A 42402-nucleotide genomic window follows, 5' to 3' on the forward strand; every position below is an offset into this window, starting at 1 on the left:
GTCACGATCGCGGCGATCGAAGCCGGCGTACCAACACTGGTCGAGGCACGCGAAATCATCGCTGAATTCCACCTGATGATCCGGCGCARGACCGAGGCGGGCCTCGCCCCATGGATTGAGCGCGCTGGCGCCAGTCTCGTCGCCTCGTTCGCCAGCGGCGTCGCGAAGGATGAGGCGGCGGTACGGGCGGCAATCACTTCACCATGGTCCAACGGCCAGACTGAAGGTCAGATCACGCGCCTCAAGCTCSTTCGACGTCAAATGTACGGCCGCGGCAAAATCGATCTGCTTCAAGCCAGACTAATCGGTGCAGAATAGTCGGCGCTGCACCAAACTTGCGTCAGAGCCGAGGCTGGGAGTAGAGGCGGCCGCCCTTATTCCATCGGTAGCCCTTGGTGTACGCGTGGAATATTCGTATCCACCCAAGGTGCTTAATCGTCGGATGTTTCGGATGTGTAAGGGTCTGCTTGGCGAAGAACGCGTTCAGTTCGGCGACATCACGGCGTAGCTCAGCGACCCTTGGTGTATTCGGTGTCGGCTCGGGAGGCTTAGTGAGCCGGATTAGCTCGGAAGGCATCATGAACTCGAACTTGAAATGTTCGAGGACGTTGGCCGGTGTAATGCCGTGTCCCGCAGCAATCTCCAAGAGCCTCGGTGTGGCCCTGTAGCGGGTTAGCTTGCCCGAGCTTGGACCTGGGTTGCCGAACTCCAGCCTGCCCGGATAACCCGGCTTATGCTCGATCAGGCCAGCCTCAAGCCACGCCGTCCTAACACCATCGAACATGCGCCATTTGACGTATTGGCCGGTGTAGTCGCCCTTGTCGTGTGAGCACATGAGCCAGCCCTCGCTCCGATCGCGTTCGACGGCAGCAAGCAGATCGGCGATGAATGCGCCTACGGCGTTCGCATAGTCGACCAGTGTCTTGTGGCGTGCGTACGCCTTGCCCTTGGCCGCCTGCGGCCTCGGATAGCGCTCGGCCAAATCGCTGGTGAGCATGAAAGCGCTTGATGATGCTGGTATTGCACGCAGGGTCGCCAAGGGCGCGTTGTCGAGCGCTTCTCGTTCCTTCTTTGGCGTCTTCGCTTGCCATGCGAGGCGTTCGTGCGGCTCCCAGTTATCTGAGTTCTCTGTCATCCTGCTCAACCAACCTTCTGCCAACGACGTGAGCCCATGCCGACCGAGCTATTTAGGTCCTCGGCGTGCCACATGTGACGCGCGCAGCGGCTTGACACGCGACAGGTCGAGGCCGGGGTAGTTAATCTTGTCGATTGCCGCTTTGAGAGCCTTCACGCCCCAGCGCTCCAGCATGGCCTTTGCGCCATACCTTCGGCTCACAGACTTCCCGCTACTGCGGCCCGCTAGAGCATCCCGCAACTCTTCGTCGGGTGTCGCTTGGCGAAGCGCATCCTGAAAGCCGTGCCGGAAGCTATGGAAGACCTTGTTGGTGTCCTTGACGCCTACATGGTTGCGCAGGTGCCGCCCCCACCATTTCGCCCAGCCTCTCAACGCTCCCTTCTGATCAGGAGCAACAGTGGGGAACAACCAAGCCTGCTCGCCATCCTTTCGGCGCTCTGCCACATAGTTGAGGAAGCCGATGTCGATAAGCAGAGGATGTACTGGCACCACTCGTTCCGATGATTTTGTCTTCAATCTGCGCCCCGCCTTGACATCACGGGTGAACCACATGAGCGGAACGGCTGTTTGCTCATCCTCCCGAATGTCAGAGACACGGAGACCTGCGTATTCGGCCTGACGGGCTCCGGCGAAGAGTGCGAGCAACGGAAGCCATATCCCCGCCGCTCCCTTCGCTCCCACCGGGAGCTTGTGTTCGGTGAACAGGGGAGCATTGAAGATGGTCTGCAAGTCGCGCGCGTCAAAGGGTTCACGCTGGGACTGCTCCTCTTCTAGTCGCATTTCATTGAAAGGGTCAGACCAGGGAGCGTCCTCAGGCACAAGCCCGTTATGCCGTCCCCATCCGGCGATAGCCTGTACCGCGCCCAACTGCTTATTGACGGTGCCCGGTGATACCTTCTGGATTGTCGGGTGTGAGCGACCATAGTCGCTAAGGTCCCGCAGTGATGCCTTCAGAAGTGCCCCCTTGCGAGACTTCGGCACCAATTGCAACGCTTCGCGGAACGTGCGCGCGTGGGAGCGCTTGATTTCCGTGATGGGCAGATCGCCGTGCAGTTGGATGAACATCTCGATGGCTCGACCGTACTCATGCACCGTGCCCTCCGGCCGTTCACGCTCTTTCTTCCAGCCCTCGAAGGCTTCACGTAGCGTGCCCCCCTGTTCACCCGTGGGAAGCTGAGAGAGCGCGTAGAAAGATTGAGGTGTCTCAATCGGCTCACCTACATTCCGCCTCTCGATGTCCCTGATGGCGCGAACATATGCCGTTAGCACCGCCATACCGAGCTTTCGGTACGACTGGCTCTTGCGGTCAACGTTGAGTTGGAAATCACTCAGCAGTTCATCCAGCTCCTCGCGGATGACGCTGATGTCGCCGCGAGCCAACGCGGGCGGGACGATGGCAAGCTCGTATTCGAGTGTGCCAACGCGCTTCAGCACTTCGCGGTCCGACAGGCCAGCCTCTGGGGTCACACCTACGGCAAATGGGGTTTGATACTCGACACCCGCCGCACTGAGCTGCTTCGCGATGCTTTGAAACAACGGCTCGGAGCCAGTGCCCTCGCGGCGCTCCTCCTCATCATTCGCCAATCTGGCTGCGTAGTATGCTTCTGCCATGCGCTTTATCTGCGCATCAGTCAGCGATGGAGTTACGGGACGCTCCTTCAGTAGCGCTTCAGCATCGGCAATCGTCCGGTCGAAGTCAGCGAGGACGTGCGTTGCGGCCACATTCGCCGCCTTGAGGACCTTGGTCCCCAGTGACTTCTTTAGGAAGACTTGGCGACCACGTCCTGAATTGAGCACGCGCGCGACCGCCTCTTGAAGGCGTTCGGGCACCTTCCGTTGCGCGTAGTAAGTCCCGTGCCTGTCCTTAATCAGTCCCATCAACGCGCGCATCAAAAGCTACCACGCAGTGCTACCACCAGAGCGCAGTCAAAGCCATGATTTGCGTGATGTTTTTGAAATCTCAGCGCTTCTAGAGCCGCTGGCGCTCCCTAGGGGAATCGAACCCCTGTTTCAGCCTTGAGAGGGCCGCGTCCTAACCGCTAGACGAAGGGAGCGTGAGGGGTACCGAATAGCCTCGAAATTTGTCTGCCGCAAGGACCCCGATGGGCCTTTTACGGCTCATTGGCAAATTTCAGCTTTCCGGCCGGCTTCAGCGTGTGGGCGTCGAACGTGCGGATCTCGGTGACGCCACCGAGGTCCAGCGTGACCACGAGCCGGTCGCCGGCGACACCGGTCGAAACGATCCTGGCGCCCTTCGGCAGGGTGGCGGTGACGTCGCCGCCGGCCTCCACCGCCCTTCCCTCCGACTTGAAAAGGCGGTAGCCCACCGCGATCAGCACGGCGCAGAACGCCAGCGCCGTGGTCAGCCCCGCGATCAGCATCATCCGCCTCACCCGCGCGAATAGCGCGGCCTGTTCGGGGGTCGGCTCGGGAACATCGGTATCAGACGTCGTCATGGAAACTCTTGGCCCTAAGGATCTTGGCTCTGCGCAAAGGTTGGAGGTCGTGGTCGTCGGCGATGAGGGCTCGGCCCGGCTCGACCGCGTGCTGGCGGCGCGCCTCACCGAGCTGTCGCGATCGAGGCTGAAAGCCCTGATCCTGGCGGGCGCCGTCCACCTGAAGGCCTCCGCGGTCCGCGACCCCGCTTATCACGTCAGTCCGGGCGATACGATCATAATCGACGTGCCGCAGGCGGCGCCCGCCGAGCCCAGGGGCGAGGATATCGCCCTCGACATCGTATTCGAGGACGATGACATCGTCGTCCTCAACAAGCCCAAGGGGCTGGTGGTGCATCCCGCGGCCGGCCACGAGACCGGCACGCTGGTGAATGCTTTGATCGCCCATTGCGGCGCCTCGCTGTCTGGCATCGGCGGGGTGCGCCGGCCCGGCATCGTGCACCGGCTCGACAAGGACACGACGGGGCTGATGGTGGTGGCCAAGAACGACCTCGCCCATGCCTCGCTGTCGGCGCAGTTTGCCGACCACGGCCGTACCGGCGAGATGCGGCGCGGCTACATGGCCTTTGCCTGGGGGGTGCCGAACCGGCATCGCGGCACGGTGGACGCGCCGATCGACCGCCATCCGCATGCGCGCGAGAAGATGGCGGTGCGCCAGGGCGGCCGCGAGGCGGTCACGCATTGGGAGATCCTGGAGAGCTTTGCCGGGCGGGACGGCAAGCCGGTGGCGAGCCTCCTCGCCTGCGAGCTCGAGACCGGGCGCACCCACCAGATCCGAGTCCATCTCGCCCATATCGGGCACCCGCTGATGGGGGATGCCGTCTACGGCCCGCATTTCAAGACCAAGGCCAACCAGCTTGGCCCCGAATCGCAGGCGGCTTTGGCCGCGCTGGGACGGCAGGCCTTGCACGCCTATCTCCTGGTATTGGAGCACCCCAGGACCGGAGAACTTCTGCACTGGGAGGCGCCGCTGCCGGAGGATTTGCTTCTCCTTCAGCGTGCCCTCCAAGCGGCGCAATGACGCAGGACGGTTCAGAAAGACTTTACATTACAAAAAGTTATAGCGGCCACACGGCCTCGTGACGTCAGCAATCCTTCCCTTTTCGACCCCCGATAGGGTATATTGCGCTTGCGTTGAATGACCAACGCGGAACATCGCAGCCCGACCGGCTTTGACACAGCGGTCGTCTGCCTGGCCCGCCGCTATCGGGGGCCTGAACCTTTTGGAGGGCGCACTATGGCCCGTACCGCTGCTTTGCCGGTCCTCAATGGAGAATCCGGCCTTTCTCGCTACCTCGCCGAGATCCGCAAGTTTCCGATGCTGGAACCCCAGCAGGAATACATGCTCGCCAAGCGTTGGCGCGAGCATGACGATCGTGACGCGGCGCACCAACTCGTCACCAGCCACCTCCGTCTCGTGGCCAAGATCGCCATGGGCTATCGCGGCTACGGCTTGCCGATCTCCGAGGTCGTCTCGGAAGGCAATGTCGGCCTGATGCAGGCGGTGAAGCGCTTCGAGCCCGACAAGGGCTTCCGTCTCGCGACATACGCCATGTGGTGGATCAAGGCGTCGATTCAAGAGTACATCCTGCGTTCCTGGTCGCTCGTGAAGATGGGTACCACCGCGAACCAGAAGAAGCTGTTCTTCAACCTGCGCAAGGCGAAGAGCAAGATCAACGCGCTGGATGAGGGCGATCTCCGCCCCGACCAGGTGAAGATGATCGCAAAGCGCCTCGGCGTCACCGATCAGGACGTGATCGACATGAACCGCCGCCTCGGTGGTGACGCGTCGCTAAACGCTCCGATCCGCGACGACGGCGAGGCCGGCGAATGGCAGGACTGGCTGGTCGACAACACGCCCAACCAGGAAGCCATGATGGCGGAGCACGAGGAGTATGATCACCGCCGTGATGCGCTGAATGGCGCCATGGGCGTGCTCAACCCGCGCGAACGCCGCATCTTCGAGGCGCGCCGCCTCGCCGACGAGCCGATGACGCTGGAGGACCTTGCCGCCGAGTTCGGCGTGTCGCGCGAGCGCGTCCGCCAGATCGAGGTCCGCGCCTTCGAGAAGGTGCAGTCCGCGGTCAAGGGCACGATCGCAAGGCAGGAACAGGCCGCGCTGGAAGCCGCGCACTGAGCGAGGTGTTTCGGCACCAGAGATTGGCGGATCGAAGGAGAGAAGAAGCCGGCGGCAGCGCCGGCTTTTTTGTTTGTCTGATGCGCTTCTACGGCTGGACCGCACGGGCGGTGTGACCCGCTCCCGTCATTTCGGGGAGCGCCTCTTGGTGCGAACCCGGAATCCATCAGGCCGCAGCTGGTGCAGGAATGGATCCTGGGTCACGACGTCGTCGCGCCCGGAATCGCGGTGGGCCTATTCCCCCCACATCCGCGCCAGCGTTGCGAGCCAGCAGCCTTCGCAATAGCGCGCGTCCTTGTAGTCGACCCAGTTGTGCGCATAGACGCGCTCGAGCGGGATGTCGTAGCGCGCGCGCAGGATCTTCACGAGGATCTTCCACGCCGCGACCTGTGCTTCGGTCGGGCCCGTCGCCACGTCGGGATAGTTGCCGGCGAACTCGACACCGATCGAATTGTCGCGCACCACCTGGCGATAGGTCGGCTTGTTGTCGATGTATTTGTTATCGTTGCGGTTGGCGCCGTCGCCGTGGGTCGGCACGTGGTTTTCGGCCACCGCCCAATAGACCGTGCCGTCGGTCTCGACCCAGACCGTGACGCCGCGCCGCGTCGGATTCTTCGCCTGCGCTTGCGCGCCCCCGCGCGCCGAGCCGGCAGGTCCCTCGGTCTGGTGCACGATGATATTGCGCCAGGGGTGTGCGTTACGGACGTCGCCCCATGGCGCCAGCCAGACGATGTTAAGGCCGGGGATGTCAGGCGTGCCCGAGGCGCGCGCGAGCTTTGCGAGCTCGGCCTCCACCGCGGCGGCGGGGGCGACGAGAAGCGCAGCGAAAACGGCCGCAGCCAGGCGAGACATCATGCGGGTCCAATATGACCCGAGCCTAGCAGGCTTCATGCGAATTTGCGCAGTGCCTCGACCGCCTCGGGCGAAAGCGGCGGCGGGGCGGGATCATAGACAGCGAAGTCGTTCTTACCGTTCTTCTTGGCGGCATAGAGAGCATGGTCGGCGTTGGCCATCAGGCGGTCCGGGGATTCCCCGATGCTGCAATCCCACTGCGCGACACCGATCGAGATCGCGATCGGAATGTCGCTGCCGGTGCAGCCGGCAGCATCCTGACGGCACGCCTCGAGCACGCGCCGGGCGATCAGCGCGCCTTCGCGCAAGGAGGACGACGGCAGCACGACGCAGAACTCGTCGCCGCCGGTGCGGGCGAGCATATCGCCGGGCCGCAGGCGCGTCTGCGCCATCAGGGTGAAGTGCTTGAGACACGCGTCGCCCGCAGCGTGGCCGTGGGTGTCATTGATGGCCTTGAAGCCGTCGAGATCGATTACCAGGAGCGAGAACGGGACGCCGCTGCGCTCGGAGCGGGCGCATTCCTCGGTCAGGCGCTGCAGCAGATGCCGCCGGTTGGCGACGCCGGTGAGATCGTCGAGCAGCGCGAGGTCGGCAACCTCGTTGCGCAGCCGCTCGATCGCCATCAGGAGACAGGCGAAATTCCAGGCCATCGCCAGGAACACCAGCAGCAGGATCATCACCGACTGCAAACCGTTGAAGTTGATCGCGGTGACGGCGCCGCCATAGCCGAGCAGCGCCGCGCCGGAGCGGACGAGGTGAATGGACAGAAGCAGCATCCCGACGATCGCAGCGAGACGAGCGCCCGGATTTTCCCGGCCATTCTGCCTGCTGAGAAGCAGCGGCAGAGTCAGCACGACCGGGGTCGATTGCCCCAGCGAGTAGGTCAACACCCGCATCGGCATGTTGTCGACGGCAATCAGGAAGAAGGCGAGACTGGCGCTGCAGAGAAGCGAATTGGCGATCGCGGCCGGCCACGACACCGGGCGCTGATAGAACCGCGCCACACCCATGCAGGCGAGCCAGGACGAGAAGATCATCAGACCGCCGCCGACGATCAGCGGAAAGCGCGGGTCCATCACCTCGCGCAGCATCGAGATTCCCGCACCCGATGCCGCCAGCACCGCCGCCGCCGTCCAGTACCGCGCCGCCTCGAATTTGGGATAGGCGCGCGCCACATAGGCCCAGATTAGGCCCAGCGCCAGGAAGTTGATGACAATGACGGTCCAGAGTGTCGGCACGCTCAGCATGGCGACTGCGGGACACGCATGGTCCCGCCCTCTTCGTTCGGCAACTGCCCGTACATACCCGCCCCCATGTTCTTGTGGACGATCATGCGCGCGGCGCGCTTAATGGAGTCTCACCGCAATCGTGCAAAGCCGAGCCTTGGTTTTGGATTGATGAATCCGGCGACCCGGCCGACATCGTTAAGCAAGGCTTGCCGCGGACGAGCTGGTTGCGAGGAGAAAGCGTTGCGAAGCGGATTCGCGCGGCAAAATCATCCGAAAATGCATCAGAGCTGTGGATAAGACGATGACGAAGACATGACAGCGCGGGGCAGCCGGCTGCGAATCTGCTGAGTTTGTCATCGAGGATGTTGCGAGGCTGGCCCTCCGCCGAGCATCCCTCGTGTCGCGTTCCACCATTAACCCCTAAGAGGATACTATGGCTAAGAAAGCGAAGAAGGCGGCGAAGAAGAAGGCGAAAAAGGCCAAGAAGGCGAAGAAGAAGTAACGAAGCTTCTGTTTCTTTGCCCGGGTGGGGTGTCGCTCCGCCCGGGCGTCGGGTGGGATCGAACGGGTTTGAAATGGCGGGCAGCAGGCCCGTTTTTTTATTGCCTCGCTTGTTGGCGCCGATGCTGCTCCCTCGCCGCCTTTCTGACGAGGACTAGTGCTCCGCAAGGGCGAGCTTGGCGCCGAGCGCGGCAAATCCTGCGGCGAAGCTGCGCCGTAGCCACGCCATGACGCGGGGACGGGAGATAACGTGCTCGCGCACCGAGGCGGCGCAGAGTCCGTAGAGGACGAACACCGCAAAGGTCATGACCATGAAGGCGCCGCTCAATTCCAGCATGCGCGCCAGCACATGGGCCTCGTCCGCGGCGATGAACTGCGGCAGGAAGGCGAGGAAGAAGATCGACAGCTTCGGATTGAGTATGTTGATCAGGACTCCGGTGACGATGACGCGGCCACTCGATCGCTCGCGAATCTCACCGCCAACCGCCAGAGCTCCCGTCTCGCGCAGCGCCTGCCAGGACATGTAGAGCAGATATGCGACGCCGCACCATTTCAGCACGGCGAAGGCGAGCGCGCTGGTGTGGAGCACCGCGGCAAGGCCGAGTATCGCCGCCGCCATGTGCGGCACGATGCCGAGCGTGCAGCCGAAGGCGGCGGCGACGCTCGCCCGTGAGCCGCGAGTCAGTGCGGCGGCCAGCGTATAGAGCACGCCGGTGCCGGGTGAAGCGACGACGATGAGCGAAGTGAGCAGGAAGGACAAGGTCATGCGCGACCTTATCACCTCATCCGGCCGCGAGAAAGCGTGCCCCCTCAAGGCTGCGGTCAGGACAGCTGAGCGATCTCGGCTTCTCGCAAGACGTCGAGCGGCGCCCAGGGCTTGGCCCAGAACTTGGCGCCATCGGGCAAGGGCTGCTTCAGCGGGCGGCCGGAGGTGACGACGACGTCGAGCTTCGGATTGCGGTGCTTGGCGACATGCGCGAGCTCGACGCCGTTCATGCGGCCGGCAAGCTGGACGTCGGTCAGCATCAGACAGAGTGCCCCGGCGCTCTTGTCGAGGACGCGCTCGGCGGCCTCGGCGCTTTCGCACTGGATCACCTGGTAGCCGCTCTCTTCAAGGAGGACGCAAAGCATCTCCCGCTGCATGACGTCGTCTTCAACGATCAGCGCTGTCGCGCGAAATGGCTCTGCTTGTCCCATCGGCGGCTCCCAATGCATGCCTCCATAACGCATGTTAAAAATCGAGAGCGGCTGCGGTTCGGTTTCATTTCAAAAAAAAGTAACTCATAGTTCCATTATCAGGCACTTGACGGGGGAAACCATGACGACGATTCGCGGCGCCGCCGCAATCACGGGAGCCGCGAGCGGGATCGGCCGGGCACTCGCCATCGAGCTGGCGCAGCGCGGCTGCGATCTGGCGCTCGCTGACCGCGACGAGGCGGGATTAAAGGCGCTGGCGGCGGAGATCGGAACGACGCGCAAGGTCAGCGTGCATCGGGTAGACGTCAGCGAGCCCGCCGACATCGCACAATTCGCGAGCGAGGCGACCACGGCGCATCCCGCCCTCGGCATCGTCGTCAACAATGCTGGCGTGGCGCTGATGGGCTCGTTCGAGGAGATCGACCAGGCTCAGATGGACTGGCTGTTCGACATCAATTTCTGGGGCGTGGTGCACGGCACGCGCGCCTTCCTGCCTCACCTGAAGACACAGGCGGAGGGGCACATCGTCAATCTCTCCTCGATCTTCGGCATGATCGCGCCACCGGGACAATCGGCCTATGCGGCGGCGAAGTTCGCGGTGCGCGGCTTTTCCGAGAGCGTGCGGCACGAGCTAGCGATGGCGGGAAGCCCGATCAAGCTGTCGGTGGTCCACCCCGGCGGCGTCGCCACAGCAATTGCGCGCAATGCACGCACCGGCATCGGTGTCACCGACAATGCCCGCCGGGCGCAGTCGATCGAGCGGTTCGAGAATGCGGCGAAGACCTCGCCGAAGGATGCCGCGCTGCGCATCATCAGGGGCATCGAAAGAAACGAGCCGCGCATCCTGATCGGCAACGACGCTCGCTTCATGGACCTGCTGCAGCGCTTCCGCCCGGGAACGTACTGGGCCCCGCTGCAGCGGCGGCTGGAGAAGATGGCTAAGGGGACGTAGGGCCGTTGCGCTTCACCCTCCAGGGGAGGGTGAAGTCACTGCCCCATCAGCCGGTCGGCGAAATAGCCGATCGTCTTGCGATAGACCACCGCCCTGTTCCACTCGCGCATCGCCTCGAAATTCGGCGTGCCCTCGCCGTAGGGCTGACCCATCTTGAAGCCGCTGGTGTGGAGCAGGTTCGCGGTCGAGGCGAGCACGTCGGGGATGCTGTGGCGGAGGTCGACATGGCCGTCGCCGTCAAAATCGACGCCATACTTGATGTAGGACGACGGCAGGAACTGAGTCTGGCCGATCTCACCGGCATAGGCCCCGATGAGGTCGCGCAGCTGCAGGTCGCCACGCTGCACGATCTTGAGCGCGGCGAGCAGTTCGCCCTGGAACAGGTCGGTGCGGCGGCAATCATGCGCGAGCGTCGCCAGCGTGCGGATCACGGGCAGCTTGCCGGTGTCGCCCTTGCCGAAGTCGCTCTCCAGGCCCCAGATGGCGACGAGGATGTAACGGGGTACGCCGAACTTCTGCTCGATGCGGGAGAGCAGCGCGGCGTGACGCTGCAGCATCGCACGGCCCCCATTGATACGGCCGGCACCGACGCGGGTCGAGACATACTGCTCGAAAGTCTTGTTGAAGGTGTAGCGCTGGCGCCGGTCGAAGGCGAGCACCGCAGGATCAACCGTCACGCCACTGAGCGCCGCGCTCGTCACGCCTGCCGAGACGCCGGCTGCCTGCGCTTCCTGCGCCATGCTGGCAATGAAGCTGTTGAAGTCGCCGCCGCAGCGGGCGGCCTGCGCCGGCCCGCCGGCCAGAACAACGAAGGCGGCCGCGAGAAGCAGTCTCGACATGTGGAGCAATCCCCAGAATCCTTGCGCGAAGCAGCGCGGATCATGCCCGGGAACGAACCGAGCGTCAAAGCGCAAGGCTTGAAGCGCAGGGAAAGCCTGGGAAAGCGCAAGGCTTGATCCGCATCAAACTGTCTTACGCCGTGCTTTCTAGACTGAGGCCAACAGGAGAACCACACATGACCGGAATTACCTTCACTGCCGAGCAGATTCGCAATGCCCCAGCCCCGGTGCGGCAATGGATCGAGCAAGAGGTGATCGCCGCGCTCGGCCTTGCGTCGCGCCCGCCGGCGGCCACCCCGCCGCAGACGGCGCATCTGGTCGCCTGCAGCGTGGAAGACATGGCCGGCGTGCTCGAGCACATCCGCGGCGTGCTTCCGGCGGTGAACGTACTGTTCGAGCTCGGCCGGCCCGGCATCAACATCGGCCGTCCCGCAGTGATGACGTTCCGCCTGTTGGACATCCTGCATCACACGCGCCTCGCGGACGTCGGCCAGGTCATCACCTGCCTCGAGATGATCAACCAGGCGCTGACCGAGGTGAAGAAGGATGCATCGGTGCGGTTCTGCGGCTTCGACAACGAAGGCCACTGCCTGATCGCACCGCAAACGCAGGAGAGCATCGCAACGCTCTGGCAGACCATGATGGAGCGCCAGCAGGCGGCCCAGGCGAGCGAGGCAGGCAACCGGGTGGCACCAGCGGCGTGAGACCAGCGGTTTCGGCAGGCCTTCCGCTCGTCATTCCCGGGAGCGCAACGCGCGAGCCCGCAATCGATCGGGCCGCGAAGACGATGGATGAGTGAATTCCGGGCTCGCGACTTCATCGCGCCCCGGGTCGACGGATGAGAGAGTTGGCGCCAAGGTAATATTTGCTTGCGCCGTGCGATCGGCCATTGCACTGACCAGCATAGAACGATCACCCATGTCCAACCATCAACCTCCCCAAGCGCCGCGGCCCGCCCTCCTCCGCATTCCGCTGTTTCGCCTGCTCGCCATCAACCTCGCGATCGGCGCCTGCGCCGCCGCGCTGCTGGTCGGCGGGCTGCTCTGGCTCAACCCCGGACATCTGCGCGAGCTGATCTTCGCCGACAGTGCACCGGGCGTTGCGCTCATCCTGCTGCTCGCCTCCTTCCTCATCACGTTCGGCTCGGCCGCGATGGGCAGTGCGATCATGGCTCAGGGACGCAACGAGAACGGCGACAAAGGCGGCGGACATGGATCGCGGCTCGCCGTTCAGGAAGTGGCGCAGCGTCCGCACACGCATTGATATTGGCGCGCGGGATCTTCGAAATCGCCTGCGCAGGCACACCGTCCCGCCCGCAGATGGGAAGGCGTGCAGGCCGGTGCGCTTTCCTACAAGACGCGTCGTCCTGCCTGCATTGCGCGCGCGGGCAGATGAACAAAGTGGTTCGACAGTCCAGAACAATCGTTTGGGCCTGCAGTTGCACTTCCATCGCATTGACGCAGATCTGATGCGCTGGCTGCGACATCGGCGCCACCACGATTTGCCTTGCCATCGCACAGGTCAGCCTATAGCCTTCTATTTTAGGTTGTTGCCCTGCCAGCCCCGGGCGACGCTGAAGACCAAGATAACGGCGGGCTTCGGCCCGCCGTTTATCGAGGCGAGGGCCCTCTCGAACCGCGCACGGCGGATCGCAACAAGCCTCCGCCCTTTCTCAGCGCCAGATTTCATCCCTGAGCCGAATCAAGCCCAGCAGCGTTCTGTCACGGCAAAAGGTCGATCGTCGCCAAAGTCAATTGACTGCCGCACGACTATCGACCACAAGCCGCCCATGGCCAAGAAACCCGGAACCAATCCCAAAGGCGAATTCGCCTTCTTCAACGTCGTCTATGAGGACGATTCCCAGCGCTCCAACCGCCGCGTCCCCGCCGAGTTGCTCGGCGGCCTCGACGGCGACGAACCCGCCCGCGGCTTCATCATGGAGCAGGACCGCGAGATCGCCGAAAAGAGCGGCCGTCCGCCGCTGGAGATCAAGCGGCTCGAGCGGGTGGGGACGAAGAAGAAGTAGATCCTCGGCTTCTCCACGGCCTTGCGAGCGCAGCGAAGCAAGCTGAGGTCTCTCCGCGGAAAAAATCTGGATGGGTTTGCAACGCTCGCAATGACACTGACAAAAACGGCGGGCCAAGGCCCGCCGCTTTGCTTTGGATCGCTGTCTACGATCAATTATCCAAGAAGCTCCGCAGCTTCCGCGACCGCGACGGATGCTTCAGCTTCCGCAGCGCCTTGGCTTCGATCTGGCGGATGCGCTCGCGCGTCACGCTGAACTGCTGGCCGACTTCTTCCAGCGTGTGGTCGGTGTTCATGCCGATGCCGAAGCGCATGCGCAGGACGCGTTCCTCGCGCGGCGTGAGCGAGGCGAGCACGCGCGTGGTGGTCTCGCGCAGGTTGGACTGGATCGCGGCGTCGATCGGCAGGATCGCGTTCTTGTCCTCGATGAAATCGCCGAGATGTGAATCCTCCTCGTCACCGACGGGGGTCTCCAGCGAGAGCGGTTCCTTGGCGATCTTGAGAACCTTGCGGACCTTCTCCAGAGGCATGCCGAGCTTCTCGGCGAGCTCTTCGGGGGTCGGCTCGCGGCCGATCTCGTTGAGCATCTGGCGGCTCGTGCGCACGATCTTGTTGATCGTCTCGATCATGTGCACGGGGATGCGGATGGTGCGGGCCTGGTCCGCGATGCTGCGGGTGATCGCCTGCCGGATCCACCACGTGGCGTAGGTCGAGAACTTGTAGCCGCGGCGGTACTCGAACTTGTCGACCGCCTTCATCAGGCCGATGTTGCCTTCCTGGATCAGGTCGAGGAACTGCAGGCCGCGATTGGTGTACTTCTTGGCGATCGAGATCACCAGGCGGAGGTTGGCTTCCACCATCTCCTTCTTGGCCTGGCGTGCCTCGCGCTCGCCCTTCTGCACGGAGTGCACGATCTTGCGGAACTCGACGATCTCGAGGCCGGTCAGCGCCGCGAGCTGATGCACCTCGTGGCGGAGCTCCTTGATGCGGTCCTTCTCGTGATGGACGAAATTCTTCCAGCCCTTGGCCGACAGCTTCGAGACGCGGTTGAGCCAGCGCGGATCGAGCTCCGAGCCGGTGTAGTTGCGCAGGAAGTCTTCGCGCGCGACGCCGTGGCTGTCGGCAAGGCGCATCAGGCGGCCCTCGTGCGAGACGAGGCGCTTGTTGATGTCGTAGAGCTGCTCGACGAGACTGTCGATACGGGCCTGGTTGAGGCGCAGCGACTTCACCTCGACGATGATCTCATCCTTGAGCTTGCGGTACTTGCGCTCCTGCGGCGGCGACAGCGAGGGCCCATGCGAGGAGCTGTCGAGCTGGTTCTGGATGTCCTGCTCCTGAAGCTTGCGCAGCTTCTTGTAGCTGTCGGCGATCCTGTCGAAGATCTCGACCACCTTCGGCTTGAGCTCGGCCTCGATCGCGGCCAGCGACATCTGGTTCTCGAACTCGTCGTCGTCCATGTCGGATTCGGCCGCAGCCTCGCCGGGATCCTTCTCCTCGACTGCATCCGCGCCGCCGGCGGGCGCCGCGCGGAACGGGGTCGGCGACGGCGGCGCAGCCGGGGGGGCGACATGCGCAGGCGCCCCGGCGGTCGGGGCCGCGTCGCCATCGGCAGAGGCTTCGCCGTTCGGACCCGCGATCATCGCGGTGTTCATGCCGCCCTTGGCGTCGGGACCGGCATAGGTCGCTTCGAGATCGATGATGTCGCGGAGGAAGATCTTGCCTTCGTTGAGCTCGTCGCGCCAGATGATGATGGCCTGGAAGGTCAGCGGGCTCTCGCAGAGCCCAGCGATCATCGCCTCGCGGCCGGCCTCGATGCGCTTGGCGATCGCGATTTCGCCTTCGCGGGACAGCAGCTCGACCGTGCCCATCTCGCGCAGATACATGCGCACCGGGTCGTCGGTGCGCTCGCCCGGCTCGCTCTTCTTGACCTCGGTGACGGCCTTCTGGGTGACCTCGACGAGCTCGTTGTCGGTGTCGTCGTCGCCCTCGTCCTTCTCCTCCTCGCCTTCGCTGTCGTCGGCTTCGGTGACGTTGATGCCCATGTCCGAGAGCATCGACATGATGTCCTCGATCTGTTCGGGCGAGGTCTGGTCGGACGGCAAGACTTCGTTGAGCTGATCGAAGGTCACGAAGCCGCGCTTCTTGGCCTGCTTGATCATCTTCTTCACGGCGGCGTCGGACAGGTCGAGCAAGGGCGAGGGCGCGTCCTGGGAGTCCTTCTCCGGCGCATCCGCTGCCTTGTCGTCTTTTTCCTTGTCCTTCGCCTGCAGCGTCTTTGCCTTGGTGGCCATCCATTGCTCCTAAACGCGCTTCATGCGAGACGCCCGCCGCGTCCGCGTGAATTCACATGAACCTGTTGCTCGACGCTCTCGCTTCGGCAGCTCTCGACACGGAAAGGGCGGCGCACAAACCTCTCGCCACCCCCAACTCTCTCTCGCCGGAATTGCCTAACGCTTCGTCAGCCTCTTTGACGCGGCGGATGCAGGTGTAGTGCCAACAGCGATTGCGCGGATTCATTCCTGACGCGTCTGTTCTGCCTGCGGCCGCCTCCGGGCCAAAGTGCTACAAGACCGTTAAGCCTCGATTAACCCTGTTTTTGCCGCCAAACCCAAGATTTGGCGAGTCTTTTAGCGGTTCCGGCCGCGGCCGTCCGCATGATTCTTTCACATGCTCTTCTGGAGCCGGCCCGACAGCTCGCCAAAACCCTCGATCAGGGCCTCGGTGCCGTCGACTTCGCTGATCCGAGCCTTCACGTCACGCAGCCATGCCAAATTGGCCTCGCTGGGGTCCTCGCCCAAGGCCAGCTCGGCGTCTTTCAGCTCTCTAAGTAGTGAATGCCATTGCCGATGCAAGGCAACCAGCTGATGCCAGGTGGCGAGAACGTCGTCCCGCGCTGCGCCCTCGCGGGCCCCCCATACCGCCGCGGTGGTGATCCCATTCTCAACCCTTTGAAGAACCTGCGAAAATCCGCCCTTCTCGATATCGCTGCGCATCTTTTCAGCCTGCTCGCCGGGGTCGGACGAGTGGTGATGGTCGTTGGCGAAGGCGGCGATGATGCCGGCCCTGAGCTTGTGGGCCTCCGGGTGGGCCAGCTCCAGGGCGGCGACCTCCTCGAGATGCTCGTGCAGCAGCCAGGGGTGGTTGATCAGGCATTGCAGGATCAGGGCTTCCCGGCGGGAGATGGCGCTGCGCTGGCCGCGCATGATCGGGCTTGCCGCTAGCTGGGGACTTGCCGCCTGGTAGGGGCCAGAGGGCAGAGGGATGGAACCGGAGACGCCGCGACGCCCTCCGCCGAATCCCTGACCGCCGAATCGATTCGCCCCTCCCCTCGGCTGGAAGGACCGGCCGCCACCCTGGCGAAAATTGCCCCGCCCGCCGAAGCCGCTGCGCCCCCCTTCGGGGGCAAAGGTGCGCTGGAGCCGCTCGACGAACTCGTCGCGGTAGTAGCGCCGCACCACCTCGTCGCGAATGCCGTTGGTGAGCTCCCTGATCCGCGCCTCCAGCGCGGCCCGCCGCTCGGGGGTTGCGAAATTGCCGCCTTCGAGCTCGCGCGACCAGATCATGTCGGCGAGCGGACGCGCCGCGGCGATCACCTCTTCGATCGCGCCGCGCCCACCCGAGCGAACGAGGTCGTCGGGGTCCTGCCCCTCCGGCAGCAGCGCAAAGCGCAGGCTCTTGCCAGGTGCGAGGAAAGGCAGCGCGAGATCGGCAGCGCGGTACGCCGCCTTCTGTCCGGCGCGGTCGCCGTCGAAGCAGAGGATCGGCTCATCAGCCATCTTCCACAGCAGCGCCAGCTGGCTTTCGGTGAGCGCGGTGCCGAGCGGCGCCACGCTGCCTGCAAAGCCCGCGGTGACCATCGCGATGACGTCGACATAGCCTTCGACCACGATCAAGGGGCTGCCATCATGCGTGGCTTTGCGCGCAGTCTGGTGGTTGTAGAGATTGTCGCCCTTGTGGAAGAGCGGCGTCTCCGGCGAGTTCAGATACTTGGCCGGAACGTCCTTCTCCAGCGCGCGCCCGCCGAAGGCGATGACGCGGCCGCGCAGATCCGTGATCGGAAACATCACACGATCGCGAAAGCGGTCGTACGGCACCGGGATGTCGTTGCCAGCGACGAGCAATCCCGTCTCGACCATGTCGTCGACGGAGATGCCGAGCTTGCCGAGATGCTCCTTCAGTGCAAAGCGATCAGACGGGGCGTAGCCGAGGCGGAACTGCAATTGCGTCGCCGGCGAGATGGCGCGGTCGGCGAGATAGCCGCGCGCTTTGGCGCCCACGCGCGAGGCCAGCGTCTCCGCAAAGAACTTGGCCGCGAGATCCAAGACGTCATGCAGCGACTTGCGCCGCTGCTCGTACCGCGCCGCATCCGGTGTCACCGCCGGCAGCGGCAGGCCCGCCATGCCTGCGAGCCGCTCCACGGCCTCCGCGAACGGCACGCCGTCGGTCTCCATCACGAAGGTTATGATGTCGCCGTGCTTGCCGGAGGAGAAGTCGTGATAAAAGCCCTTCTGGTCGTTGACGTAGAAGGACGGCGTCTTCTCCTGCTGGAACGGCGACAGCCCCCTCCACTCTCTGCCTGCCTTCTTCAACTTGACGCGCTTGCCCACGACTTCGGACACCGAAAGCCGGGCACGAAGCTCGTCGAGGAACTGGGGCGTGAAGCGCATGGGCTGTGTCTAGCGCGAAACCGGGTGAGTCGGGCGAAGGATCAGGGATATAGGTGCGGCCCGGCCAAAGGCTAGGTTTAGGCGGGTTATCCGGGTTATTCGACCTATGCACAGGGCTCTCTTCGGCGCCCGAGGCAATCATTCTCACCGTCCCCCTGAGGCGGCGCTTCTTCGACGGCACCGAAGGATGGCGGGATTGGCACCCTGGAATGACGGGAAAGGCTTGAACCGCGCCCGGTTCCAAGCTTCCATATCCCTCATGTTCAGGACCTTTCGAGGCGGCCAGAGTGGGGGCTGGCGCGTGACCTCGATTTCATCAGTGACGGGCGAGCCCCTGCCCTTCATGCCGGCGCTGTCGGTGACCGACAGCGAGGCCGTTTCATTGCCGCTGGTGCCCTCGCGCAACGCCTGGAGGCTGGTCGGCGTCCCCAGCAGCTTGCGCTACACCGAGCGCGCGGAGAAGCAGCAGCTCGTGGCGGTGCAGGCCGGGCTCGGCCGACCGGAGGCGACCAGCGCGGCGCTGATCCCGATCCGCAAATCGGCCGCCTGGTGGGAACTGACGCAGGAAGAGCGTCGCAGGATCTTCGAGGACAAGTCGCACCATATCGCGAGCAGCATGCGCTTCCTGCCTGCGATCGCGCGGCAGCTCTATCACTGCCGCGACCTCGGCGGCCCTTTCGACTTTCTGACCTGGTTCGAATTCGCCCCGGCGCACGCCTCGCTATTCGAGGAGCTGGTGGCAATGCTGCGGCGGACGGAAGAGTGGACTTACGTCGAGCGCGAGGTCGACGTGCGCGCGGTGAAGGAAGTGCTGTCGGCCTAATGCTCCAAGAACCGCCCGGACTCGATGATCGGCAGAGCGGTGACGGGCCAGTTGTAGACGTAGGTCCAGGCCCTCTCGGTAGCGCCGTCGGCACGCGTCACGTCGACCAGCTGCCGCAGATATTCGGTCGGCTCCGGAAAGCCCTCGCCGCAGGCTTCATACATGTCGAGCTCGCGTAGCAGCTCGTCCGGCACGCGCAGGCGGAAGAGCTCGCCGTGAACGACGTCCGACGGCGCATCAGAGAGCAGCAATCCCGGATAATGCTTGACCAGAACGAGCCGGCCGCGGCAGGTCGCTTCTCCCAGAAAGTCCGCGTGTCCCGCCAGCAGCCGCGCCATCGGATGGTCGAAGCCGCGCATCAGCGTGCCATAGACAAAAAGGCGATCGGAAGTCATGGACTCTCTGGCGTTGCTGCGTCGGCACGATGCCGCTAATTCGTTTACACACGTTGTTAGTCCATAGGCAATCAGGATGGCTTTGGAGGCGGCCGAGGCAGCCGATCAACTGCTCGGCGAGGGCGACATTCCGCCCGTGCATGAGGTGAATGCGGAGGGGACATCGCCCTTCCTGCTCACATCGGATCATTACGGACGGGTGCTGCCGCGCGCGCTCGGCGATCTCGGCGTCGCGGAAAGCGAGCTCGTCAGGCACATCGCCTGGGACATCGGCATCGCCGGCGTCGCCGAGCGGCTCGCCAGAATGTTGGATGCGCATTTAATCGCGCAGCGCTATTCGCGCCTCGTGATCGACTGCAACCGTCCGCCCGGCGTTGCAAGCTCGATTCCCGTGATCTCCGAGGCGACCGCGATCCCGCGCAACGAAGGGATCTCGGAGCAGGAGCGCGAGGCAAGGCGGCGCGAGATTTTCGAGCCTTACCATCGCCGCATCGGTGCGGCGATCAGCCGCCGCATCCACGACAAGCGGCCGACCGTGCTGATATCGCTGCACAGCTTCACGCCGGTTTATGCCGGCATCGCGCGGCCCTGGCATATCGGCACGCTCTATCACCGCGACCCCGTGCTGCCACGACTGCTGTTGAAACATCTGCGCGCCGAGGGTGACATCGTCGTCGGCGACAACGAGCCTTATGCGGTGAGCGATCTCACCGACTACACCATCCCCGTGCACGGCGAAGCCCGCGGTCTGGTCAACACCGGCATCGAGATCCGCCAGGATCTAATCACGGACCAGTCCGCCCAGCAGCAATGGTCCGAGCGGCTGGCGCGTATCCTTGCGGAGATCGAGGCGGAGCTACCGCTGTAACCTCACTTCGCCCGCGTCAGCGCCAACCAGATGCCGCCGCCGATCATGAAGCCGCCGGAGATGCGCGACAGCATTCGCGTGCGGCGCGCCGAGAAGAACTTTCGCGCGCGGCCGGCGGCGAGGGCGTAGAGCGCATCCGTCACTACAGCGGTGACCATGAAGGTCGCACCCAGTAGCGCGACTTGCGGAAAGTGCGGCTGGTTCATGTCCATGAATTGCGGGATGAAGGCGCCGAAGAACACCAGAACCTTCGGGTTCGACAGCAGGACCAGGAAACCTTGCAGGAAGAAGCCGCCACGCGGGGGCGGAGGCGGCGCGTCGACATCGACGCCTTCGACCGGTGCCCAGATCAGCTTGATGCCGAGCCAGATCAGATAGGCCGCGCCGGCAAAGCGCACCCAGTCGAACCAGTAGCCCATGGTCGCCATCAACGAGGTCAGGCCGATCGCGACGATGCCGATGACGATGGCAAGCCCGGCTTGCGCGCCGGCAACATTGATGAGCGCAGCCCGCGTGCCGTGGCGCAGGCCGTTGGCGATGACGAGGGTGACGATCGGCCCCGGCAGCAGCGCCAGCGCAATGCAGGCGGCGACGAAGGCGAAATAGGCTTGCATGGACATCATAGGAGGACTCGCTGCGGTTCGGGCGCATTAATGCATGGCGGAGACGGGAACGGAAGCCGGTGCCGGATGCGTTGCTCCAAAGAAGCGGCCGCTTGACACGCAACCTTTTAGTTGCCTATTGTCGATGCATGGATGAGGTCTTTAAAGCGCTCGCCGACGCGTCGCGACGGTCGCTGCTCGACAGGCTTCACGCCAGGAACGGCCAAACGCTGAACGAGCTCTGCGAAGGGCTCGACATGACGCGTCAGGCCGTGACCAAGCACCTTGTGATTCTCGAGGAGGCCAATCTGGTCACCACCATCAGGCATGGCCGCGAGAAGCTGCATTACCTCAACCCGGTGCCCATCCATCAGATCGGCGAACGCTGGATCAGGAAATTCGAGCGCGGCAAGCTCTCCGCACTCAGCGAGCTGAAACGGCAGCTGGAGAAACGCGATGAGTAGGCCCGCTCAACCAAGGATCGATGCACGATGAATCTCGACCAGTTCAAGCCTCTCACCGTCTACACGATCTACATCGCCTCGACGCCGGAGAAGGTATGGGAGGCGCTGACCTCGGCCGAGTTCAGCCGCGAATATTTTTCCGGCTTCGCGGTGGAGATGGAGCCGAAGCTCGGCGGCACCTTCATCGTGCGCGAACCCGACGGTTCGGAGCACATCTCCGGCGAGGTGTTCGAATACGATCCGCCCAGGAAGCTGACGGTGACGTGGAACGTGAACTGGCCCGGCCTCGTCGAAAAACTCGGCATCACCGTCGTCACCTATGAGATCGAGCCCGCCGGCGAAGCCGTCCGCCTCACTCTGAGCCAGCGCCACGACCGCCCGCTCAGCGAAGACATCCTTTCCGGCGGCCGCACCGGCTGGCCGGCGATCCTGTCGGGGCTGAAGAGCCTGCTGGAGACCGGCAAGGCGCCGAAGATCGAGATGTCCCCGCCGGTGAGGTTGCTGGAAGCGCTAAAGGCGATGGGGATCAAGATGCCGTAGGATGCCGTGTCATCCGGGGGCGCACGTCGCGCAAGCCATGATGCGCAATTGCGCATCTGAGCATCGCGGCAGAGTTGGCGGACCGATGGATTCCGGGTCGCCCTCCGGGCGTTCCGGAATGACGATCAGGCGGGCAGCGGCGCCACCAGCCGCCGATACAGATGCCAGGTCGCATGCCCGAGCACCGGCAACGTCACGATCAGCCCGAGGAAGTAAGGCAACGCCGAGACGATCAGCAGCATCACGATCACGGCGGCCCACGAGATCATCGGCACCGGGCTCGTGACAACGGCGCGCACGCTGGTCACCATGGCCGTGACGAAATCGACGTCGCGGTCGAGCAGCAGCGGGAACGACACCACGGTCAGCGAGAAAAGGATCAGCGACAGCACGGCGCCCACGGCATTACCGATGCCGAGAAACAGCAGGCCCTCGTTGGTCGTCAGCACCACCGTCATGAATTCCTGAAGGCTCGAGAACGAGGCATTGAGGCCGAGCAGCAGCGCGATCAGGAGCCGCACCTGGTACATCCAGACCACGAATACGAACAGTGTGACGAAGGCCATCCAGCCGATCTCGCTGCGCGAACGGATGGCCGACCAGATCGCAGCGAATGAGACCGGCTCGCCGCGCTCGCGGCGGCGGCTGACTTCGTAGAGGCCGATCGCCACAAACGGTCCGATCAACGCAAAGCCCGCAGCCAGAGGATAGACCAGATAGACCATTCCAAAGGCGGTGAGGCAGAGCAGGATGGCGATGCCGCCGGCGGCATAGAGGCCGCCGAAACAAACACCATAAATCGGCAACGCCTGGAAATCGCGCAGCCCTTCGACCAGCGCCTCCGCGATGTCGGTCGCCGCCAGGGGACGGACCACCGGATCGACCTTGCCCGAGATGGACATCAATTTCCTCCGCAGATCGCGCGATCTTTCGCCGCGCGCATGCCGTAATATTAGCGCGGCCGCGCGGAGGCGCAACTTGATGCCGGCGGGTTCAAGAGAGCGGCGACATAGGAATGATCGCGAGGCGAAATCTTTAGTCTTCGGTGCGATATTGGCGCCGACGACTATGGACGTGCAGACGATCGTGCCTCAAATCATACCTTCGAGCATCCTCGCCCGAGAGCGGATCGCCCACCGATGAGCCTGCGTACCCGGTTACTGATCCTCGTCATCGCCGCCATGCTCGTGCCGGCGATCCTGGTCGGGCTCCGTTTTGTGCAGAACCGGGCCAGTGAGATCGACGCGGCGCTGGCCAATCTGGTCGCATCCGCCGACGATATCGCGAGCGATCTGGACGAGAAGATCCAGGGCACGGCCCAACTTCACTACGGGCTCGCCCGTGCCCGCGACCTCGACACGCGCGACAAGGCGGCGTGCTCGGCGTTTCTGTCCGACGTCCGCGAAGAATATCCGCAGTTCACGGGCATCCTGACCATCGATCCCGACGGCAAGCTGTTCTGTGACTCGCTGCGGACCGACCGCACGCTCGACCTGAACGACCGCGGCTATTTCAAGCAGGTGAAGAATCTTCAAGGGGGTGTCGCAGTGGAGCCGGTGTTCGGTCGGCTCACCGGATTGTCGGTGCTGCAGATCGCCTATCCCGTCCGATCGGAGGCGGGCGCGCTGAAGTTCGTGCTGCTCGCGTCATTCAACCTGAACAAGTTCGCAGAATTTCACGACAAGCGGCTGCTCGCCGAACAGGACATCCTTCTGATCGACGCCAAGGGTACGGTGCTGGTCGCCCCCAAGGGCGGCAGCTGGAGCGAGCCCGTCGGCGGATCCATCGCGGGCTCTGACCTATTCCGCTTTGCGGCAGCGGCCGATCGCGAGCCGTTTCACGAGGCGAGCGACCGCGAAGGCCGTACGCAGATCTGGTCCGTTGCCCGCTCACCTTCGATCCGCAAGGCCGGTCTCTACATCCTGGTCGGACGATCCAAGGACGGGCTGGTCGCGGCGGCAAACCGCCGACTCTACGAGGACGTGGCGATTCTCGCAGTAGCCTCGCTGCTGCTCCTGGCCGGCTTGTGGATTCTCACCACCCTAAGCATCGGCCGCCAGGTCGGGCGGCTCGCGGCCATGGCGAGGAGCCTCGGGCGCGGCGATCTCAGCGCGCGCATCCCGGAGCCCCACCCGGGCGGGGAGCTCGGCGGATTGATGACGCTGCTTAATAGCACGGCCGAATCGCTCGAGCAGCAGCGCACCGCCATCGCGGATCTCAGCCACAAGCTCAGCCAGTCCCAGAAGATGGAGGCCATGGGCCAGCTCACGGGCGGCGTGGCGCACGATTTCAACAATCTCCTGACCGTCATTCTCGGCAACGCGGAGCACCTTGCCGACAGGCTGGCGGGAAACAAGGAATTGCAAGGGATCGCCGGTGACATCGCAACCGCCGCCGAGCGCGGAGCCGACCTGACCAAGAGCCTGCTCGCCTTCGCGCGAAAGCAGCCTCTGAGGCCGCGAGATATCGACATCGCCGAGGAAGTTCTCGGCATGGAGCAGCTTCTGCGTCGGACCCTGGGCGAGCATATCGAGTGCCGCTTCGCGTTCGACCAAGATCTGTGGCCGGTCAGCGTCGATCCCGGCCAGCTGACGACGGCCCTGCTCAACCTCGTGCTCAACGCGCGCGACGCAATGCCGGAAGGCGGCAAGCTGACCGTCGAGCTTCGCAACAGCTCGCTCGGCGAATCCGATCTCGACGTCAACGGTGAACCGCGGCCCGGCGACTACGTCATGGTAGCTGTCACCGATACCGGCAGCGGCATGAACTCCGAAGTGGCGAGCCGCGCGTTCGAGCCGTTCTTCACAACCAAGGAAGTCGGCAAAGGGACCGGTCTCGGCCTGAGCATGGTCTACGGATTTGCACAACAATCCGGCGGACTTGTGCAAATGCAGTCCGAACCGGGACAAGGCAGCGTCGTCAGGCTCTTCTTCCCGCGTGTCGCCGCAGCACAGAACGAGAATCCGACGCCGACCGAGCCGTTCAACACGTCAGACGGACGCGAAACGATTCTTCTCGTCGAGGACGACGAGATGGTGCGTGCCTATGTTGAAAGCGAGCTCAAGACGCTGGGCTATCGCGTCATCGCGACGTCGAACGGGTCCGCAGCGCTGGCTGTGCTGCGCCAGCCAGACGAGATCCATCTGCTGTTCACCGACGTCGTGATGCCCGGCGGCATGTTCGGACCGGAGCTGGCGAGGCAGGCAACCGGCCTGCGGCCTGGTCTCAAGGTTCTCTTCACCTCCGGCTACAGCCAAGATCCCGTTAGGACACCCGACGGAATCGGCGACGCCCTCATCTTGAACAAGCCGTTCCGGCGCAAGGATCTTGCTGCAATGCTGCGGGCCGCTCTTTCGGAGCCGTCTCGGTAGATCAGGACCCGATTGCGAGCTGGAGCGCCACGGCGAGATTGGCCGCGAACAGAGCAGCGTCGACAACGAAGATCCGGAGCATCGGGCCTTTCAGCACCGGCCAGTACGCCACGCCGACGCGGCCGCCGCGCATCAGCACGGGGACGTTGTACGCGAACTGGCTGAAATGGCAGGCGGCGAAGAACAGGAACAGCGCGAGTTGAGCTTCGACCGGCTGGAAGAAGGACGGTCGGGCGACCAGTAGGTAGAGCGAGAGGAGTCCGATCGGCAGATTCATTCCGCCGAGGAACGCGACGCTTGCCGCAAGGGTGGGCGCGATCGGATTGCTGCGTTCTTCGCGCGGCAGCAGGATCTTCAGCGTGTTGGTTTGCGCGATGCTGAACTGGATGAAGGCCCCCACGAACCAGAGCGTGTTGAGAAGCAGAACGATATCGATCAGGCGCATGGTTATTTTCCGTAGAAGGCTTCGCTACGCACCACGCGGCCCGCATCGTCGAAGTCCATGAATTCGCTGGCGCGCGTATCGCCCAGTTGCCACCACACCGTCAGCCGCGCGATCGCCTCATCCCAGCTCCAGCTCAGTATCTTCAGGTCGGCACTCTCAACGTGGCCATAGGCTTTCCGCCAGTAGGCGCGGATGCTCTCGGCGCCGATGACGGACGGACACCCCGTCAGGGTGAGAGCAAGAGGGCTGCGCATCTGCGCATTCTCGGCGAAATGCGCGACGACCGCATCGATATCGACCCTGCACCAACTCGCGCACCATGCCGCAACGAAGCGTTCCGCGGCCGCGCGATTCATTGCCTGTCCGCTCATGACACGGCTCCTCCCTGGCTCGTCGCCGGGAAAGTGGCGCATCCCGCATCTCATGTCAACCATGTTGACTTTAGAATCGTCAGTTGTTGTCGGCGATCGCCTCCATCACGCCCATCCAGCCGGCCGCACCGGACGCTCCGACGCGATCGAACGCCTCGCGCATCACGTTGCGCTCGTGATCCGACGCGCGCTGCTCGACGCGCCGTCCCGCCTCCGTCAGGCGCAGCAGTTTCGAGCGGTGCTGCTCAGGTGAACGCTTCGAGGTCAGGAGCTTGCGCTCCAGGAGCAGATTGAGCGGCCGGTTGACCGCCTGCTTGGAAATGCCGAGGATCTCGATCAGCGCGCCGATCGCGATGTCCGGCCGGCGCGCCACCACGTAGAGGATGCGGTGATGCGGACGCGACAGGCCCTGCTTCGCAAGATATGCGTCGGCCTCCAGCGTCATCCCGCGCCAGCCGTAATACATCAGCTCCAGCGCCGCATCGAGTTCGTTCAGCTTTGCAAGTGAGGCGCGGTGAAGCCCCGTGGCGTGAGAGGTCTTGGCCATCGTCGGAAGCTAGCCCCTCGCCCGCAATTCGCGCCGCAGCACCTTGCCGGTCGCCGTCATCGGCAGCGTCTCCGTGAACTCGACGAAGCGGGGGTATTCGTGGGCTGCAAGCTGCACCTTGACGAACTCCTGGATCTCGCGCGAGAGCGCATCGCTGCCGGCAAAGCCCGGGCGCAGAACGATCCAGGCCTTGATCGACTCCGTGCGGATCGGATCGGGAATGCCGACCACGGCCGCCATCGCCACCGACGGATGCTTCATCAGCGTGTGCTCGATCTCGGACGGGCCGACGCGATAGCCGGCGGTGGTGATGACGTCATCCTCGCGGCTGACGTACCAGAAGTATCCGTCCTCGTCCTGCACACCGAGATCGCCGGTGAGGAGGAAGTCGCCGGCATATTTCTTCGCCGTCGCCTCTGGATTGCGCCAATATTCAAGCATGGTGACGGGACATGGCTGGCGGACGCCGATGATGCCGCGCTGCCCCCGTGGCAATTCCTCGCCCTTCTCGTTGACGATGCGGACGTCGAAGCCCGGCGTGGCCTTGCCCATCGAGCCGGGGCGGATCGGAAACAGGTTCGAGTTGCTGCCGATCACTAGATTGCACTCGGTCTGGCCGAACACCTCGTGCGCATCGATGCCGAAGGTCTCGCGCACCCAGCCGAGCAACTCGCCGCCGAGGGACTCGCCGCCAGTGAAGATGCTGCGCAGCTTGACGCCGGTATGCTTCACGCCGGCCTGCCGCATCAGCTTCAGCGCGGTCGGCGGCAGGAAGACATTGCGTACGCCGAGATCGGCCATCATCTGCATCGCCGCTTGCGGCTCGAACTTTCGCGCGCGGTGGCCGACCAGCGGGATGCCGTGGTACCAGAACGCCAGCAGGCCGTTGACGAGGCCGCCGATCCAGGCCCAGTCCGCCGGCGTCCACATGAGATCGCCGGGCTTGGGTAAGAAGTTGTGGCACATCTCAACGTTCGGGAGATGACCGAGCACGACCCGATGCGCATGCAGCGCACCCTTCGGATTGCCCGTGGTGCCCGAGGTGTAGATGATCAGCGCGGGATCGTCGCACGAGGTATCGACCCGCGGGAAGTCGGGCGAGGCGGTGTTCAACGCGTCCCAGAAAGATTTCGTGCCGGGCGGCGCGCGGCCGCCGACCACATAGACATTCTTCAGGTCAGGCAGGCGGTCGCGGATCCTTGCGAGCTTCTGCCAGCCGCCTTCATCGGTGACGATGGCCTTGGCCTGCGAATTCGACAGGCGGAATTCCAGCGCGTCCTCGCCAAACAGCGCAAACAGCGGGATCGAGATCATGCCGGAGCGGAACGCCGCCATATGCGCGATCGGCAATTCCAGCGACTGCGACAAGAAGACGGCGACGCGGTCGCCACGGTGCAGCCCATCTGCCTTCAGCACGTTGGCGAAGCGACGCGACATCTCCGCCATCTCGTCGAAAGAGGTGCGCGTGGTGGCGCCGTTCTCGTCGGCATAGATCAGCGCGAGCCGCCCCGTGCCGTCGGCATGACGATCACAGCACGCTTCCGCGATGTTGAAGCGCGCGGGGACGTCCCAGCGGAAGTTGCGATAGAGCTCGTCGTAGGTTTTGGCTTCGATCAGCATAGTCGTTCCCGGGCAGCGTCGTCCCGGCCGGGCTTGTCCCGGCCGTCCATGTTCTTTTTGGCGGTCAGTTTAAGGCCGTGGGGGCCCGGGACAAGCCCGGGCATGAGGACGGAGAGAATCCCCTCTCTCTGTCATTCCAGGTTCGCCCTGCGGGCGCCCCGAACGACAGTGGGGTCACCGCACGGTCGCGAAGAACGTCCTGACATCGCGGATGAACAGCTCCGGCTGTTCGAATGCCGCGAAATGGCCGCCCTTTTCCATCTCGCTCCAGTGGGTGATGTTAGGGAAGTTCGGCTCCATCCACCGCCGCACCGGCGTGACGATCTCCTTGGGGAACACGGCGACACCCGTCGGCACCTTCACCACCGGCGTCGCGCGGCGCTTGCCAAAGCTCTCCCAATAGAGCCGCGCGGAGGAGGTTGCCGTCGCGGTCGCCCAATAGAGCATGACGTTGTCGAGCAGCTCGTCCCTCGTGAGGATGTTCTCGGGGTGTCCGTTGCAATCGGTCCAGGCCCAGTACTTTTCCAGGATCCAGGCCGCCTGTCCGCTCGGTGAATCCGTCAAGCCGTAGCCAAGCGTCTGCGGACGCGTCGACTGCTGCTTGGAGTAGCCGGAATCGAGATCGGCATAGTGCTTGAGGCCGGCGAGCGCACGCTTCTCCTCCGCCGTCGGCTCGCCCTCGACCTTCGGTGCCGCGCTGAAGGCCAGCGTGATGTGGATGCCGGCGCAATGCTCGGCATCCTGCGCGCCGAGCGAACTCGTCACCGCCGAGCCCCAGTCGCCGCCTTGCGCGCCGTAACGCGCGTAGCCGAGCCGGGCCATCAGCTTCGCCCAGGTCGCGGCGATGCGATCGACGCCCCAGCCGGTGGTCTTCGGCTTGGCCGAGAAGCCGAAGCCGGGCAGCGAGGGACAGATCACGTGGAACGCATTGGCGGGACTGCCGCCATGCGCGGCGGGATCGACCAGCGGCGCGATCACCTTCTGGAACTCGACGATCGAGCCCGGCCAGCCATGGGTGATGATCAGCGGCAGCGCGGACGGCTCCTTCGAGCGCACATGGATGAAGTGGATGTCGAGCCCGTCGATCTCGGTGGTGAACTGCTCGAAGCGGTTCATCTTCGCTTCGCGCGCGCGCCAGTCGTAGTCCTTGGCCCAGTAGCTACACATCTCCTGGATCCATCGCAGCGGCGCACCCTGGCTCCAGTCGTCGACCAGCTCCGCCTCCGGCCAACGCGTACGGGCGAGGCGTGATTTCAGGTCCGCCAGGACGTCGTCGCTGATGGCGATACGAAACGGCTTGATGGCGGTCATCGGTTGCCTCCCAGTTCTTCTTGTCATTCCGGGGCGCGCGGAGCGCGAGCCCGGAATCCATATCGCAACGGAGTTCGGTGGCCGATGGATTCTGATGCGCAATTGCGCATCACAGCTCGAGGACTCGCGTCGTCCCGGAATGACAGCTCAACTGGACAGCGCGGCCTTCACCAAGCCGGACGCCTTGCCGAAATCCATCTGGCCGGCGTATTTCGCGCGCAGCGCGGCGATCACCTTTCCCATGTCCTTCATGCCGCTCGCGCCCGTCTCGGCGATCGCATCCGTGATTGCCTTCTTCACGTCGTCGTCCGACATCTGTTGCGGCAGATATGTCGAGATCACCGCGATCTCCTCGCGCTCTTGCGCGGCCAGCTCGGCACGGCCGCCCTTGTCGTAGAGCTCGACCGCCTCCTGGCGCTGCTTGATCATTTTCTGCAGCACGGCGAGGATCTCGGCGTCCGACAGCGGAGGCTTGCCGCTGCCCCGGGCGTCGATATCGGCGTTCTTGATGGTCGAGTTGACCATGCGAAGCGTGGACAGCTTGCGCTCGTCCTTGGCCTTCATGGCCTCCTTGACCGCATTGTTGATGTCGTCGCGCAGCATGTCGTGATCCCTTCGAGATAGACGCCTGATCTAGGCCGTTCGCGCCCCTGAGACAACCTCGCTCCCTAGCCATTCGATGAGCGCCCGCACGGTCGCTTCCGGCTGCTCGGCTTGCGGCAGGTGCCCGCAGCGATCGAGGATCACGAGTCTCGCGCCGGCGATGCCTTCCGCCATCTCCTTCGAGAGCGCATTCGGGATCGTGTTGTCGGCATCGCCTGTCAGTACCAACGTCGGGCAGGTAATCGTCGACAGCGTCGGGCGTGAGTCCACACGCGCGATGATCGCGGTCTGCTGCCGCAGATAGCCCTCGACGCCGACATCGTCGTCCTGCGCATGCACGAGCTCGAGAATATCGGCATCATCGCGCCGCGATGGATGCACCAGCTCCGGAAAGCTCTCCTCACGGATGGCGCGGAGCTCGCCCCGCCTCGCACGCTCCATCAGGCCACGGCGACGGGCGGTCGCCTCCGGCGTGTCGGGCCGCGCCTGGGTGTTGATCAGCGCGAGCTTCGTCACGCGCTCGCCCGCCTGACGTATGATCTCGAACGCGATATAACCGCCCATGGAATGGCCGGCGAGGGCAAAGCGCGGCGGGGCGTCAGCGAGGATCCGGCCGGCGATCGCGGCCATGCTGTCGTCGCGGATGTGGTTGGCGACCGTCACCGGTCCGAAACGCCAGAGTGCGGGGATCACGGGAGCATAGATCCGGGCCGAGGAGGCCAGCCCCGGAACCAGCACAATCGGGGTCGTTCGGTCCATTATTGCCTCGTAAGCCCCAAGATTTGCCGGAAATTAGCCGGCCGAGCTTAAGCGCCCAAGGAGGCCTGTCAAATATGCAAAAACGCATGTGAATCGGCGCTTCTCCGCTTTGACGGCGGCGCCTGCGAGGACTATGAAGCGGGCTCATGACACAACATGACAACGATACCGCTTGGCCGGACCACAAACCGACCGCGCTCCTCGTGCTTGCCGATGGCACGGTGCTCGAAGGCTTCGGTCTCGGCGCCGAAGGCCACGCCGTCGGCGAGGTCTGCTTTAACACCGCGATGACCGGGTACGAGGAGATCCTGACCGATCCCTCCTATGCCGGACAGCTCATCACCTTCACCTTCCCGCATATCGGGAACGTCGGCACCAACGACGAGGATATCGAGACGGTGAACATGGCCGCGACGCCCGGTGCGCGCGGCGTGATCCTGCGTACAGCGATTACAGATCCGTCGAACTACCGCGCTACCAAGCATCTCGACGCTTGGCTGAAGGCACGCGGCATCATCGGCCTCTCCGGCATCGACACCCGCGCACTGACCGCGCTGATCCGCTCCAAGGGCATGCCCAACGCCGTGATTGCGCATTCCAGGACCGGCGAGTTCGATCTGCATGGCCTCAAGGAAGAGGCACGCGAATGGCCGGGCCTCGAGGGCATGGACCTCGTGCCGATGGTCACGAGCGGCCAGCGCTTCACCTGGGACGAGACGCCCTGGCTGTGGGACAAGGGTTTTGGCCGGCAGGACAAGCCGGAGTTCAACGTCGTCGCGATCGACTACGGCATCAAGCGCAACATCCTGCGCCTGCTCGCCGGCGTCGGCTGCAAGGTGACGGTGGTGCCGGCGACGACCTCGTCCGAGGACATCCTGGCGATGAAGCCGGACGGCGTGTTCCTGTCCAACGGTCCGGGCGATCCCGCCGCCACTGGCAAATATGCCGTGCCGGTGATCCAGGACGTGATCAAGTCGGGCACACCGACCTTTGGCATCTGCCTCGGCCACCAGATGCTGGGCCTTGCCGTCGGCGCCAAGACCAAGAAGATGCATCAGGGCCATCACGGCGCCAATCATCCCGTCAAGGACGAGACCACCGGCAAGGTCGAGATCACCTCGATGAACCATGGTTTTGCCGTCGACGAGACGACCCTGCCGAAGGGCGCGACGCAGACCCACATCTCGCTGTTCGACGGCTCCAATTGCGGCATCCAGCTCGACGGCAAGCCGGTGTTCTCGGTGCAGTACCATCCCGAGGCGTCGCCCGGCCCGCGCGACTCGCATTATTTGTTCCAGCGCTTTGCCGATTTGATGCGGCAAAAGAAGAGCGCTTGAGATGACAAGCTGACCCGACGGATGAAGCCGCCGGGCCCGGCTTCAATCACGGACGCATGAACATGAAGTCCGTGTCGGGATCGCAGTTCTCGGCGATGAAGCGCAGCTCCGCCTGGATGTCGGCGACCGATCTCGTCTCCAGATATTTCGAGATCACCAGATTCAGCAAGGCACGACAGACGGCTTCGTGCCCGAGGCCGGCCGTCTCCGCCTCGTCGACGGCCGCCGAAAAATGTCGCTGCGCAACGTCGGATGCGTACATGGCGCTCCCCTTCTTTCGCTTCGATTTGCGTGCCCGCCAATGGCCGCCTGCGCCTTGATCTCCGTCAATTCGGCCTGTGGACTGCCGGGAGGAACAAGGGGACGGCCGTCGTCTTGACCCCAAACGGTTATTACCCGGAGCCCCACCATGTCCGTGGTCCGCGACAAAGCCGAGCCGCTCGCCATCGTCTTCGAGGACGATGGCCTCGTGCCGAACAACATCCTTCCGTTCCTGGTCTACCAGCGCGCGGTCAAGCTCGATCCAGGGCGCCCGGAGGAGACCATCGAAGACCTGTTCGAAGCAAACGGCTGGGGCGGGACGTGGCGCAACGGCGTCTACGACTATCTGCATTATCACGCGACCGTGCATGAGGCGCTCGGCGTCGCCCGCGGCAGCGCCCGCGTCCGCTTCGGCGGCGATCACGGCCAGGAGCTTCACATCACGGCCGGCGACGTCGCAATCCTGCCGGCCGGCACAGGCCACCAATGCGTCCAAGCGAGCGACGACTTCTGCGTGATCGGCGCCTATCCGCCGGGCGCCAAGATGGAGATCACGCAGGCGACGGCGGAGAACCACGCCAGGGCGCTGAAGACAATCCCGGAAGTTGCCCTGCCGCCGGCCGACCCTGTGACGGGCAAGGACGGGGCATTGATGCGGCTGTGGCGATAGCCGCAAGCGTGTGCCTTAGGTGGGTTGGCCGAAGGCGTAACCCACCGTCTCTTTCACCGCGGATACCAAGCGGCGGGTTACACGGGGCGATTGCGCTTCGCGCAATCCATGGCTTACCCACCCTCCCCACCCCGTTACGCCGCGTTGCTGCCTTCCTGGCGGCTGGCTTCGAACAGGAACCAGGTGCGGCGCTCGGTCTCGTCGATGAAGTTCTCGAGGATGCTGGCGCTCGCGATATCGCCGGCTTCGTCGCAGACATCATGCGCTTTGCGCATCGCCGCTGCCATCTGCTTGTTGTCCTGCATCAGTTCGCGCAGCATCTCGCGCGGCGGGACGTAGTCCTCGTTGTTGTCCTTGATGGTCTGGAGCTTTGCGATCTGGCCGATCGACTTCAGCGTGGTGCCGCCGATCTTGCGGACGCGCTCGGCAAGCTCGTCGGTGGTGGCGAAGATCTGGTCGGACTGCTCGTCCAGCAGCAGATGGTAATCGCGGAAATGCCGGCCGCTGACGTGCCAGTGGAAATTCTTGGTCTTCAGATACAGCGCGAACGCGTCGGCCAGAAGCACGTTGAGCGCCTCCGAAACCTTTTTGGCACCGTCGGACGACAGATCGGTGGGGGTATCGAGATCGGGCGAGATCTTGTTGCTGGTTTTGCTCACGGGAAACCTTCCTGTTAGGACGCGGGAGATTGACGGCGCAGCGTCGCACCCCTAACGCAAAGGCGGACAGCACGGTTCCTAGATAGGAACCGCCGGACGGGATACCATGGACGATTGGATCGATTATTACGACTCCACGCATACGATCTATGTCAGCAAGCTGCATCGCGACTTGCATTTCCAGATCATTGCGCGGGACATCATCGGCTATATCCCCTCGCCCGAGGCGGTCGTGCTGGACTATGCCTGCGGGGAAGCGCTCTCGGCGAGCCAGGTGGCAGCCGCCTGCGGCCAGCTGATCCTGGCAGAGCCCGCGCCGGGCGTGCGCGGGCGGCTGATAGCGCGGTTCGCCCCGAACACCAAGATCCGCGTCCGCTCGCTCGACGACGTCCGCAAGATGCCGGACCAGTCGATCGACCTCGTCGTGATGAACTCGGTCGCGCAATACATGACGCCGGCCGAACTCGATGCCGCGCTGCTGAACATTCGCCGCATCCTGAAGCCCTCGGGCAAGCTGGTCCTCGGCGACATCCTCCAGCCCAATGTCGGCATGGTCAGGGACGTCGCGGCGCTGCTCGGCTTCGGCCTGCGCCACGGTTTCCTGAAGGATGCGCTGATCGGGCTGATCAGCACCGCGCTGTCGGATTACCGGCAGTTGCGCTCGAAGATCGGGCTGCAACGCTACAGCGAGGACGAGATCACCGCCAAGCTGAAAGCAGCAGGCTTCGCGACCCAGCGCGCCCACAGCAACATCGGCCATAATCGCTGGCGCATGACCTTCATCGCGCGGCCGCCTCTGGTCCGTTAAGCATAACGATCAGCTGAGGTGGCTTGGCGCACGCTGATCGGGAATAATCCTGATGGCCCGGTGGCGGAAATGTCTACGCGGGGGCGGTGCATCGCTCTTCATCCTGGTTCAAATCCAGGCCGGGTCTCCAGCCTTCGCTGGCTTCGCCAGCTTCGGCTCGGCAAGCCTGACCTGAAGAAGGCTGCCGCGACGAAGCCGGAGGGCGAAGCCGGGCACGCTCGGCAGATTGCCCAAACCCCTGAAAATTGCCGGTTGATGGGCGTTTTTCGGGGTTTCGCCGCTCCAAAAACTGGTTTAAGACCCACCCCGCGCGCGAGGGAGACCCCGCGCTCTCGCCAAATGGGGACGCGCGGCAAGCGCGCCCTTTTTTTGTGCCCAGATCCCAGCCCGTGAGCGGTGATGCCCAAACGAACCGACATCTCGACCATCCTGATCATCGGCGCCGGTCCCATCGTGATCGGCCAGGCCTGCGAGTTCGATTATTCGGGCACGCAGGCGGTGAAGACGCTGAAGGAAGAGGGCTATCGCATCGTCCTCGTCAATTCGAACCCGGCCACCATCATGACCGATCCCGAATTGGCCGATGCGACCTATATCGAGCCGATCACGCCCGAGATCGTCGCCAAGATCATCGAGAAGGAACGTCACGTCATTCCCGGCGGCTTCGCGTTGCTGCCGACCATGGGCGGTCAGACCGCGCTGAACTGCGCGCTGTCGCTGCGCAGACAGGGTACTCTGGAAAAGTTCGACGTCGAGATGATCGGCGCGACCGCTGATGCGATCGACAAGGCGGAGGACCGCCAGCTGTTCCGCGAGGCCATGACCAAAATCGGGCTCGAGACGCCGAAATCGCGGCTCGCCAATGCCTCCGAGCTGAAGAAGTCGTTCCGCGACAAGTATCAGGCCGCGCGCGCAAAAGCTTCGGGCGCCGAGCTCGAAGAGCTCGACCGGCAATGGGTGCTGGGCGAGAGCGAGCGCCGCAAACGCTACCAGGAATATGCACTCGGACAGGCGATGATGGCGCTGTCCGAGATCGGCCTGCCCGCGATCATCCGCCCCTCCTTCACGATGGGCGGCACCGGCGGCGGCATCGCCTACAACAAGGAGGAATTCCTCGACATCATCGAGCGCGGGCTCGATGCATCTCCCACCAACGAAGTGCTGATCGAAGAATCCGTGCTCGGCTGGAAAGAGTACGAGATGGAGGTGGTGCGCGACAAGAACGACAATTGCATCATCGTCTGTTCAATCGAGAACCTCGACCCGATGGGCGTGCACACGGGCGATTCCATCACGGTGGCGCCGGCGCTGACGCTGACGGACAAGGAATACCAGATCATGCGCGACGCCTCGCTGGCGGTGTTGCGCGAGATCGGCGTCGAGACCGGCGGCTCCAACGTGCAGTTCGGCGTCAATCCCGAGGACGGCCGCATGGTCGTCATCGAGATGAATCCGCGCGTGTCGCGCTCCTCGGCGCTGGCCTCGAAGGCCACCGGCTTTCCGATCGCCAAGGTCGCCGCCAAGCTCGCCGTCGGCTACACCCTGGACGAGATCGCCAACGACATCACGGGCGGCGCCACGCCTGCCTCGTTCGAGCCGACCATCGACTACGTCGTCACCAAGGTGCCGCGTTTTGCCTTCGAGAAATTCCCGGGCGCCTCGACCACGCTGACCACGTCGATGAAGTCGGTCGGCGAAGTCATGGCGATCGGCCGTACCTTCCAGGAGAGCCTGCAGAAGGCGCTGCGCGGGCTCGAAACCGGATTGACCGGCCTCGACGAGATCGAGATCGAGGGCCTCGGTCGCGACGACGACAAGAACGCGATCCGCGCCGCGCTCGGCACGCCGACGCCGAACCGCATTCTCCAGGTCGCCCAGGCCATGCGGCTCGGCTGGTCGAACGAGGACATCTTCAAGTCCTGCAAGATCGATCCGTGGTTCCTCGGCGAGATGCGCGGCATCGTGGACATGGAGGAGAAGGTCAGGAAGAAGGGCCTGCCCAACAACGCCTTCGGGATGCGCACGCTCAAGGCCATGGGTTTTTCCGACGCGCGACTCGCAGTGCTCGCCGAGACCACGGAAGCCGAGGTGACGGCGAAGCGCCACGCGCTCGGCGTTCGCCCGGTCTACAAGCGCATCGACACCTGCGCGGCCGAGTTCGCCTCGCCGACCGCCTACATGTATTCGACTTACGAAGCGCCGTTCGCGGGTGCGCTGGCGGACGAAAGCACCCCGTCGGACAAGAAGAAGGTCATCATTCTCGGCGGCGGACCGAACCGCATCGGCCAGGGCATCGAGTTCGACTATTGCTGCTGTCACGCCTGCTTTGCACTGCACGACGCGGGCTACGAATCGATCATGGTGAACTGCAATCCGGAGACGGTGTCGACCGACTACGACACCGCCGACCGGCTCTATTTCGAGCCGCTCACCGCTGAGGACGTGCTGGAGATCATCGCCAAGGAGCGCAGCAAGGGCACGCTGCACGGCGTGATCGTGCAGTTTGGCGGCCAGACGCCGCTGAAGCTGGCACGCGCGCTGGAAGCCGCTGAAGTGCCGATCCTCGGCACATCGCCGGATGCCATCGATCTTGCCGAGGACCGCGACCGATTCAAGCGCGTGCTCGACAAGCTCCGCCTCAAGCAGCCGAAGAACGGCATTGCTTATTCGGTCGAACAGGCACGGCTGGTTTCAGCCGATCTCGGCCTGCCGCTGGTGGTGCGCCCATCCTACGTGCTCGGCGGCCGCGCCATGCAGATCATCCGCGAGGAGAACCAGCTCAACGACTATCTGCTCGGCACGCTGCCGGAGCTGGTGCCGGCCGACGTCAAGGCGCGCTATCCGAACGACAAGACGGGGCAGATCAACACCGTGCTTGGCAAGAACCCGCTGCTGTTCGACCGTTATCTGTCAGACGCGACCGAGATCGACGTCGACTGCCTCTGCGACGGCAAGGATACCTTCATCGTCGGCATCATGGAGCACATCGAGGAAGCCGGCATCCATTCCGGCGACAGCGCCTGCTCGCTGCCGCCGCACTCGCTCGAGCCTGACATGATCGAGGAGCTGGAGCGGCAGACCCGCGAGCTCGCACTCGGCCTCGACGTCGTCGGCTTGATGAACGTGCAATACGCCATCAAAGACGGCGAGATCTACGTGCTCGAGGTCAATCCGCGCGCTTCGCGCACCGTGCCGTTCGTTGCCAAGGTGATCGGTACGCCAGTCGCCAAGATCGCCGCGCGCATCATGGCGGGCGAGAAGCTCGCCGACTTCAAGCTGAAGAAGGCGAAGCTCAATCACGTCGGCGTCAAGGAATCGGTGTTTCCGTTCGCGCGCTTCCCCGGGGTCGACACGGTGCTTGGGCCCGAGATGCGCTCGACCGGCGAGGTCATGGGCATCGACCGCTCGTTCGCGGTGGCCTTCGCCAAGAGCCAGCTCGGCGGCGGCACGCGGGTCCCGCGCAAGGGCACGGTGTTCGTCTCGGTGCGCGAAAGCGACAAGACGCGCATTGCCGAGGCAGTTCGCGAATTGCATTCGCTCGGCTTCAAGGTGCTGGCGACCTCGGGCACTCAGCGCTTCCTGACCGACCAGGGCATCCCGACCGAGAAGGTGAACAAGGTGCTGGAAGGGCGGCCGCACATCGTCGATGCCATTACCAATGGCGACGTCCAGCTCGTCTTCAACACCACCGAAGGCCCGCAGGCACTGGCCGACAGCCGTTCGCTGCGGCGCGCGGCCCTCTTGCATAAAGTGCCGTATTACACCACTCTTTCCGGGGCCGTGGCGGCCGCGCAGGGCATCCGCGCCTATCTGGGCGGGGACCTTGAGGTTCGTACCCTGCAGAGCTACTTTTCGGAAACCTGATTGCTGGCGGCAGCGAAGTTTCCGCTAAGTAATTGGCAATGAACCCACAATGGCCAGAGGAACTGTCCGGCCATGTGGTAGTTCTGTTCCGGCGCCAGACCCACATGAGATCCCGGTGGGTGCGTGTTCAGCCCCGGGGAGCACCGACGAATCAAGGTTGTCGCGCCCTTCGTTTTCTGGGGGCGCGCAGCTGAAGGACGAGAGAAAAGATGGAAAAGGTTCCGATGACCCAGGCCGGCTTTGTCGCGCTCGGGGAAGAATTGAAGAGGCGTCAGTCGGAGGACCGTCCGCGGATCATCGAGCATATCGCGGAGGCGCGCTCGCACGGAGACCTGTCGGAGAACGCGGAGTATCATGCCGCGAAAGAAGAGCAGTCCCATAATGAAGGCCGCATCGCCGAGCTCGAGGACAAGCTTGCGCGCGCCGACATCATAGACATCTCCAAGCTTTCCGGAGACACCATCAAGTTCGGCGCCACCGTGACGCTGGTCGACGAGGACACCGAGAAGAAGACGGTGTGGCAGATCGTCGGCGAGGTCGAGGCCGACGCCAAGAAGGGCCGCATCTCCATCACCTCGCCGCTCGCGCGCGCGCTGATCGGCAAGAAGAAGGGCGCCTCGGTCGAGGTCAACACGCCCGGCGGTGCCAAGGCGTATGAGATCACCAAGGTGGAGTGGCGGTAGGATTGGCCGCAGCGCTGACATTTTGAAAAAGGCCGCGCGTTGCGCGGCCTTTTTGTTTCGGTATGCCTGATGCATGTGACGAAGCACGCTTTCACCGCGCGTCACTGCGAGCGGTGTTGATACATCAGCGTCCACGTTTTCGTGTCCCGAACACGCTGCAACGCGTAGCGTTGCTGCGCGGAGCCGGCCCCAGAGAGGCAACGCAAGTACACACGGCGAGATCGGCCCCGGCTCAGCGACACACCAGTGCGTGCTGCGCTGCGTCCGGAGCACGAGAGCGGAGCGCGATCACCGCCGTCGCTTCACCTCCAGCGGCACGGCCGCCTCGTACTTCGAATTGTGCAGCACCAATGACGTGCGCACGTTGCGCACGTGGGGCGCCGCTGTCAGATGCGTGACGAAATCCTGGAAGGTAGCCATGTCGGGTGCGACACATTTCAGGATGAAATCGACCTCGCCCGATAGCATCCAGCATTCGCGCACCAAGGGCTCGGCGCGGACGAAGTCCTCGAAGGCGCGCAAATCAGCTTCCGCCTGGCTGGACAGATGCACGGCGGCGAACACGGTGACGTCGAAGCCCAGCTTGCGGGCGTCCAGGAGGCCGCGATAGCCGTGGATGTAGCCCTCCTCCTCCAGCGCCCGGACGCGGCGCAGGCAGGGCGGCGGCGAGATGCCGACGCGCTTGGCCAGCTCGACATTCGTGATTCGACCGTCAGCCTGAATCTCGGCGAGAATTTTAAGGTCGATCTCGTCTAGGTTCCGCGACACGTGATTGGAACTCCTGGCATTTGCGGAGGTATCGGGTGGATTTGTCGAAATCCTCATAGCCCAATCCGCGCGCTAAGCGCAATTTTATTGCGCGCGCAGCACAATCGACTTTTGTTCCGTGTTGGAAAAATCCGCCGTGAGGGAATGCAATTCTTGCATAGCTCACCAGAAGGCTTAGATTAGCTCTGATATTTCAGCGCCTGCGCTAGGCCTCCCGGCACTTTCCGCGTCCGCGCTGCAAATCCCCCGTGAAAGGCGTCCATCGAAATGTCCGCTCCTGTTCATGCAAAGGTCGTCATTATCGGCTCGGGCCCCGCCGGCTATACGGCGGCGATCTACGCGGCGCGTGCGATGCTCGAGCCGGTCCTGATCCAGGGTCTCCAGACGGGCGGTCAGCTCACCATCACCACCGACGTCGAGAACTATCCAGGCTTCGCCGACGTGATCCAGGGCCCCTGGCTGATGGAGCAGATGGAGAAGCAGGCACTCCATGTCGGCACCAGGATCGTCTCCGACCTCGTTACCAGGCTGGAGACGGCACAGCGACCGTTCCGCCTCACCTGCGACAGCGGCGACGTCTATCTCGCCGACGCCGTGATCCTCGCCACCGGCGCGCAAGCGCGCTGGCTCGGGCTGCCGTCCGAGGCGAAGTTCCAGGGTGGCGGCGTATCGGCTTGCGCCACCTGCGACGGCTTCTTCTATCGTGGCAAGGAAGTCATCGTGGTGGGCGGCGGCAACACCGCGGTCGAGGAAGCCCTTTATCTGACCAACCATGCCTCGCAGGTCACCATCGTGCACCGTCGCGACCATTTCCGCGCCGAGCGCATCCTGCAGGAGCGGCTGTTCAAGCATCCCAAGATCAAGGTGATCTGGGACTCGGCCGTCGACGAGATCTGCGGCACTGAGAACCCCAACAAAGTCACCCATGTCCGGCTCAAGAACGTCAAGACCGGCGCGCTGACTGACGTGAAGGCCGACGGCGTCTTCATCGCCATCGGCCACGCTCCGGCGACCGAACTCGTCAAGGATCAGGTCAAGCTCAAACCGTCGGGCTATGTCGAGGTCGCCCCGAACTCGACTGCCACCTCGGTGCCCGGCCTGTTCGCCGCCGGCGACGTCGCCGACGAGACTTATCGCCAGGCCGTGACGGCCGCCGGCCTCGGCTGCATGGCCGCACTCGAAGCCGAACGTTTCTTGGCCCTGCGCGCCAGCGAGCGCGCGGCAGCGGAATAGAATCATGCCTCGATCACGCGACGGATTTACGGATATGGACTGGGACAAGCTGAAGGTGTTTCACGCGGCGGCGGAGGCGGGCAGCTTCACGCATGCGGGAGAGCAGCTCGGCCTGTCGCAATCTGCGGTGTCGCGCCAGGTCTCGGCGCTGGAGCAGGAGCTCTCGGTCTCGCTGTTCCACCGCCACGCCCGCGGCCTGATCCTCACCGAGCAGGGCGACCTGCTCTTCCGCACCGCGCACGACGTGTTCATGCAGTTGCAGGCGGCGCGCGCGAAACTCACCGACAGCCGCGAGCGGCCGAGCGGTGACCTCAAGATCACCACCACGCCTGGCGTCGGCATCAACTGGCTGATCCCGCGGCTCGGCGAGTTCACCGGGCTCTATCCCGAGATCCGCATCTCGCTGATCGTCACCGACGAGGAGCTCGATCTGTCGATGCGCGAGGCCGACGTCGCGATCCGCACCCGCAAGCCGACGCAGCCGGACCTGATCCAGCGCAAGCTGTTCGCGATGGGCTTCCACGCCTATTGCTCGCCGGAATACATCAAGCGCTTCGGCACGCCGCGGACGCTCGAGGAGCTCGACTCCCATCGCATCATCACGCTCAGCGACGGCAACTTCGCGCCGCATCTGCAGAACCGCAACTGGCTGGTTGAAGCGGGCCGCAATGGCTCGGGTCCGCGCGAGGCCTATTTCAGGGTGAACAACATCCTCGGTCTCGTGCGCGCGTGTCAGCAGGGCCTCGGCATCGCCGCGCTGCCGGACTATCTGGTCGAGGAACAGAGCAAACTCGTGCAGCTGTTCGGCGAGTCGGATTCGATCCAGCTCGACACCTACTTTGTCTATCCCGAGGAATTGAAGACGGTCGCACGCGTGCAGGTGTTCCGCGATTTCGTGGTGAGCAAGGCACAGCGCTGGCCGTCGTGATTTCCGCATGACTGACATGCGGCCTCGGCTGTTGCTGCAGGGCACTCGGCAAGCCCATAATGTTTACACGCTGAGCCTTCGCGTCGCGCATTTGTCCCCCTCCTCCAGTGGCGCGGGAGTTCAGTAATCCCTCTTGGAAGGTGATTGTGTCGGCCTCACGTGGCCAATACCTAAGCCGGGCCTTCGGGTCCGGCTTTTTTTCGTCAAAGTGTCGCTTCGCCCTCCGCGTGTATTGACAGTTCCACGCATACCCAGCATCATCTGGACATGATCACGAAGTCGTGCGCATCCGTTTCGAAAAAAGGCCCCCATTCGGGGACCTCGGAATGTTGCGCGCACTAGGCTGACTTCGTCGTCGCTGCAATCCCGAAAACCCCGCCGCCTGCAGGCTGTGTGGAAACGATTGGAGGCTCCGGGTAACCGGGGCCTCTTTTGCTTCAGGTGCTTTCAGGCTGCGGCGGTTTTGATGTTGATGGCGCGGA

General features: G+C 63.9%; 41 protein-coding genes, 1 tRNA gene and 1 pseudogene. 19 read left to right on the forward strand and 24 right to left on the reverse strand.

Annotated features, from left to right (window positions below; all coding sequences use genetic code 11):
* A pseudogene (locus tag ASG57_RS24220) lies at positions 1–318 on the forward strand (ISL3 family transposase); the annotation flags it as partial.
* A 22-nt stretch (positions 319–340) separates the two neighbouring features.
* Here the strand turns inward: ASG57_RS24220 and ASG57_RS24225 are convergent.
* The 4 genes from ASG57_RS24225 to ASG57_RS24240 form a co-directional block, all read right to left on the reverse strand.
* Complete coding sequence (locus tag ASG57_RS24225) at positions 341–1135, reverse strand: hypothetical protein (protein WP_156402800.1); 795 nt, start codon at positions 1133–1135, stop codon at positions 341–343.
* 48 nt (positions 1136–1183) lie between these two features.
* A complete protein-coding gene (locus tag ASG57_RS24230) occupies positions 1184–3025 on the reverse strand; it encodes a site-specific integrase (protein WP_057197855.1) in 1842 nt (613 codons plus the stop codon).
* An 89-nt stretch (positions 3026–3114) separates the two neighbouring features.
* Positions 3115–3189: transfer RNA gene (locus tag ASG57_RS24235), tRNA-Glu, on the reverse strand.
* Positions 3190–3246: 57 nt separating this feature from the next.
* A complete protein-coding gene (locus ASG57_RS24240) occupies positions 3247–3591 on the reverse strand; it encodes a hypothetical protein (RefSeq protein ID WP_024340347.1) in 345 nt (114 codons plus the stop codon).
* Between ASG57_RS24240 and ASG57_RS24245 the strand changes: the two genes are divergently transcribed.
* Both ASG57_RS24245 and rpoH read left to right on the forward strand, forming a co-directional pair.
* On the forward strand, positions 3494–4612 hold the full coding sequence (locus ASG57_RS24245; protein ID WP_422867752.1) for an RluA family pseudouridine synthase: 1119 nt from the start codon (positions 3494–3496) through the stop codon (positions 4610–4612). The genes ASG57_RS24240 and ASG57_RS24245 overlap by 98 nt on opposite strands.
* A 216-nt stretch (positions 4613–4828) precedes the next feature.
* Positions 4829–5728: an RNA polymerase sigma factor RpoH gene (gene rpoH / locus ASG57_RS24250; protein WP_024340349.1), complete on the forward strand. Its 900-nt coding sequence runs from the start codon at positions 4829–4831 to the stop codon at positions 5726–5728.
* Between the two features lie 234 nt (positions 5729–5962).
* Here the strand turns inward: rpoH and ASG57_RS24255 are convergent, their stop codons facing one another.
* The 4 genes from ASG57_RS24255 to ASG57_RS24270 all read right to left on the reverse strand — a co-directional run bounded on the left by ASG57_RS24255 (position 5963) and on the right by ASG57_RS24270 (position 9507).
* Complete coding sequence (locus ASG57_RS24255) at positions 5963–6583, reverse strand: peptidoglycan recognition protein family protein (protein WP_024340350.1); 621 nt, start codon at positions 6581–6583, stop codon at positions 5963–5965.
* A 32-nt stretch (positions 6584–6615) separates the two neighbouring features.
* Complete coding sequence (locus tag ASG57_RS24260; RefSeq protein WP_024340351.1) at positions 6616–7827, reverse strand: GGDEF domain-containing protein; 1212 nt, start codon at positions 7825–7827, stop codon at positions 6616–6618.
* Positions 7828–8464: 637 nt separating this feature from the next.
* The gene (locus ASG57_RS24265) at positions 8465–9076 is read right to left on the reverse strand and encodes a LysE family translocator (protein WP_024340352.1); all 612 of its coding nucleotides are present in this window, start codon (positions 9074–9076) and stop codon (positions 8465–8467) included.
* A gap of 56 nt (positions 9077–9132) precedes the next feature.
* Positions 9133–9507 carry a response regulator gene (locus ASG57_RS24270; protein WP_024340353.1) on the reverse strand — a complete coding sequence of 125 codons (375 nt, stop codon included), beginning with the start codon at positions 9505–9507 and terminating at the stop codon, positions 9133–9135.
* Between the two features lie 121 nt (positions 9508–9628).
* On the opposite strand from ASG57_RS24270, the gene ASG57_RS24275 reads away from it, so the two are divergent.
* Positions 9629–10459, forward strand: coding sequence for an SDR family NAD(P)-dependent oxidoreductase (locus tag ASG57_RS24275; RefSeq protein WP_024340354.1), 831 nt, complete (start codon positions 9629–9631; stop codon positions 10457–10459).
* A 35-nt stretch (positions 10460–10494) separates the two neighbouring features.
* On the opposite strand, the gene ASG57_RS24280 is transcribed toward ASG57_RS24275, so the two are convergent.
* Entirely contained in the window at positions 10495–11298 is an 804-nt protein-coding gene (locus ASG57_RS24280) for a lytic murein transglycosylase (RefSeq protein ID WP_024340355.1), read from the reverse strand.
* A gap of 176 nt (positions 11299–11474) precedes the next feature.
* Here ASG57_RS24280 and ASG57_RS24285 point away from each other — a divergent pair, with 176 nt between their 5' ends.
* The 3 genes from ASG57_RS24285 (at position 11475) to ASG57_RS24295 (ending at position 13324) form a co-directional block, all read left to right on the forward strand.
* On the forward strand, positions 11475–12002 hold the full coding sequence (locus ASG57_RS24285) for a hypothetical protein (RefSeq protein WP_024340356.1): 528 nt from the start codon (positions 11475–11477) through the stop codon (positions 12000–12002).
* A gap of 214 nt (positions 12003–12216) precedes the next feature.
* Entirely contained in the window at positions 12217–12561 is a 345-nt protein-coding gene (locus ASG57_RS24290; protein WP_024340357.1) for a hypothetical protein, read from the forward strand.
* Positions 12562–13087: 526 nt separating this feature from the next.
* Positions 13088–13324 carry a hypothetical protein gene (locus ASG57_RS24295; protein ID WP_024340358.1) on the forward strand — a complete coding sequence of 79 codons (237 nt, stop codon included), beginning with the start codon at positions 13088–13090 and terminating at the stop codon, positions 13322–13324.
* 151 nt (positions 13325–13475) lie between these two features.
* Here ASG57_RS24295 and rpoD read toward each other — a convergent pair whose 3' ends face one another.
* Both rpoD and dnaG read right to left on the reverse strand, forming a co-directional pair.
* Positions 13476–15614, reverse strand: coding sequence for an RNA polymerase sigma factor RpoD (gene rpoD, locus ASG57_RS24300; RefSeq protein ID WP_024340359.1), 2139 nt, complete (start codon positions 15612–15614; stop codon positions 13476–13478).
* Positions 15615–15986: 372 nt separating this feature from the next.
* A complete protein-coding gene (gene dnaG, locus ASG57_RS24305; protein ID WP_024340360.1) occupies positions 15987–17990 on the reverse strand; it encodes a DNA primase in 2004 nt (667 codons plus the stop codon).
* Positions 17991–18249: 259 nt separating this feature from the next.
* Here dnaG and ASG57_RS24310 point away from each other — a divergent pair, with 259 nt between their 5' ends.
* Positions 18250–18813 carry a chlorite dismutase family protein gene (locus ASG57_RS24310; RefSeq protein WP_024340361.1) on the forward strand — a complete coding sequence of 188 codons (564 nt, stop codon included), beginning with the start codon at positions 18250–18252 and terminating at the stop codon, positions 18811–18813.
* On the opposite strand, the gene ASG57_RS24315 is transcribed toward ASG57_RS24310, so the two are convergent.
* The gene (locus ASG57_RS24315) at positions 18810–19208 is read right to left on the reverse strand and encodes a gamma-glutamylcyclotransferase family protein (RefSeq protein ID WP_024340362.1); all 399 of its coding nucleotides are present in this window, start codon (positions 19206–19208) and stop codon (positions 18810–18812) included. The two genes, ASG57_RS24310 and ASG57_RS24315, sit on opposite strands and share 4 nt — an antisense overlap.
* 76 nt (positions 19209–19284) lie before the next feature.
* On the opposite strand from ASG57_RS24315, the gene ASG57_RS24320 reads away from it, so the two are divergent.
* Entirely contained in the window at positions 19285–20076 is a 792-nt protein-coding gene (locus ASG57_RS24320) for an N-formylglutamate amidohydrolase (RefSeq protein WP_024340363.1), read from the forward strand.
* Between the two features lie 2 nt (positions 20077–20078).
* On the opposite strand, the gene ASG57_RS24325 is transcribed toward ASG57_RS24320, so the two are convergent.
* A complete protein-coding gene (locus tag ASG57_RS24325; RefSeq protein WP_080654893.1) occupies positions 20079–20699 on the reverse strand; it encodes a LysE family translocator in 621 nt (206 codons plus the stop codon).
* Between the two features lie 128 nt (positions 20700–20827).
* On the opposite strand from ASG57_RS24325, the gene ASG57_RS24330 reads away from it, so the two are divergent.
* Complete coding sequence (locus ASG57_RS24330; protein ID WP_024340365.1) at positions 20828–21142, forward strand: ArsR/SmtB family transcription factor; 315 nt, start codon at positions 20828–20830, stop codon at positions 21140–21142.
* A 27-nt stretch (positions 21143–21169) separates the two neighbouring features.
* Positions 21170–21682 carry an SRPBCC family protein gene (locus ASG57_RS24335; protein ID WP_024340366.1) on the forward strand — a complete coding sequence of 171 codons (513 nt, stop codon included), beginning with the start codon at positions 21170–21172 and terminating at the stop codon, positions 21680–21682.
* 125 nt (positions 21683–21807) lie between these two features.
* On the opposite strand, the gene ASG57_RS24340 is transcribed toward ASG57_RS24335, so the two are convergent.
* Entirely contained in the window at positions 21808–22584 is a 777-nt protein-coding gene (locus ASG57_RS24340) for a DUF2189 domain-containing protein (RefSeq protein ID WP_024340367.1), read from the reverse strand.
* 237 nt (positions 22585–22821) lie between these two features.
* On the opposite strand from ASG57_RS24340, the gene ASG57_RS24345 reads away from it, so the two are divergent.
* Positions 22822–25053 (forward strand): ATP-binding protein, encoded by a 2232-nt coding sequence (locus ASG57_RS24345; protein ID WP_024340368.1) that lies wholly within the window; start codon positions 22822–22824, stop codon positions 25051–25053.
* Position 25054: 1 nt separating this feature from the next.
* Here ASG57_RS24345 and ASG57_RS24350 read toward each other — a convergent pair whose 3' ends face one another.
* From ASG57_RS24350 to ASG57_RS24380, 7 genes are all read right to left on the reverse strand, one after another.
* The gene (locus ASG57_RS24350; protein ID WP_024340369.1) at positions 25055–25498 is read right to left on the reverse strand and encodes a hypothetical protein; all 444 of its coding nucleotides are present in this window, start codon (positions 25496–25498) and stop codon (positions 25055–25057) included.
* 2 nt (positions 25499–25500) lie between these two features.
* Complete coding sequence (locus ASG57_RS24355; protein WP_024340370.1) at positions 25501–25869, reverse strand: nuclear transport factor 2 family protein; 369 nt, start codon at positions 25867–25869, stop codon at positions 25501–25503.
* Between the two features lie 79 nt (positions 25870–25948).
* On the reverse strand, positions 25949–26416 hold the full coding sequence (locus tag ASG57_RS24360) for a MarR family winged helix-turn-helix transcriptional regulator (RefSeq protein WP_024340371.1): 468 nt from the start codon (positions 26414–26416) through the stop codon (positions 25949–25951).
* A gap of 9 nt (positions 26417–26425) precedes the next feature.
* Positions 26426–28036: an acyl-CoA synthetase gene (locus tag ASG57_RS24365; RefSeq protein WP_024340372.1), complete on the reverse strand. Its 1611-nt coding sequence runs from the start codon at positions 28034–28036 to the stop codon at positions 26426–26428.
* A gap of 174 nt (positions 28037–28210) precedes the next feature.
* Positions 28211–29347, reverse strand: coding sequence for an epoxide hydrolase family protein (locus ASG57_RS24370; RefSeq protein ID WP_024340373.1), 1137 nt, complete (start codon positions 29345–29347; stop codon positions 28211–28213).
* Between the two features lie 147 nt (positions 29348–29494).
* Positions 29495–29950, reverse strand: a complete 456-nt coding sequence (locus tag ASG57_RS24375; RefSeq protein WP_024340374.1) for a GatB/YqeY domain-containing protein — start codon at positions 29948–29950, stop codon at positions 29495–29497.
* Positions 29951–29980: 30 nt separating this feature from the next.
* Positions 29981–30709 carry an alpha/beta fold hydrolase gene (locus ASG57_RS24380; protein ID WP_024340375.1) on the reverse strand — a complete coding sequence of 243 codons (729 nt, stop codon included), beginning with the start codon at positions 30707–30709 and terminating at the stop codon, positions 29981–29983.
* Between the two features lie 146 nt (positions 30710–30855).
* Between ASG57_RS24380 and carA the strand changes: the two genes are divergently transcribed.
* Entirely contained in the window at positions 30856–32046 is a 1191-nt protein-coding gene (gene carA / locus ASG57_RS24385; RefSeq protein ID WP_024340376.1) for a glutamine-hydrolyzing carbamoyl-phosphate synthase small subunit, read from the forward strand.
* A 46-nt stretch (positions 32047–32092) separates the two neighbouring features.
* Here the strand turns inward: carA and ASG57_RS24390 are convergent, their stop codons facing one another.
* Positions 32093–32308 (reverse strand): hypothetical protein, encoded by a 216-nt coding sequence (locus tag ASG57_RS24390; RefSeq protein ID WP_024340377.1) that lies wholly within the window; start codon positions 32306–32308, stop codon positions 32093–32095.
* Positions 32309–32455: 147 nt separating this feature from the next.
* Between ASG57_RS24390 and ASG57_RS24395 the strand changes: the two genes are divergently transcribed.
* Positions 32456–32977 (forward strand): hypothetical protein, encoded by a 522-nt coding sequence (locus ASG57_RS24395; protein WP_024340378.1) that lies wholly within the window; start codon positions 32456–32458, stop codon positions 32975–32977.
* Positions 32978–33111: 134 nt separating this feature from the next.
* Here ASG57_RS24395 and ASG57_RS24400 read toward each other — a convergent pair whose 3' ends face one another.
* Positions 33112–33636 (reverse strand): Dps family protein, encoded by a 525-nt coding sequence (locus ASG57_RS24400; protein ID WP_024340379.1) that lies wholly within the window; start codon positions 33634–33636, stop codon positions 33112–33114.
* Positions 33637–33742: 106 nt separating this feature from the next.
* On the opposite strand from ASG57_RS24400, the gene ASG57_RS24405 reads away from it, so the two are divergent.
* The 3 genes from ASG57_RS24405 (at position 33743) to greA (ending at position 38991) form a co-directional block, all read left to right on the forward strand.
* Positions 33743–34444: a class I SAM-dependent methyltransferase gene (locus tag ASG57_RS24405; RefSeq protein WP_024340380.1), complete on the forward strand. Its 702-nt coding sequence runs from the start codon at positions 33743–33745 to the stop codon at positions 34442–34444.
* Positions 34445–34843: 399 nt separating this feature from the next.
* Positions 34844–38308 (forward strand): carbamoyl-phosphate synthase large subunit, encoded by a 3465-nt coding sequence (gene carB, locus ASG57_RS24410; protein WP_024340381.1) that lies wholly within the window; start codon positions 34844–34846, stop codon positions 38306–38308.
* A 209-nt stretch (positions 38309–38517) separates the two neighbouring features.
* Entirely contained in the window at positions 38518–38991 is a 474-nt protein-coding gene (gene greA / locus ASG57_RS24415) for a transcription elongation factor GreA (protein WP_024340382.1), read from the forward strand.
* A gap of 288 nt (positions 38992–39279) precedes the next feature.
* On the opposite strand, the gene ASG57_RS24420 is transcribed toward greA, so the two are convergent.
* On the reverse strand, positions 39280–39759 hold the full coding sequence (locus ASG57_RS24420) for an Lrp/AsnC family transcriptional regulator (RefSeq protein ID WP_024340383.1): 480 nt from the start codon (positions 39757–39759) through the stop codon (positions 39280–39282).
* Between the two features lie 267 nt (positions 39760–40026).
* On the opposite strand from ASG57_RS24420, the gene trxB reads away from it, so the two are divergent.
* Both trxB and ASG57_RS24430 read left to right on the forward strand, forming a co-directional pair.
* Positions 40027–40992 (forward strand): thioredoxin-disulfide reductase, encoded by a 966-nt coding sequence (gene trxB / locus ASG57_RS24425; protein WP_024340384.1) that lies wholly within the window; start codon positions 40027–40029, stop codon positions 40990–40992.
* A gap of 4 nt (positions 40993–40996) precedes the next feature.
* The gene (locus ASG57_RS24430; RefSeq protein WP_024340385.1) at positions 40997–41920 is read left to right on the forward strand and encodes a LysR family transcriptional regulator; all 924 of its coding nucleotides are present in this window, start codon (positions 40997–40999) and stop codon (positions 41918–41920) included.
* Positions 41921–42402: the final 482 nt, after the last annotated feature.

Origin of the sequence: Bradyrhizobium sp. Leaf396, from assembly GCF_001424605.1 — a bacterium.
Taxonomy (GTDB): domain Bacteria; phylum Pseudomonadota; class Alphaproteobacteria; order Rhizobiales; family Xanthobacteraceae; genus Bradyrhizobium; species Bradyrhizobium japonicum_C.

Excerpts from the sequence above, each read along its gene's own strand:
- ASG57_RS24225 (WP_156402800.1), bottom strand. The coding sequence starts at position 1,135 with ATGACAGAGAACTCAGATAACTGGGAGCCGCACGAACGCCTCGCATGG.
- ASG57_RS24230 (WP_057197855.1), bottom strand. The coding sequence starts at position 3,025 with ATGCGCGCGTTGATGGGACTGATTAAGGACAGGCACGGGACTTACTAC.
- ASG57_RS24240 (WP_024340347.1), bottom strand. The coding sequence starts at position 3,591 with ATGACGACGTCTGATACCGATGTTCCCGAGCCGACCCCCGAACAGGCC.
- rpoH (WP_024340349.1), top strand. The coding sequence starts at position 4,829 with ATGGCCCGTACCGCTGCTTTGCCGGTCCTCAATGGAGAATCCGGCCTT.
- ASG57_RS24255 (WP_024340350.1), bottom strand. The coding sequence starts at position 6,583 with ATGATGTCTCGCCTGGCTGCGGCCGTTTTCGCTGCGCTTCTCGTCGCC.
- ASG57_RS24260 (WP_024340351.1), bottom strand. The coding sequence starts at position 7,827 with ATGCTGAGCGTGCCGACACTCTGGACCGTCATTGTCATCAACTTCCTG.
- ASG57_RS24265 (WP_024340352.1), bottom strand. The coding sequence starts at position 9,076 with ATGACCTTGTCCTTCCTGCTCACTTCGCTCATCGTCGTCGCTTCACCC.
- ASG57_RS24270 (WP_024340353.1), bottom strand. The coding sequence starts at position 9,507 with ATGGGACAAGCAGAGCCATTTCGCGCGACAGCGCTGATCGTTGAAGAC.
- ASG57_RS24275 (WP_024340354.1), top strand. The coding sequence starts at position 9,629 with ATGACGACGATTCGCGGCGCCGCCGCAATCACGGGAGCCGCGAGCGGG.
- ASG57_RS24280 (WP_024340355.1), bottom strand. The coding sequence starts at position 11,298 with ATGTCGAGACTGCTTCTCGCGGCCGCCTTCGTTGTTCTGGCCGGCGGG.
- ASG57_RS24285 (WP_024340356.1), top strand. The coding sequence starts at position 11,475 with ATGACCGGAATTACCTTCACTGCCGAGCAGATTCGCAATGCCCCAGCC.
- ASG57_RS24290 (WP_024340357.1), top strand. The coding sequence starts at position 12,217 with ATGTCCAACCATCAACCTCCCCAAGCGCCGCGGCCCGCCCTCCTCCGC.
- ASG57_RS24295 (WP_024340358.1), top strand. The coding sequence starts at position 13,088 with ATGGCCAAGAAACCCGGAACCAATCCCAAAGGCGAATTCGCCTTCTTC.
- rpoD (WP_024340359.1), bottom strand. The coding sequence starts at position 15,614 with ATGGCCACCAAGGCAAAGACGCTGCAGGCGAAGGACAAGGAAAAAGAC.
- dnaG (WP_024340360.1), bottom strand. The coding sequence starts at position 17,990 with ATGCGCTTCACGCCCCAGTTCCTCGACGAGCTTCGTGCCCGGCTTTCG.
- ASG57_RS24310 (WP_024340361.1), top strand. The coding sequence starts at position 18,250 with ATGTTCAGGACCTTTCGAGGCGGCCAGAGTGGGGGCTGGCGCGTGACC.
- ASG57_RS24315 (WP_024340362.1), bottom strand. The coding sequence starts at position 19,208 with ATGACTTCCGATCGCCTTTTTGTCTATGGCACGCTGATGCGCGGCTTC.
- ASG57_RS24320 (WP_024340363.1), top strand. The coding sequence starts at position 19,285 with ATGGCTTTGGAGGCGGCCGAGGCAGCCGATCAACTGCTCGGCGAGGGC.
- ASG57_RS24325 (WP_080654893.1), bottom strand. The coding sequence starts at position 20,699 with ATGATGTCCATGCAAGCCTATTTCGCCTTCGTCGCCGCCTGCATTGCG.
- ASG57_RS24330 (WP_024340365.1), top strand. The coding sequence starts at position 20,828 with ATGGATGAGGTCTTTAAAGCGCTCGCCGACGCGTCGCGACGGTCGCTG.
- ASG57_RS24335 (WP_024340366.1), top strand. The coding sequence starts at position 21,170 with ATGAATCTCGACCAGTTCAAGCCTCTCACCGTCTACACGATCTACATC.
- ASG57_RS24340 (WP_024340367.1), bottom strand. The coding sequence starts at position 22,584 with ATGTCCATCTCGGGCAAGGTCGATCCGGTGGTCCGTCCCCTGGCGGCG.
- ASG57_RS24345 (WP_024340368.1), top strand. The coding sequence starts at position 22,822 with ATGAGCCTGCGTACCCGGTTACTGATCCTCGTCATCGCCGCCATGCTC.
- ASG57_RS24350 (WP_024340369.1), bottom strand. The coding sequence starts at position 25,498 with ATGCGCCTGATCGATATCGTTCTGCTTCTCAACACGCTCTGGTTCGTG.
- ASG57_RS24355 (WP_024340370.1), bottom strand. The coding sequence starts at position 25,869 with ATGAGCGGACAGGCAATGAATCGCGCGGCCGCGGAACGCTTCGTTGCG.
- ASG57_RS24360 (WP_024340371.1), bottom strand. The coding sequence starts at position 26,416 with ATGGCCAAGACCTCTCACGCCACGGGGCTTCACCGCGCCTCACTTGCA.
- ASG57_RS24365 (WP_024340372.1), bottom strand. The coding sequence starts at position 28,036 with ATGCTGATCGAAGCCAAAACCTACGACGAGCTCTATCGCAACTTCCGC.
- ASG57_RS24370 (WP_024340373.1), bottom strand. The coding sequence starts at position 29,347 with ATGACCGCCATCAAGCCGTTTCGTATCGCCATCAGCGACGACGTCCTG.
- ASG57_RS24375 (WP_024340374.1), bottom strand. The coding sequence starts at position 29,950 with ATGCTGCGCGACGACATCAACAATGCGGTCAAGGAGGCCATGAAGGCC.
- ASG57_RS24380 (WP_024340375.1), bottom strand. The coding sequence starts at position 30,709 with ATGGACCGAACGACCCCGATTGTGCTGGTTCCGGGGCTGGCCTCCTCG.
- carA (WP_024340376.1), top strand. The coding sequence starts at position 30,856 with ATGACACAACATGACAACGATACCGCTTGGCCGGACCACAAACCGACC.
- ASG57_RS24390 (WP_024340377.1), bottom strand. The coding sequence starts at position 32,308 with ATGTACGCATCCGACGTTGCGCAGCGACATTTTTCGGCGGCCGTCGAC.
- ASG57_RS24395 (WP_024340378.1), top strand. The coding sequence starts at position 32,456 with ATGTCCGTGGTCCGCGACAAAGCCGAGCCGCTCGCCATCGTCTTCGAG.
- ASG57_RS24405 (WP_024340380.1), top strand. The coding sequence starts at position 33,743 with ATGGACGATTGGATCGATTATTACGACTCCACGCATACGATCTATGTC.
- carB (WP_024340381.1), top strand. The coding sequence starts at position 34,844 with ATGCCCAAACGAACCGACATCTCGACCATCCTGATCATCGGCGCCGGT.
- greA (WP_024340382.1), top strand. The coding sequence starts at position 38,518 with ATGGAAAAGGTTCCGATGACCCAGGCCGGCTTTGTCGCGCTCGGGGAA.
- trxB (WP_024340384.1), top strand. The coding sequence starts at position 40,027 with ATGTCCGCTCCTGTTCATGCAAAGGTCGTCATTATCGGCTCGGGCCCC.
- ASG57_RS24430 (WP_024340385.1), top strand. The coding sequence starts at position 40,997 with ATGCCTCGATCACGCGACGGATTTACGGATATGGACTGGGACAAGCTG.